Source organism: Pseudonocardia oceanicola (assembly GCF_047200735.1).
GTDB lineage: Bacteria > Actinomycetota > Actinomycetes > Mycobacteriales > Pseudonocardiaceae > Pseudonocardia.
The window spans coordinates 1-55,492 of sequence record NZ_JBJZON010000022.1; the positions used below are offsets into that span (position 1 = coordinate 1).

Annotated in this window: 58 protein-coding genes (1 of these 58 cut by a window edge); 19 read left to right on the forward strand and 39 right to left on the reverse strand. The window is 74.1% G+C overall.

Annotated elements, in window-relative coordinates; translation table 11 throughout:
* Positions 1-30: 30 nt before the first annotated feature.
* The 3 genes from ACL02T_RS25710 to ACL02T_RS25720 all read right to left on the reverse strand — a co-directional run bounded on the left by ACL02T_RS25710 (position 31) and on the right by ACL02T_RS25720 (position 3,949).
* Positions 31-1,815, reverse strand: coding sequence for a sigma-54-dependent Fis family transcriptional regulator (locus ACL02T_RS25710; RefSeq protein WP_412833342.1), 1,785 nt, complete (start codon positions 1,813-1,815; stop codon positions 31-33).
* Between the two features lie 93 nt (positions 1,816-1,908).
* Positions 1,909-3,039 carry an LLM class flavin-dependent oxidoreductase gene (locus tag ACL02T_RS25715; protein WP_412833343.1) on the reverse strand — a complete coding sequence of 377 codons (1,131 nt, stop codon included), beginning with the start codon at positions 3,037-3,039 and terminating at the stop codon, positions 1,909-1,911.
* A gap of 13 nt (positions 3,040-3,052) precedes the next feature.
* A complete protein-coding gene (locus tag ACL02T_RS25720) occupies positions 3,053-3,949 on the reverse strand; it encodes an alpha/beta hydrolase (protein WP_412833344.1) in 897 nt (298 codons plus the stop codon).
* Between the two features lie 201 nt (positions 3,950-4,150).
* Here ACL02T_RS25720 and ACL02T_RS25725 point away from each other — a divergent pair, with 201 nt between their 5' ends.
* From ACL02T_RS25725 to ACL02T_RS25745, 5 genes are all read left to right on the forward strand, one after another.
* The gene (locus ACL02T_RS25725) at positions 4,151-4,990 is read left to right on the forward strand and encodes a mycofactocin-coupled SDR family oxidoreductase (RefSeq protein WP_412833345.1); all 840 of its coding nucleotides are present in this window, start codon (positions 4,151-4,153) and stop codon (positions 4,988-4,990) included.
* Between the two features lie 53 nt (positions 4,991-5,043).
* Positions 5,044-5,478 (forward strand): PPOX class F420-dependent oxidoreductase, encoded by a 435-nt coding sequence (locus ACL02T_RS25730; RefSeq protein WP_412833346.1) that lies wholly within the window; start codon positions 5,044-5,046, stop codon positions 5,476-5,478.
* Positions 5,479-5,590: 112 nt separating this feature from the next.
* Complete coding sequence (locus ACL02T_RS25735) at positions 5,591-6,862, forward strand: phosphodiester glycosidase family protein (RefSeq protein ID WP_412833347.1); 1,272 nt, start codon at positions 5,591-5,593, stop codon at positions 6,860-6,862.
* Positions 6,863-6,910: 48 nt separating this feature from the next.
* Positions 6,911-7,486 (forward strand): VldE C-terminal domain-containing protein, encoded by a 576-nt coding sequence (locus ACL02T_RS25740; protein ID WP_412833348.1) that lies wholly within the window; start codon positions 6,911-6,913, stop codon positions 7,484-7,486.
* Between the two features lie 4 nt (positions 7,487-7,490).
* Positions 7,491-8,132, forward strand: a complete 642-nt coding sequence (locus ACL02T_RS25745; RefSeq protein ID WP_412833349.1) for a Dph6-related ATP pyrophosphatase — start codon at positions 7,491-7,493, stop codon at positions 8,130-8,132.
* Here the strand turns inward: ACL02T_RS25745 and ACL02T_RS25750 are convergent.
* The 4 genes from ACL02T_RS25750 to ACL02T_RS25765 form a co-directional block, all read right to left on the reverse strand.
* Positions 8,116-8,523: an MBL fold metallo-hydrolase gene (locus ACL02T_RS25750; protein ID WP_412833350.1), complete on the reverse strand. Its 408-nt coding sequence runs from the start codon at positions 8,521-8,523 to the stop codon at positions 8,116-8,118. The two genes, ACL02T_RS25745 and ACL02T_RS25750, sit on opposite strands and share 17 nt — an antisense overlap.
* The gene (locus tag ACL02T_RS25755) at positions 8,516-9,046 is read right to left on the reverse strand and encodes an alpha/beta hydrolase (RefSeq protein ID WP_412833351.1); all 531 of its coding nucleotides are present in this window, start codon (positions 9,044-9,046) and stop codon (positions 8,516-8,518) included. Before ACL02T_RS25755 ends, ACL02T_RS25750 begins: the two co-directional genes overlap by 8 nt.
* Positions 9,047-9,410: 364 nt before the next feature.
* On the reverse strand, positions 9,411-10,571 hold the full coding sequence (gene metX / locus ACL02T_RS25760) for a homoserine O-acetyltransferase MetX (RefSeq protein WP_412833352.1): 1,161 nt from the start codon (positions 10,569-10,571) through the stop codon (positions 9,411-9,413).
* A complete protein-coding gene (locus tag ACL02T_RS25765; RefSeq protein ID WP_412833353.1) occupies positions 10,568-11,878 on the reverse strand; it encodes a bifunctional o-acetylhomoserine/o-acetylserine sulfhydrylase in 1,311 nt (436 codons plus the stop codon). Before ACL02T_RS25765 ends, metX begins: the two co-directional genes overlap by 4 nt.
* Positions 11,879-12,080: 202 nt before the next feature.
* On the opposite strand from ACL02T_RS25765, the gene yaaA reads away from it, so the two are divergent.
* Positions 12,081-12,827: a peroxide stress protein YaaA gene (gene yaaA / locus ACL02T_RS25770; protein WP_412833354.1), complete on the forward strand. Its 747-nt coding sequence runs from the start codon at positions 12,081-12,083 to the stop codon at positions 12,825-12,827.
* Between the two features lie 259 nt (positions 12,828-13,086).
* Here yaaA and ACL02T_RS25775 read toward each other — a convergent pair whose 3' ends face one another.
* The gene (locus ACL02T_RS25775) at positions 13,087-13,158 is read right to left on the reverse strand and encodes a hypothetical protein (RefSeq protein ID WP_412833449.1); all 72 of its coding nucleotides are present in this window, start codon (positions 13,156-13,158) and stop codon (positions 13,087-13,089) included.
* Here ACL02T_RS25775 and ACL02T_RS25780 point away from each other — a divergent pair.
* The 3 genes from ACL02T_RS25780 (at position 13,130) to ACL02T_RS25790 (ending at position 16,493) form a co-directional block, all read left to right on the forward strand.
* Entirely contained in the window at positions 13,130-13,612 is a 483-nt protein-coding gene (locus ACL02T_RS25780; RefSeq protein ID WP_412833457.1) for a hypothetical protein, read from the forward strand. The genes ACL02T_RS25775 and ACL02T_RS25780 overlap by 29 nt on opposite strands.
* Before the next feature lie 170 nt (positions 13,613-13,782).
* Positions 13,783-14,643: a serine protein kinase RIO gene (locus tag ACL02T_RS25785; RefSeq protein WP_412833355.1), complete on the forward strand. Its 861-nt coding sequence runs from the start codon at positions 13,783-13,785 to the stop codon at positions 14,641-14,643.
* 437 nt (positions 14,644-15,080) lie between these two features.
* The gene (locus tag ACL02T_RS25790) at positions 15,081-16,493 is read left to right on the forward strand and encodes a DEAD/DEAH box helicase (RefSeq protein WP_412833450.1); all 1,413 of its coding nucleotides are present in this window, start codon (positions 15,081-15,083) and stop codon (positions 16,491-16,493) included.
* Positions 16,494-16,606: 113 nt separating this feature from the next.
* Here ACL02T_RS25790 and ACL02T_RS25795 read toward each other — a convergent pair whose 3' ends face one another.
* Positions 16,607-17,011, reverse strand: a complete 405-nt coding sequence (locus ACL02T_RS25795; protein WP_412833356.1) for a LapA family protein — start codon at positions 17,009-17,011, stop codon at positions 16,607-16,609.
* Between the two features lie 138 nt (positions 17,012-17,149).
* Positions 17,150-17,608 carry a GNAT family N-acetyltransferase gene (locus ACL02T_RS25800; RefSeq protein WP_412833357.1) on the reverse strand — a complete coding sequence of 153 codons (459 nt, stop codon included), beginning with the start codon at positions 17,606-17,608 and terminating at the stop codon, positions 17,150-17,152.
* A gap of 78 nt (positions 17,609-17,686) precedes the next feature.
* On the opposite strand from ACL02T_RS25800, the gene ACL02T_RS25805 reads away from it, so the two are divergent.
* Positions 17,687-19,069 (forward strand): mycothione reductase, encoded by a 1,383-nt coding sequence (locus ACL02T_RS25805; protein WP_412833358.1) that lies wholly within the window; start codon positions 17,687-17,689, stop codon positions 19,067-19,069.
* A 76-nt stretch (positions 19,070-19,145) separates the two neighbouring features.
* Here the strand turns inward: ACL02T_RS25805 and ACL02T_RS25810 are convergent, their stop codons facing one another.
* Complete coding sequence (locus ACL02T_RS25810) at positions 19,146-19,967, reverse strand: lysophospholipid acyltransferase family protein (protein WP_412833359.1); 822 nt, start codon at positions 19,965-19,967, stop codon at positions 19,146-19,148.
* Positions 19,968-20,139: 172 nt separating this feature from the next.
* Here ACL02T_RS25810 and ACL02T_RS25815 point away from each other — a divergent pair, with 172 nt between their 5' ends.
* The gene (locus ACL02T_RS25815; RefSeq protein ID WP_412833360.1) at positions 20,140-20,856 is read left to right on the forward strand and encodes an alpha/beta hydrolase; all 717 of its coding nucleotides are present in this window, start codon (positions 20,140-20,142) and stop codon (positions 20,854-20,856) included.
* A gap of 105 nt (positions 20,857-20,961) precedes the next feature.
* Here ACL02T_RS25815 and map read toward each other — a convergent pair whose 3' ends face one another.
* The 8 genes from map to dxr form a co-directional block, all read right to left on the reverse strand.
* Positions 20,962-21,813 carry a type I methionyl aminopeptidase gene (map, locus tag ACL02T_RS25820; RefSeq protein ID WP_412833361.1) on the reverse strand — a complete coding sequence of 284 codons (852 nt, stop codon included), beginning with the start codon at positions 21,811-21,813 and terminating at the stop codon, positions 20,962-20,964.
* Positions 21,814-21,898: 85 nt separating this feature from the next.
* Complete coding sequence (locus ACL02T_RS25825) at positions 21,899-22,273, reverse strand: DUF3054 domain-containing protein (protein WP_412833362.1); 375 nt, start codon at positions 22,271-22,273, stop codon at positions 21,899-21,901.
* A 253-nt stretch (positions 22,274-22,526) separates the two neighbouring features.
* Complete coding sequence (locus tag ACL02T_RS25830) at positions 22,527-24,347, reverse strand: penicillin-binding transpeptidase domain-containing protein (protein ID WP_412833363.1); 1,821 nt, start codon at positions 24,345-24,347, stop codon at positions 22,527-22,529.
* Positions 24,348-24,484: 137 nt separating this feature from the next.
* Positions 24,485-25,321: a GNAT family N-acetyltransferase gene (locus ACL02T_RS25835; protein WP_412833364.1), complete on the reverse strand. Its 837-nt coding sequence runs from the start codon at positions 25,319-25,321 to the stop codon at positions 24,485-24,487.
* A 100-nt stretch (positions 25,322-25,421) separates the two neighbouring features.
* Positions 25,422-26,567, reverse strand: coding sequence for a flavodoxin-dependent (E)-4-hydroxy-3-methylbut-2-enyl-diphosphate synthase (gene ispG, locus ACL02T_RS25840; protein ID WP_412833365.1), 1,146 nt, complete (start codon positions 26,565-26,567; stop codon positions 25,422-25,424).
* A 77-nt stretch (positions 26,568-26,644) separates the two neighbouring features.
* Entirely contained in the window at positions 26,645-27,136 is a 492-nt protein-coding gene (locus ACL02T_RS25845) for a phosphatase domain-containing protein (RefSeq protein WP_412833366.1), read from the reverse strand.
* Positions 27,137-27,259: 123 nt separating this feature from the next.
* Complete coding sequence (locus ACL02T_RS25850) at positions 27,260-28,552, reverse strand: M50 family metallopeptidase (RefSeq protein WP_412833367.1); 1,293 nt, start codon at positions 28,550-28,552, stop codon at positions 27,260-27,262.
* Positions 28,549-29,733 carry a 1-deoxy-D-xylulose-5-phosphate reductoisomerase gene (gene dxr, locus ACL02T_RS25855; protein ID WP_412833368.1) on the reverse strand — a complete coding sequence of 395 codons (1,185 nt, stop codon included), beginning with the start codon at positions 29,731-29,733 and terminating at the stop codon, positions 28,549-28,551. The genes ACL02T_RS25850 and dxr overlap by 4 nt, the downstream gene beginning before the upstream one ends.
* An 84-nt stretch (positions 29,734-29,817) precedes the next feature.
* Here dxr and ACL02T_RS25860 point away from each other — a divergent pair, with 84 nt between their 5' ends.
* Positions 29,818-30,069 carry a DUF2631 domain-containing protein gene (locus ACL02T_RS25860; protein ID WP_412833369.1) on the forward strand — a complete coding sequence of 84 codons (252 nt, stop codon included), beginning with the start codon at positions 29,818-29,820 and terminating at the stop codon, positions 30,067-30,069.
* A gap of 17 nt (positions 30,070-30,086) precedes the next feature.
* On the forward strand, positions 30,087-31,052 hold the full coding sequence (gene ligD / locus ACL02T_RS25865) for a non-homologous end-joining DNA ligase (protein WP_412833370.1): 966 nt from the start codon (positions 30,087-30,089) through the stop codon (positions 31,050-31,052).
* A gap of 143 nt (positions 31,053-31,195) precedes the next feature.
* Here the strand turns inward: ligD and mug are convergent, their stop codons facing one another.
* The 4 genes from mug to ACL02T_RS25885 all read right to left on the reverse strand — a co-directional run bounded on the left by mug (position 31,196) and on the right by ACL02T_RS25885 (position 34,526).
* Positions 31,196-31,750 carry a G/U mismatch-specific DNA glycosylase gene (gene mug, locus ACL02T_RS25870; RefSeq protein WP_412833371.1) on the reverse strand — a complete coding sequence of 185 codons (555 nt, stop codon included), beginning with the start codon at positions 31,748-31,750 and terminating at the stop codon, positions 31,196-31,198.
* A 97-nt stretch (positions 31,751-31,847) separates the two neighbouring features.
* Positions 31,848-32,303 carry a MarR family winged helix-turn-helix transcriptional regulator gene (locus ACL02T_RS25875; RefSeq protein ID WP_412833372.1) on the reverse strand — a complete coding sequence of 152 codons (456 nt, stop codon included), beginning with the start codon at positions 32,301-32,303 and terminating at the stop codon, positions 31,848-31,850.
* A 49-nt stretch (positions 32,304-32,352) separates the two neighbouring features.
* Positions 32,353-33,420: an ATP-dependent DNA ligase gene (locus ACL02T_RS25880; protein WP_412833373.1), complete on the reverse strand. Its 1,068-nt coding sequence runs from the start codon at positions 33,418-33,420 to the stop codon at positions 32,353-32,355.
* Positions 33,421-33,491: 71 nt separating this feature from the next.
* Positions 33,492-34,526, reverse strand: a complete 1,035-nt coding sequence (locus ACL02T_RS25885) for a LacI family DNA-binding transcriptional regulator (RefSeq protein ID WP_412833451.1) — start codon at positions 34,524-34,526, stop codon at positions 33,492-33,494.
* A gap of 358 nt (positions 34,527-34,884) precedes the next feature.
* On the opposite strand from ACL02T_RS25885, the gene ACL02T_RS25890 reads away from it, so the two are divergent.
* From ACL02T_RS25890 to ACL02T_RS25905, 4 genes are all read left to right on the forward strand, one after another.
* Positions 34,885-36,234, forward strand: a complete 1,350-nt coding sequence (locus ACL02T_RS25890) for an ABC transporter substrate-binding protein (protein ID WP_412833452.1) — start codon at positions 34,885-34,887, stop codon at positions 36,232-36,234.
* Entirely contained in the window at positions 36,231-37,172 is a 942-nt protein-coding gene (locus ACL02T_RS25895) for a carbohydrate ABC transporter permease (protein WP_412833374.1), read from the forward strand. Before ACL02T_RS25890 ends, ACL02T_RS25895 begins: the two co-directional genes overlap by 4 nt.
* On the forward strand, positions 37,172-38,047 hold the full coding sequence (locus tag ACL02T_RS25900; protein ID WP_412833375.1) for a carbohydrate ABC transporter permease: 876 nt from the start codon (positions 37,172-37,174) through the stop codon (positions 38,045-38,047). The genes ACL02T_RS25895 and ACL02T_RS25900 overlap by 1 nt, the downstream gene beginning before the upstream one ends.
* Before the next feature lie 63 nt (positions 38,048-38,110).
* Positions 38,111-39,199: an ABC transporter ATP-binding protein gene (locus ACL02T_RS25905; RefSeq protein WP_412833376.1), complete on the forward strand. Its 1,089-nt coding sequence runs from the start codon at positions 38,111-38,113 to the stop codon at positions 39,197-39,199.
* Positions 39,200-39,332: 133 nt separating this feature from the next.
* Here ACL02T_RS25905 and rlmN read toward each other — a convergent pair whose 3' ends face one another.
* Both rlmN and ACL02T_RS25915 read right to left on the reverse strand, forming a co-directional pair.
* Positions 39,333-40,445 carry a dual-specificity RNA methyltransferase RlmN gene (gene rlmN / locus ACL02T_RS25910; protein ID WP_412833377.1) on the reverse strand — a complete coding sequence of 371 codons (1,113 nt, stop codon included), beginning with the start codon at positions 40,443-40,445 and terminating at the stop codon, positions 39,333-39,335.
* Positions 40,446-40,559: 114 nt separating this feature from the next.
* The gene (locus ACL02T_RS25915) at positions 40,560-41,117 is read right to left on the reverse strand and encodes a hypothetical protein (RefSeq protein WP_412833378.1); all 558 of its coding nucleotides are present in this window, start codon (positions 41,115-41,117) and stop codon (positions 40,560-40,562) included.
* A gap of 136 nt (positions 41,118-41,253) precedes the next feature.
* On the opposite strand from ACL02T_RS25915, the gene ACL02T_RS25920 reads away from it, so the two are divergent.
* Positions 41,254-41,808, forward strand: a complete 555-nt coding sequence (locus tag ACL02T_RS25920) for a Rieske (2Fe-2S) protein (protein WP_412833379.1) — start codon at positions 41,254-41,256, stop codon at positions 41,806-41,808.
* 15 nt (positions 41,809-41,823) lie between these two features.
* Here the strand turns inward: ACL02T_RS25920 and ACL02T_RS25925 are convergent, their stop codons facing one another.
* From ACL02T_RS25925 to rpsB, 6 genes are all read right to left on the reverse strand, one after another.
* The gene (locus ACL02T_RS25925; protein ID WP_412833380.1) at positions 41,824-42,552 is read right to left on the reverse strand and encodes a class I SAM-dependent methyltransferase; all 729 of its coding nucleotides are present in this window, start codon (positions 42,550-42,552) and stop codon (positions 41,824-41,826) included.
* A gap of 37 nt (positions 42,553-42,589) precedes the next feature.
* The gene (locus tag ACL02T_RS25930) at positions 42,590-43,558 is read right to left on the reverse strand and encodes a phosphatidate cytidylyltransferase (protein WP_412833381.1); all 969 of its coding nucleotides are present in this window, start codon (positions 43,556-43,558) and stop codon (positions 42,590-42,592) included.
* Positions 43,559-43,564: 6 nt separating this feature from the next.
* Positions 43,565-44,122 (reverse strand): ribosome recycling factor, encoded by a 558-nt coding sequence (frr, locus tag ACL02T_RS25935; protein WP_412833382.1) that lies wholly within the window; start codon positions 44,120-44,122, stop codon positions 43,565-43,567.
* 32 nt (positions 44,123-44,154) lie between these two features.
* Entirely contained in the window at positions 44,155-44,910 is a 756-nt protein-coding gene (gene pyrH, locus ACL02T_RS25940; protein ID WP_412833383.1) for a UMP kinase, read from the reverse strand.
* 2 nt (positions 44,911-44,912) lie between these two features.
* A complete protein-coding gene (gene tsf, locus ACL02T_RS25945) occupies positions 44,913-45,728 on the reverse strand; it encodes a translation elongation factor Ts (RefSeq protein ID WP_412833384.1) in 816 nt (271 codons plus the stop codon).
* Positions 45,729-45,821: 93 nt separating this feature from the next.
* Positions 45,822-46,691 (reverse strand): 30S ribosomal protein S2, encoded by an 870-nt coding sequence (rpsB, locus tag ACL02T_RS25950; protein ID WP_412833385.1) that lies wholly within the window; start codon positions 46,689-46,691, stop codon positions 45,822-45,824.
* A gap of 475 nt (positions 46,692-47,166) precedes the next feature.
* Here rpsB and ACL02T_RS25955 point away from each other — a divergent pair, with 475 nt between their 5' ends.
* Positions 47,167-47,814: a M23 family metallopeptidase gene (locus tag ACL02T_RS25955; RefSeq protein WP_412833386.1), complete on the forward strand. Its 648-nt coding sequence runs from the start codon at positions 47,167-47,169 to the stop codon at positions 47,812-47,814.
* Between the two features lie 157 nt (positions 47,815-47,971).
* Here ACL02T_RS25955 and ACL02T_RS25960 read toward each other — a convergent pair whose 3' ends face one another.
* The 8 genes from ACL02T_RS25960 to lepB all read right to left on the reverse strand — a co-directional run.
* Positions 47,972-49,045 carry a FliA/WhiG family RNA polymerase sigma factor gene (locus ACL02T_RS25960; protein WP_412833387.1) on the reverse strand — a complete coding sequence of 358 codons (1,074 nt, stop codon included), beginning with the start codon at positions 49,043-49,045 and terminating at the stop codon, positions 47,972-47,974.
* A complete protein-coding gene (locus ACL02T_RS25965; RefSeq protein ID WP_412833388.1) occupies positions 49,020-50,000 on the reverse strand; it encodes a tyrosine recombinase XerC in 981 nt (326 codons plus the stop codon). The genes ACL02T_RS25960 and ACL02T_RS25965 overlap by 26 nt, the downstream gene beginning before the upstream one ends.
* A 139-nt stretch (positions 50,001-50,139) precedes the next feature.
* Positions 50,140-51,321 carry a DNA-processing protein DprA gene (gene dprA / locus ACL02T_RS25970; protein ID WP_412833389.1) on the reverse strand — a complete coding sequence of 394 codons (1,182 nt, stop codon included), beginning with the start codon at positions 51,319-51,321 and terminating at the stop codon, positions 50,140-50,142.
* Complete coding sequence (locus ACL02T_RS25975) at positions 51,318-52,823, reverse strand: YifB family Mg chelatase-like AAA ATPase (protein WP_412833390.1); 1,506 nt, start codon at positions 52,821-52,823, stop codon at positions 51,318-51,320. The genes dprA and ACL02T_RS25975 overlap by 4 nt, the downstream gene beginning before the upstream one ends.
* Positions 52,823-53,191, reverse strand: a complete 369-nt coding sequence (locus tag ACL02T_RS25980) for a YraN family protein (RefSeq protein ID WP_412833391.1) — start codon at positions 53,189-53,191, stop codon at positions 52,823-52,825. Before ACL02T_RS25980 ends, ACL02T_RS25975 begins: the two co-directional genes overlap by 1 nt.
* Positions 53,192-53,387: 196 nt before the next feature.
* On the reverse strand, positions 53,388-53,711 hold the full coding sequence (locus ACL02T_RS25985) for a DUF2469 domain-containing protein (protein ID WP_412833392.1): 324 nt from the start codon (positions 53,709-53,711) through the stop codon (positions 53,388-53,390).
* Entirely contained in the window at positions 53,708-54,520 is an 813-nt protein-coding gene (locus ACL02T_RS25990; RefSeq protein ID WP_412833453.1) for a ribonuclease HII, read from the reverse strand. Before ACL02T_RS25990 ends, ACL02T_RS25985 begins: the two co-directional genes overlap by 4 nt.
* A 61-nt stretch (positions 54,521-54,581) precedes the next feature.
* Positions 54,582-55,492, reverse strand: partial view of a signal peptidase I gene (lepB, locus tag ACL02T_RS25995; RefSeq protein ID WP_412833393.1) — the 3' portion only. The gene runs 499 nt beyond the window's last position; 911 of the gene's 1,410 nt are visible here — the last part of the coding sequence; the start codon falls outside the window, past its right edge — the gene reads right to left on this strand; it ends in the stop codon at positions 54,582-54,584.

Genomic DNA, 55,492 nt, shown 5'->3' on the forward strand with positions numbered 1-55,492 from the left:
AGAGCGACCATCGCCACTCACAGGGAGGGGTCAGGCGATGCCGAAGCGGCGGATCTTGCGGTAGATCGTCGCGCGGGAGATGCCCAGGTCGGCGGCGGCGCGGTCCTTGTTGCCGCCTGCCTTCTCCAGGGCCGCCACGATGGCGTCGCGCTCCGTGCTCTCCAGACGCGCGAGGGGACGGGTCGGCGCGCCCGCCCGGTACCCCTCGGGCAGATGGCGCACGCCGATGTCGAAGTGCATCGCCGTCACCATCGCCGTGGCCAGGACGCGGCGCAGCTCGCGGACGTTGCCGGGCCAGAGGTGCGCGCGCAGCGCGGTCATGGCCTGCGCGGTGCACCGCGGGCGCGGCCCGTCCGCGGGGGCGAGCTCGCCGAGCAGCTCGTCGACCAGCCTGGGCAGGTCCCCGGCCCGGTCCCGCAGGGGCGGCACACCCAGCGCGACGCGGGACTCGTCGAGCAACCCGCCGGGAACCCCGTCCGGCCGCCCTGCGGTGAGCACGACCCGGGCGTCGGCCGCGCCGACCAGGGCGGTGAGCAGGCCGTCGGTGTCGAGCACCTCGGCCCGGCGCAGGATCACGGTCGCGTGCGGATCGGCCAGGGCCGCCGCGAGGGCCGCCGGCCTGCCCGTCCGACAGTCGACGACGGTGCACGGACCGCCACCGGCCCGCTCGTGCAGCCACCGGGCCAGCCGGGTCTTGCCGACGCCGGGCTCGCCGTGCAGCAACAGCGGCCCGCTCAGCTCCGCGAGCCGGCGCACCCGGCGCTGCAGGTGCGCCCACACCGAGCCGGAGCCCGACACGCACGCGCCCGCCCGGCCGTCCGCCGGGACCATGGTCACCACGACCCCCGCCGGGTACGGGCCGCCGGCGTCGACCGGGGCGCACCGGGCGTCGACCACGACGTCGCGGGTCAGCGTCAGCCGCCCGGTGATCTCCCGGCCCGAGGCCACCGCGCCCCGGGCCCAGTCCCACAGCAGGGCGTGGTCGGCGGGCTCGAACAGCTGCGCCGCCGCCGAGTTGGTGAAGAGGAACTCCTCGTTGAGCGAGGCGACGGCCGTGCTGCGCCGCCGCCGGGAGCGCGCGACGAACTCCTCGAAGAGTGCCCGCTCGTGCATGGTGGCCTGCTCGCGCAGCCGCACCTCGATCTCGCGGACCGCCTCGGTGAGCAGGGGCAGGAGGATCTCGTTGGTGTCCCGGGACGCGCAGGTGAGGTCGAGGACGCCCTCGAGCCGCCGGGACAGCGGATCCAGGATCGGCACGCCGACGCAGGTGAAGTCCTGCATCGCGTCCTGGTAGTGCTCGCCCCCGACGATCAGCGTCGGACGCCGCTCCTCGACCACCGTACCGAGCCCATTGGTGCCCACCCGTTCCTCGCCGAGGCAGCACCCGGGCGAGGCGGAGATCGCGTCGAGCCCGGCGAACAGGGCCGCGCGCCCGGCGCCCCGCCAGAGGATCCAGGCCTGGGCGTCGGCCAGCACGACGGCGGTCGACGTCCCGGCCAGCTGAGCCACGAGCCGGTCCAGCACCGGCTCGGCCGCGCGCAGCAGCCGGGGTGCACCGGAGCGGTCCGGATCGGCCGGGCCGGTCGGCATCCGGCCGGGGTCCACGCCGGAGAGCAGCGAGCGCCTCCAGGACGCCGCGATCTCGGGGGGGACCAGCTCCTCCGTCGCCACCGGGGCGCCGGGATCACCGGGGTCGCCCGACAGCAGCCGCTCCCGGGCCCGGCGGATCAGCCGCTGGCCCTCCGGGCTCCAGCGCGCCGGACCCGGCCGCGACCGGTCGTGCACGACCATGCCCGTGGACGACGCCTGCACCATCCGACCTCCTCGTCGGCATGCCCCGATCGTCTCGACCCTGCCTGGCGAACGATCGTCGGGGCAAGCCCTGACGACCGTTCGGCCGGGGGCGGATCAGCAGCCGGCGGCCGCCCGGCGCTGGCGGGTGGTGCGGTGCTCGGTGTCGGTGTCGAACTTCGGGATCACGTGGTCGCCCATGAGCTTCAGCATGCGCAGCGTCTCCTCCCGCGACTTCACACCGCGCAGCATGAGGAACTGGTCGGCGCCGGTGGACTCCCACCGCCGCAGCTGGGCGATCACGTCGTCGGGGTCGCCGACGATCGCCGCGCCCAGGTCGAGGAACCCGTCGAGGGCCTCCTCGGTGAGCTCGGGGAGCACCTCCGGCCACACCGGGAAGCCCTCGGGCCGTGGGAAGGTGTCGTGATACCGGAAGACCTGCGACATCTGGTAATGGTTGCCGCCGTTCAGGAAGTCACGGCGGGCCGTCCCGCGGTCCTCGGCGATCGAGTTGAAGCCGTTGGCCACGATGAGGTTGTCGTTGACCCAGGCGCCGATCGGGTCCTCGCAGCGGGCGACGGCGTCCTTGTAGGCCTTGATCGCCACCTCGGTCTTCGGGATCTCGTCGAGGGAGAAGCCCAGCGCGCCCATGCCGCGGCGGCCGCACATCTCGAAGCTGGAGGTGTTGCCCGCGGCGTACCAGATCGGCGGGTGCAGCGGCCCGTACGGCTTGGGCAGGACCCGCCGCGCCGGCATGTCCCAGTACTTCCCGGAGAAGCCGGGGTACTCGTCCAGCATCCACATCTTCGCGAACTCGGGAACCGTCTCGAAGAAGATGTCCTTGGTCTCGCTCACGTCGGTGACGTCGGTGTGGAAGCCCTTCACCTCGTGGCTGCCGGCGCCGCGCCCGACCCCGAACTCGAAGCGCCCCTCGGTGAGGTGGTCGAGCATCGCGACCCGCTCGGCGACCGCCGCCGGGTGGTGCACCCGCGGCAGCGGGTTGAAGATCCCGGAGCCGACGTGGGCGCGGGTGGTGAGCGCGCCGAGCGCGCCGAGGAACACGTCGTTCGACGAGATGTGGCTGTACTCGTCGAGGAAGTGGTGCTCGGAGATCCAGATGTACTTGAACCCGGCCTGCTCGGCGGCCAGGCACAGCTCCAGGTCGTCCATGAGGACCCGGTGCTCCGCGTCCGGGTCGGTGCGGCGGTCGGCGGGTAGGTAGCCCTGGGTCAGGAAGCCGAACTCCATCGTCGTCGCCCCTTCAGAGCGTGGCCGCGCTGCGGACCTGCGCACGGACGAAGGCGCCGATGCGGTCGATCGCGGCGGCGGCCTCGGGGAGCCGGTCGGCGAACATCTGGAACACGTGCACCATCTCGTACCCGACCTGCAGGAACGCCTCCCCGCCCGCGCGGAGCACGCCGTCGGCGATCCGGACGGCGTCGTCCTCGAGGACCTCGCTGCTGCCCACCTGGACCAGCAGCGGCGGCAGCCCGGCCAGGTTCCCCAGTAGTGGTGAGGCCCGGTGGTCGCCCGGATCGGCGCCCTGCAGGTAGCCCTGCTGCATCTCGGTGAGCACGGCGCGGCTCACGAGCGGGTCGACGGCCTCGCGGCCCGACATCGAGTCGCCGGCCAGGGTGAGGTCCGCCCAGGGCGACATCAGGACGCCGGCCGCCGGGAGCCGGTCGCCGGCGTCGCGGGCCGCGGCGAGGACGGCCAGGGCCAGGCCGCCGCCGGCGGAGTCGCCGGACACCACCAGCGAGGCCGGGTCGACGCCATCGGCGAGCATCCCGCGGTAGGCGGCGACGCCGTCGTCGTAGGCGGCCGGGAAGGCGTGCTCCGGGGCGAGGCGGTAGTCGGCGAGGAAGACCCGGGCCCCGGCGGTCCGGGCGATGCGGGCCCCCAGGTCGCGGTGACTGGCCGGTGAGCCGATCAGGTAGCCGCCGGCGTGGAAGTGCAGGATCGTCGTGCCGGCACTCTCCGGGGCCTCCACCCACGTGCCGCGGACGCCTCCGACCACGCCGTCGGTGAGGGTCGCGTCGGCGGGCGGCTCGGGACACATGCCGTCGAAGCCCGTCCGCATCTCCTCGAGGGTCGCGTCCTCGCGCAACCAGCCCGCGTAGGCCGCCGCGGCCATGTCGTTCACCCGTGCCGAGACCATCGTTCCTCCGTCGGTCGTGCGGGCCGCGCCGCCCGCTCCTCCGTGGAGATCACCAGTCCGCGGGTCGTCGCGGAGGTCTCACTCTGAGACCGGCTGGTCTCGGAACTGAGACCTCCGCACGGCCGACCCCGCTGCCTAGCGTCGGGGCAGGGACCGGCGGCGTGGCCGGTCCCGGGAACCGATCGGGACGGTGGTGCACCCATGGGACGGATGGACGGCAAGGTCGCGCTGGTCACCGGGGCGGCGCGCGGGCAGGGCCGCTCACACGCGCTGCGGCTGGCCGAGGAGGGCGCGGAGATCGTCGCCGTCGACCTCTGCGCGCAGATCGAGACCGTGCCCTACGGCATGTCGCGGCCGGAGGACCTCGCCGAGACGGCGAAGCTCATCGAGGAGCTGGACCGCCGCGTCCTCACCCGCGAGGCCGACGTCCGGGACTCCGCCGCCCTCGACGCCGCGGTCCAGGCCGGACTCTCGGAGTTCGGGCACATCGACGTGGTGTGCGCCAACGCCGGCATCTTCAGCTACGCGCCGTCGTGGGAGATGACCGACCAGATGTGGGACGACATGCTGGCGGTCAACGTCACGGGTGTCTGGCGGACGCTCAAGGCGGTGCTGCCGTCGATGATCGAGCGCGGGCAGGGCGGGTCGCTCGTGCTCACCAGCTCCACGGCCGGGCTACGGGGTTTCGGCAACATGGTCCACTACACGGCGGCCAAGCACGGCGTCGTCGGGATCATGCGGACGATGGTCCAGGAGGTCTCGCAGTACGGGATCCGCTGCAACACGGTGCACCCCACCGCCGTGGACACCGACATGATCCAGAACGAGCCGATGTACAAGCTCTTCCTGCCGGAGGCGAAGCCCGAGGAGCTGACCCGGGAGCGTTACGGCGAGGCGTTCCAGGCGCTGCACACCATGCCGCACCCCTGGGTGGAGGCGCGCGACATCTCCAACGCCGTGCTCTGGCTGGCCTCCGACGACTCCCGCTACGTCACGGGCCAGACCGTCGCCGTCGACCTCGGGTTCCTCGAGAAGGTGTAGCGGCTCCGCCACCGCGCGGAATGGGGTGAGGGGCCGATCGGGTTGGGTCGGGTATGACCGAGGCCACAGGATTCGACCTGCACGCGTTGCTCGCCGAGAGCCGGCTCGGGGTGCTCGCCACGATCAAGAAGGACGGGAGACCGCAACTGTCCCCCGTCACCCCGTACTACGACCGGGGCGCGGGGGTCCTCCACGTCTCGATGACCGAGGGCCGTGCCAAGACCGCGAACCTGCGGCGCGACCCGCGGGCCGCCCTCGCGGTGACCAGCGCCGACGGCTGGGCCTGGGCGACGGCGGAGGGGCCGGTGACCCTCACCGGGCCGGGCACGTCCCCGGACTCGCCGGAGGTCGAGGCGCTGGTCGAGTACTACCGCACGGCGGCGGGCGAGCACCCGGACTGGGCGGAGTACCGCCGGGCCATGGTCGACGAACGGCGGGTGCTGATGACGATGACCGTCGAGAAGGTCTACGGCGAACGCATCCGGTAACCCGGTAGGGCCGTTTCCGTCCACTGCGGAGTGAACGGCGTGTCGTTCCCTCGGTGCCTCTCGCGCTTCGTGGTCGCATTTCCCCGGAACACGATCTCCGGGGGGAGCGGACATGCGGGTGGGAGGACTGTCGGCCACTGTCGGGCGACTGCTCGTCACGGTCGGTGCCGGGCTGGCCCTGCTGGCCCCGCCCGCGAGCGCGGAGCCGCCCCCGCCCCCGCCCCCGGAGCGGCCGCAGCGGGTCGTCGAGTCGGTCGGCGCGGCGGTCGAGGTCGCCCCGGGCGTCACGCACCGGGACCTCGTCACGACCACCGCGGCCGGCACCGTCATGGGCGACGTCGTCGAGGTCGACCTCGCGAGCCCCGGCGTGCGCGTCGACCTGCTCACCCCCGGCGCCGTCGCGGCCCGCGCCCCGGTCGCCCGCATGGCCGACGGCAGCGGCGCCGTGGCCGGGATCAACGGCGACTTCTTCGACATCGGCCGCACCAGCGCCCCGGCCGGCCCCGCGGTGCAGGACGGGCGGTTCCTCAAGGCCGCCGTGCCGCAGGGCCGCCGCGCCGCGCCCGCGGTGCCGGGCGCCGAGATGGACTACGTGTTCGCCGTCGGCGAGGACGGGGTGGCGCGGGTCGACCGGCTCCCGCTGCGGGGCGAGGTGCGGCGCACGGGGATCGAGCGGGTCGCCCACACCGGCCCGCGCACCGAGCAGGACGTCCTGCCGATCGTCGCGCTCAACCAGCACGCCGTGCCGGTGGACGGGATCGGGGTGTTCACCGCCGACTGGGGCGAGGTCGACCGCGCCCGTACCCTCTGCGGCTCCGACACCGACCGGGACGCCCCGTGCGCCGCCGACACCGTCGAGGTCGCGGTCCGCGACGGCGTCGTGACGGCGGTGCGTCCACCGGGGGCGGGCCGACTGCCGGCCGAGGAGACCGCACTCGTCGGACGCGAGCAGGGGGCCGCGGCGCTGCGGAGCCTGCAGGTCGGCGACCGGGTGCGCATGCACTACGCGCTGGAGCCCGCCAGCGGGGTCGCCCCGCGGATGGCCGTGGGCGGCAGCCCGATCCTGCGCGACGGCGCCCCCACCGAGCGGCTCGACGACCGCGCCCGCGCCCCGCGCAGCGGCGCGGGGGTGACCGCCGACGGGCGCCGGATGTTCCTCGTGACCGTCGACGGCCGGCAGTCCGACAGCGTCGGCGCGACCCTGCTGCAGTTCTCGACCCTGCTGGGCGAGCTGGGCCTCGACGACGCCGTGAACCTCGACGGCGGCGGCTCGTCCACGCTCGCCTACCGCGACGGCGGCGCCCCGGCGACGTCGATCGTCAACGACCCCTCGGACCCGTCGCCGCGCCTGGTGCCCAACGGGATCGGGATCTACGCGGGGTGATCGTCGCGGGTAGCCTCGCAGTCGGACATTCCGGACCGAGGAGCCGACGTGCCGCGCAGCCGTACCCCGAACCGCCACGTGGGCCGGATCGTGGCCGCCCTGCTCGCGCTCGCGCTGGCCGCCGTCGCGGTGGTCGTGGTGGCGCGGTTCGACGTGGCGGACCGGATCCGCGAGCGGGTGGTCCCCGAGCCCTCCCCCGGCTGCATCGTCGACGACCCGACGAGCGACGGCTGCCTGACCCCGGCGGCGCTCGCGGTGCACGACCGGACGGTGGCGGAGTTCGGGGACCGGCTGCGCGGCACCACCTGCTGGAGCGCGCACGAGTGGAACCCCGCCAGCGACCACCCGCAGGGCCGGGCGTGCGACTTCTTCCCCACCCGCGCCGGCACCTTTCCCGAGGGCGCCGAGCTGGAGGCCGGGTGGGCGGTCGCGAACCGGCTGCGGGACAACGCCGCCGAGCTCGAGGTCCGGTACGTGATCTGGCAGGGCCGCATCTGGTACCGGAACGCCTTCTTCCCGGACGAGGAGGGCTGGGGCCGCCCGTACACCGGCGGCGGCGTCTACGACCCCTCCGACGCGACCGGCGGCCACTTCGACCACGTGCACGTCTCCGTGCGACGGTAGTCGGGTGACCGCCTGGTTGAGCTGGTCCTGCGGCAAGGACGGCGCCTTCGCGCTCGGGCTGCGTGCCGACGTCACCGGCCTGTTCACTACGGTCTCGGCCGGCCGGGTCCCGGTGCACGGCGTGCCGCGGAAGCTGGTCGAGGCGCAGGCCGCGGCGCTGGACCTGCCGCTGCACGTGGTCGAGCTGCCCTGGCCCTGCCCGAACGCGGAGTACGAGCGGCGGACGGGCGCAGCACTCGCCGCCGCCCGCGCGGCCGGTGCGGACACCGTGGTCTACGGCGATCTCTTCCTGGCCGACATCCGCGCCTATCGCGAGCGTTCGCTGGCCGGCACCGGGCTCACGCCCGAGTTCCCGTTGTGGGGCAGGCCGACCGGCGCGCTGGCCCGGGACATGATCGCGGCCGGGCTGCGCCCGGTCGTCGTCGCCGTGGACCCGGCGCGGGTGCCGGCGCACCTGGCCGGGCACGCGTTCGACGACGAGTTCCTCGCCGCCCTGCCCGAGGGCGTCGACCCGTGCGGGGAGAACGGCGAGTTCCACACCTTCGTCACGGACGGCCCGGGCTTCGGCGCCCCCGTGCCGGTCTCGGTCACCGGCACCGCCGAGCGGGACGGGATGCTCGTCGCGGAGCTCAGTCCACGGGCGTGACCCCGCCTGGCCGCAGCCAGCGGACGCGGTCGCGCACGTCGGGAGCGGCGGCGAACCCCCGCTCCACCGCGGCCCGGCCCTCCCGGAAGTGCGACCGGCCCTCGTAGTGCACCGGGACGACCACGCGCGGGTGAAGCGCGCGGCAGGTCGCGACGGCCTGCTCCCCCGTCATGCTGTACCGAAGCGGCCCGGTGACCGGGAACCGCACGCAGCCGAGGTGCAGCACCGCGACGTCGACGGTCGGCCGCCGCGCCACCCAGCCGAACCCGTAGCGCCGCCCGGGCGGGTCGAAGGTCGGGTCGGTCAGGATCCGCGGACCGGCGGTCTCGACCAGCAGGGTCGGGCCGCCGACGTGCGTCAGCCGCAGGGTGGCGTCGACGGGGTCAGGCACGGGCGTGGCGCAGCGCCCAGGCCGGCACGTAGTCGGCGGCGTCCTCCCGGCCCGGCACCGCCGGCAGCAGGTGGGGCATGCCGCTGAACTCGGGGACCCGGGTCAGGGTCTTCTCCGAACGGTAGTGCTTCGCGTTCAGCGCGACGCCCGCGGCGCCGTACCCCTTGTCCATCAGCAGCTGGGTGAACACCCCGCCGGCGGAGTGCCCGATCAGGATCAGGGGCGTGTCGAGCGCCTGCACCACGGACTCGAGGTGCTCGACGATGCCCGGGATGGTGATCGCCTCGACGGGCGCGGGGTCGGCGTTGAGCGCCTCCACCTCCTCCTCCAAGGAGGGGTAGCCGGGGGCGAGCACCCGGAACCCGCGCTTGTCGTAGTGCGCGACCCAGTGCTCCCAGCTGCGCGGGGTCACGCAGAAACCGTGGATCAGGACGATCGTGTCGATCATGTCGCGAGCCGCCGGCAGAAGGTCCGGCCCGGCCTCCTCGGCGGGCTCCGCGGCGTCCGCGCCCAGGCCGAGCACGGCGGCGGCCGCGCCGACCAGGCCGGGGTCGGCGGCGCCCGCGGTGGCGGCGACGAGCTGCCAGGTGCGGGTGCCGGGTGGCAGCGCGCAAACCCGCCGCAGTCGCCCGATCCCCGCCGCCGGCCCCGCGCCGAGCGTGCCGGGTGCACGGGGCCGCGGACAAGGACGACGAGGAAGACGGGGACGACGGGGACACGGAGGGCGTGGAACAGGAGATCCACCGGTCGGCCGGCCCCTCGCCCGGAAGCGGCGGTGGTCGGCCGGGCCGGCGGACACCTCGGCCGGCCCGCTGAGGTCGAGGACCTGCGCACCGGCGGCGGCCGGCAGGGCGACGGTGCGCGGGCCCGTGCCCGTGCCCGGACGGCTACCGGGACAGCAGGTCCTCGACCAGGGTGCCGACGGCCTCGGACTCGATGAGGAAGCCGTCGTGGCCGTAGGGGGACTCGAGCACCCGCAGCTGCGCGCCGGGGATCCCCGCGGCCAGCTCCTCCTGCTGCGAGACCGGGTAGAGCCGGTCCGAGCTGATCCCGACGACGGACGTGCGGGCCGTGACCCGGGCCAGCGCCCCGGCCGTGCCGCCCCGCCCGCGCCCGACGTCGTGGGCGTTCATCAGCTCGGTGAGCCGCACGTAGGAGCCCGCGTCGAAGCGGTGCACCAGCTTGGCCGCGTGATGATCGAGATAGGACTCGACGGCGTACCGGCCACCGTGGAACGGGTCCTCCCCGGTCTGCGGCTCGCGGCCGAACCGGGTGGCCAGCTCGTAGCCGCTGCGGTAGCTCAGGTGCGCGATCCGCCGGGCGACGCCCAGTCCCCCGTGCGGCCCGGCGCCGGCCGGGAGGTCGTGGTAGTCGCCGCCGTGCCAGCCCGGGTCGGCCCGGATCGCCGCGAGCTGCGGGGCGGCCCAGCCGATCTGGTCGGCCGAGGCCGCCGCGGGCGAGGCCAGCAGCATCAGCCGTGCGACCCGGTCCGGCTCGGTCGCGGCCCACTCGAGGGCGCGCATCCCGCCCATCGACCCGCCGACGACCAGCGCCCAGGTACCGACTCCGAGCGCGTCCGCCAGCGCGACCTCGGCCCGGACGCTGTCCCGCGCGGTGACCAGCGGGAACCGGCTCCCCCATGCCCGTCCGTCCGGGGCGGTCGAGGCCGGTCCGGTGGTGCCCTGGCAGCCGCCGACCACGTTCGGCGCCACCACGAGGTGACGCTCGGTGTCCAGGGGGCGGCCCGGCCCGATCAGGCCGTCCCACCAGCCCGCGGTCGGGTGTCCCGGGCCGGCCGGGCCGGTCACGTGGGAGTCGCCGGTGAGGGCGTGCAGGACCAGCACGGCGTTGGACCCCGTGGCGTCGAGCTCGCCCCAGGTCTCGTAGGCGAGCCGGACGCCCGGGAGCTCCCCGCCGGCCTCGAGCGGCAGCGCGGCCGGTAGGTCCAGGAAGAGACGGCGGCCCGGGTCCGACCCCTCCCGCCACGCACCGGTGGCGGGAGGGACGACGGTCTCCGGATCCGTCGTCGGGGTCGAGGGCAGGGTCACGCGCTCTTCGCGGCCCGGAACCCGGCGTCGAGGTCGGCCTTGATGTCCTCGATGCCCTCCAGGCCCACCGACAGCCGGATCAGGCCCGGGCCGACGCCCGTGGCCAGCTGCTCCTCGCCGGAGAGCTGGCTGTGCGTGGTGCTGGCCGGGTGGATGACCAGGCTGCGGACGTCGCCGATGTTGGCCAGGTGGCTGTGCAGCTCGAGCGCGTCCACGAACTTCTTGCCCGCCTCGACCCCGCCGCGGATGTCGAACGCGACGACCGCGCCCGCGCCCTTCGGCAGGTACTTCTGCTGCGCCGCGTGCCAGGGGCTCGACGGGAGCGCGGCGTAGTAGACCTTCTCCACCTCGTCGCGCGCCTCGAGCCACTCGGCCACCGCGAGCGCGTTCTGCACGTGCCGCTCCATCCGCAGCGACAGCGTCTCGACGCCCTGGATGAGCAGGAACGAGTTCAGCGGGGCGATCGCCGGGCCGAGGTCGCGCAGCAGCTGCACCCGGAACTTGATCAGGAAGGCCTGCGGGCCGAGCGCCTCCCAGTAGTTCAGGCCGTGGTAGCTCGGGTCGGGGGTGGTCAGGCCCGGGTACTTCGCGGCCTGGGCGCCCCAGTCGAAGTTCCCCGAGTCGACGACGACGCCGCCGATGCTGGTGCCGTGGCCGCCGAGGAACTTGGTCGCCGAGTGCACCACGATGTCCGCGCCGTGCTCGAACGGGCGGACCAGGTACGGCGTCGGCACGGTGTTGTCGATGATCAGCGGCACCCCGGCCTCGTGCGCCAGGTCGGCGACGGCGCGGATGTCCAGGACGTTGCTGCGCGGGTTGCCGATCGACTCGGCGTAGAAGGCCTTGGTGTTCGGCCGGACCGCGGCGCGCCACTCCTCCAGGTCGTCCGGGTCCTCGACGAAGGTGACGTCGATGCCCATCTTCGGCAGCGTGTAGTGGAACAGGTTGTACGTGCCGCCGTAGAGCGAGGCGCTCGAGACGAAGTGGTCCCCGGACTCGGCGACGTTGAGGATCGCCAGCGTCTGCGCGGCCTGGCCGGAGGCGACGGCCACCGCCCCGATACCGCCCTCGAGCGCGGCGATCCGCTGCTCAAGGACGTCCTGGGTGGGGTTCATGATCCGGGTGTAGATGTTGCCGAGCTCGGCGAGCCCGAACAGGGCGGCGGCGTGGTCGGTGTCGCGGAAGGCGTACGACGTCGTCTGGTAGATCGGGGTGGCCCGGGCGCCGGTGGTCGGGTCGGCGGACGCGCCGGCGTGGACCTGCTTGGTCTCGAAGGACCAGGCGGCGGTGGGGTCGTTCTCGGGCATGGCGGTTCTCCTGAGTGATCTCTGGGGCTACGCGTGGAGGGACGTGGTCAGCCGCGCGGGCGACACGCCGCGCTGCTCACACGCATGAAGTCGACATGACGACGGGCCACGAGACGGATCACGGGAGCGACCGTAACCGGGCGGTCATACCGGCACAACACCGGTCCGGGTGGCTCGGGACGCTCCCGGCTACCCTGCCGGCGTGCTCGTCCTGCTGCCCCCGTCGGAGACCAAGCGGACCGGGGGCGAGGGGCCTCCGCTCGCCCTCGGGGCGCTGGGCCACCCCGAGCTCGACCCGGTGCGCAAGGCGCTGGTCGACGAGCTGGTGGAGCTGGCCGACGACGTCCCGGCCTGCCGGGCGGCCCTGGGCCTGTCGGAGCGGCAGCTCGACGAGGTCGAACGCAACGCGGCCCTGTGGACCTCCCCCACCGCCCCGGCGATCACCCGGTACACCGGCGTGCTCTACGACGCGCTCGACGTCGGGTCGCTGCGCGGGGCCGCGGCCGGCCGGGCTTGGGAGCGGCTCGCCGTCGGATCGGCGCTGTTCGGCCTGGTCCACGCCGGCGACCCGATCCCGGCGTACCGGCTCTCCGCGGGGTCGGCCCTGCCCTCGGGCGGCACGCTCGCCGCGCGGTGGAGGCCGGTGCTGGAGCCGGTGCTCGCTCGGCTGGCCGGGGAGCAGCTGGTGGTGGACCTGCGGTCGGGGGCCTACGCCGGGCTGGCCCGGGTCGCGGGGGCGGTGACCGTGAACGTGCTGGCCGAGCGGCCCGACGGCTCCCGCTCGGTGGTGAGCCACCACAACAAGTCGCACAAGGGCGGCCTGGCACGGCTGCTCGTGAGCAGTCGGGCCGAACCCCGGGACGCGGCCGCGGTGGCGCGGATCGTCCGCCGCGCCGGCCGCGTGGTCGAGCGCACCGAGAACCACCTCGACCTGGTCATCCCCGCCTGAGCGGTCCGGAGCAGGACCCGCCGAGGCGGACAGCCCTACTCGCCGAGGCGGACAGCCCTACTCGCCGAGGCGGACAGCCCGACTCACCGAAGCCGAGAGCCCGACTCGCGCACATCCCCGTCCGCGAGTCGCGCTGTCGGCTTCCGCGAGTCGCGCTGTCGGCTTCCGCGAGTCGCGCTGGCAGCTTCCGCGAGTCGACGGTTCCGGGAGGTGACCGCCGGCTCCGGAGCAGGGAGCCCTCCGGAACCGGCGGCCGACCTCACCGGGCCGCGTACCCGCCGTCGACCAGGTGGTAGCTGTCCGTGACGAAGCTCGCCGCGTCGGAGGCCAGGAAGGCGAGGAGGCCCGCCACCTCGTTCACGACCCTCGACGACCCCCGCGACCCCGAGGCCGCCGTCCCCGAGATCACCCGGCTGGTCCTGGAACACGTCCGCGCACACGCCCCCGTCTACCGCCGCGGACTCGCCCGGGACGGCGGACGCGCCTGGTCGCGGTCGCGCTCGCGGTCTGCCGGCACCGCCCACCGGCTCAGCGCGACCCAGGTCGCCCCGGTCGCGACGGCCGCCCACCGGGCCCTGTGGACCTCCTTCGCCGGCGAGCGGTGGTGGGCGGGGGTCCTGTGGTGGAACTGGGCCGAGCCGCCCGATCCCGCCGTCGCCGACCCCTCGGCTACTCGCCGCGCGGGAAGGCCGCCGCACGGGTGGTCCGCGAGCTGTGGTCAGCGGGCGGGTGAGCGGAAAAGCGGTGGCGTCCGCACCGCGGATACGGGAGCCTGCCGGCAGTGACGCGGAGCCGGATCCGCGGAGGACACGAGGGAAGGGGTGCCCGATGACGACCGTCGCCCGGGTGGCGGCGCGCCCCTGTGTCGGCAGGAGCTGCGCGCCCTCTCGCCCCCGCACCCCGCGCTGAGGTCGCTCGCGTGGGGTGTCCACCCCACGTCAGGAGAACCTTCTCGATGCGCGAGCGCATGCCCGAGCGTCGCCGCCGTTTCGACGACGACGAGTACGTCCCCCCTCCCGTGCACCTGCCCGAGGACCCGGACCTCCCGCCCGCCGGCGACCGCTGGTCGACCTGGACCGGCGCGCAGCACGGACCGGAACCACGCCCGGATTGGGTGGAGACCGCGCACGCCGCGGTCGACACCGAGCTCGGCGTGCTCAAGACCGGCAAGGAGGCCGACGTCCACCTCGTCGAGCGCGGGGTGCCCGGCTCGCCCGGGGTGCTGATGGCCGCCAAGCGGTACCGCACCGCCGAGCACCGGACGTTCCATCGCGACGCCGGCTACCAGGAGGGGCGGCGCGTGCGCCGCTCCCGGGAGATGCGGGCGATGGCGAACCGGACCGCCTTCGGCCGCGACCTGCTCTCCGGGCAGTGGGCGGCCGCGGAGTTCACGGCGCTGTCCACGCTGTGGTCGGCCGGGCTGCCGGTCCCCTACCCCGTCCAGCTCGACGGCACCGAGCTGCTGCTCGAGTTCGTCGGGGACGGGACGACGGCCGCGCCCCGGCTGGCCCAGCTCCGCCCGTCGGGTCCCGAGCTGGCCTACCTGTGGGCGCAGCTGGTCGAGGCCCTGCGCGGGCTCGCCCGGCACCGCTGGGCGCACGGCGACCTGTCCGCCTACAACCTGCTGGTGCACCGCGGCCGCCTGGTGCTGATCGACCTGCCGCAGGTCGTCGACCTGGTGGGCAACCCGCACGGCGCGGAGTTCCTCGTCCGCGACGTCCGGCGGGTCGCGGAGTGGTTCGCCGCCAGGGGGCTGCCGGGACCCCTCGGCGAGTCGCTCTTCGCCGAGCTGGTCGCGGAGGCGGGCCTGGGCTGAAGGACGGGCGGGCGACCGGGGAGCGCGAGATCACGTGGCCGGACTGCGGTGGCGCGGTGACCGCCGGGTAGGGTGGGTTCGAGGCGCCCACACCGTCGGCGCTCTGCACGTACCCGTCGGGCGCGCTCCCCTTCGCGCCCGGGCCCGTCCCCTGTGCCGGCCGCGCATCGCCGCCCGAGCCGCTCCGTGTGACGCGCCGACGTCCCGGAGGTCCTGTGACCAGTCCGTCCCAGCCCAGCGCACGCCAGGCCCGCGCCCAGCGCCAGCGCAGCGCGCACCAGCCGAGTGCGCCGCGCCAGCGCAGCGCGCACCAGGCGAGCACCGAGCGCCCGCAGAACGCCGGTCGATCCGGCGCCGAGGGCAGCGTCCGGCCGCGGCGCTCGGGCGGTCGTCGCTCCGGCGCCGCGCCGCAGCGCCAGGCGCCCCGCCCGTCCGCCATGCCCGAGGAGGTCCTCTGGACCGCTCCGGAGGCCGGTCTGCCCACCTTCGCCGAGCTCGGCCTGCCCGGGCCGGTGCTGCGTGCCCTCGAGGCGGAGGGCTTCGTCGAGCCCCGCCCGATCCAGGCCGCCACGCTGCCGGAGACCCTGCGCGGGCAGGACCTGCTGGGCCGCGGGCAGACCGGCTCCGGCAAGACGCTCGCCTTCGGCCTCGCCCTCGTCGCCCGTCTCGCCGGCGGCCGCGCCCAGGCCCGCCGCCCGCGCGGCCTGGTCCTGGTGCCGACCCGCGAGCTGGCGCAGCAGGTCGTCGACGCCGTGGAGCCGTTCGCGAAGGCACTGCACCTGCGGCAGGCCGTCGTCGTCGGCGGCTTGTCGATGAACCGGCAGATCGACACGCTCGCCCGCGGTGTCGACCTGCTCGTCGCCACCCCCGGCCGGCTCACCGACCACCTCGGCGAGGGCACCTGCGACCTGTCCGCCGTGGAGATCACCGCGATCGACGAGGCGGACCGCATGTCGGACATGGGCTTCCTGCCCCAGGTCCGGCGGATCCTCGACCGCACCCCGGCCGACGGCCAGCGGCTGCTCTTCTCCGCCACCCTCGACAACGAGGTGGCCACCCTGGTCGAGCGCTACCTGCACGACCCGGTGACCCGCGCCGTCGCCTCCGCCGCCGCGCCGGTCGAGACCATGGACCACCACCTGCTCCTGGTCGAGCGCGCCGACAAGAACCGGATCGTGCACGAGATCGCCGCCCGCGAGGGCCGCACGATCTTCTTCGTGCGCACCAAGCACGGTGCCGACCGCGCGGTGAAGCAACTGCGCCGCGAGGGCGTGCAGGCCAGCGCGCTGCACGGGGGCAAGGCGCAGAACGCCCGCAACCGCGCGATCGACGCCTTCAAGGACGGCAGCATCCCGGTGCTGGTGGCCACGGACGTCGCCGCCCGCGGGATCCACGTCGACGACGTCAGCCTCGTCGTGCACGTCGACCCGCCGGGCGACCCGAAGGACTACCTGCACCGAGCCGGTCGCACGGCCCGCGGCGGGGAGTCGGGCGTGGTCGTCACGCTGGTCACCGCCGACGAGCGACGCGACGTCGACACCCTCATGCGGCAGGCCGGCGTCCGGCCCGAGGTGGTCACCGCGGCACCCGGCTCCGCCTCGCTGGTGCAGGTCACCGGGGCGCGGCGGCCCAGCGGCATCCCGGTCGAGGCGCCGAAGCCCCCGCAGCAGCAGCCCGCCGCCGGCAGCGGCCGGCGCCGGCGCGGCTCCGGGCAGGGGGAGCAGCGGGGCCGGGGCCACCGTGGGCAGCAGACCCCGTCCGACGGCCGGTCCCGCGGCGAGGGCGTCGGCGGCCGGCGGAGCGGCGGTCGGCGCGGTGGACGGGGCGGGAGCCCGCGCACCGCGGCCTGACCACCCGACGTCGGGCCGGGCGGTCGCCTCACCGGGGCGACCGCCCGCGCACGCTCCGGCCGCAGCAGGAGCCCCGCGGCGTTCGCCCCGAGCAGGGCGATCGAGACGGGCCCCTACGCCGCCCGGCGACCCTTCTTCGCCGCCCGGCGGAGCTGGAGGATCCGGGCGCTGCCCGGGATCGCGACCAGCAGCACGCCGGCGATCGCCGCGAGCAGCAGGGCGACGCCGGTGGGCAACGTGCCCGCGGCGCTCAGGAAGGAGATCCGCACGGGGTCCGGGTTCTGCAGGATGAAGATCAGCAGGAACAGCAGGACGATCGCGGAGAGGATCAGCCCGACCCACATCCCGCCGGTCCGCGTGTGGCCGGTGCCCGGGGTGGTGGCCGGCGGCGTCGAGGGCGGGCCGGTCGGCTCGACCACGGTCGCGTCGGGATCCGGCGTCCCGGCCGGCGCCGCCGGCGTGGTCTCCTCCTGGGTGGACGGCCCGGTCCCGGTCGGCCGGGCCTGCTCGTCGCTCATCGCACTCCTTCTCCTGGCGCGGTCCCGGACGTCGCCCGGGCCGTGCGCAGTATCGCGCAGCCACGCCCGGTCCGCCGGGAGCACGGGGCCACCGGGACGGGTGAACCGGACGGGCCACCCGCGCCGGACGGCCCCGGCTCAGCGCGCCGGGCGCCGCATCGGCAGGTGCGCGACGCCGTCCCAGTCGTAGGCCGGGCCGGTCGGCTCGAAGCCGTAGCCGCGGTAGAAGTCGCCGAGGTGCTCCTGCGCATCCAGCACGCACGCGCGGTTGCCGGTCTCGGCGATCGCGGCGTCCATCAGCTGTGTGCCGAGCCCCCGCCCGCGCGCGTTCTTCGCCGTGCACAACCGCCCGATCCGGTAGCCGCCGTCGGGCTCCTCGAGCAGCCGCAGGGTGCCCAGCACCGGGGTGGGCTCGCCCTGCCCGGTGAGCCAGTAGTGGCGGGCCCCGTCCTCGAGGTCCCGGCCGTCGAGCTCCCCGTAGGGGCACGCCTGCTCGACCACGAACACGTCCACCCGCAGCCTGAGCAGCTCGTAGAGGGTGGCGGCGTCGAGGTCGAGGGCCCAGGCCCGGCGGAGCGTCGCGGCGGTCTCGGTCATGGCCCGTGCCTACCAGACTTCCGGTCGCCCGGCCTCCCTGTCCGCGCCGACGCGGCCGCGGGCGATTAGCCTCGTCCCGTGCCCCACCACGATCTCGTCGTCATCGGTACCGGGTCCGGCAACACGTTCGTCGACGAGCGGTACGCGGACAAGGACGTGGCGATCGTCGAGCACGGCGTGTTCGGCGGGACCTGCCTGAACGTCGGGTGCATCCCGACCAAGATGTTCGTCTACGCCGCCGACGTCGCCGAGCACGTCCGGCGCGCGGCGAAGTACGGCGTCGATGCCGGCGTCGACAAGGTCCGCTGGGGCGACATCCGGGACCGGGTCTTCGGCCGCATCGACCCGATCTCGGCGGGCGGCCGGGAGTACCGGGTCGAGCGCAGCCCCCACGTCACGGTGTACTTCGGGAACGCCTCGTTCACCGGGCCGAAGGCCCTGCGCGTCGAGCGGACGGACGGCTCCGGCGAGGACCGGCTCACGGCCGACCAGGTGGTGATCGCGGCCGGCGGGCGGCCGTTGATCCCGCCGGTGATCGCGGAGTCCGGGATCCCGTACGAGACCTCCGACACCGTCATGCGGATCGACGACCTGCCGCGCCGGCTGGCCGTGATCGGCGGCGGTTACATCGCGTCCGAGTTCGCGCACGTCTTCTCCGCGCTCGGCAGCAAGGTCACCCTGGTCGTGCGCGGCGGGCGGCTGCTCAAGTCGCACGACGAGACCATCTCGCAGGCCTACACCGACCTCGCGGTGCACGGCTCGCGCATCGACGTCAAGCTGAACACCCAGGTGCGGTCGGCCGTACGGACGGCCACCGGGACCGTGCTGCACCTCGACGACGGGGAGACCCTCGCGGCCGACGTCGTCCTGGTGGCGGCGGGCCGGATCCCCAACGGCGACCGGATGAACCTGGGGGCCGCCGGCATCGGCACCCACTCCGACGGCCGGATCGAGGTCGACCGCTTCCAGCGCACCACGGCCGAGGGCGTCTGGGCGCTGGGCGACGTCAGCTCGCCCTGGCAGCTCAAGCACGTCGCCAACCGCGAGGCGAAGGTCGTGGGGCACAACGTCCTGCACCCGGACGACCTCATCGCGACCGACCACCGGTACGTCCCCTCCGCGGTGTTCACCGACCCGCAGGTCGCGAGCGTCGGCAAGACCGAGGAGCAGTGCCGGATGACCGACATCGCCTACACGGTCAAGGTCCAGCGCTTCGGCGACGTCGCCTTCGGCTGGGCCATGGAGGACACCACCGGCCTCTGCAAGATCATCGCGGAGAAGGGCACGGGTCGGCTGCTCGGCGCGCACCTGATGGGGCCCGAGGCCTCCACGCTGATCCAGCCGATCATCCAGGCGATGTCCTTCGGCCTGCACGCCCGGGAGATGGCCACGGGCCAGTACTGGATCCACCCGGCGCTGCCGGAGGTGGTGGAGAACGCACTCCTCGGCCTGGACATCTGATCCCGCCATCCCGGTGAGGCTCACCGCACCCCGAACGGGCTCATCCCTCGCGGCCCCGGGAGCGGGCCGCGGGTCGTCAGCTCGCCGCGGGGGGCTCCGCGACCGGTGTGGGCGGGCCGGACGGGGTGGGCGCGGCGGCCGGGTCGTGGGCCACGGCGGGCGGCGTCTCCCCCCGCACCCTCCCGACCAGCTCGGTGACCGCGGACATGATCGCCGCGGTGGCGCCGTCGAGGTTGGTGCGGGTCCGCGGCTTGCCGATGTACGCCGACAGGTCGACCGGCGGTCCCGCCACCACGCTCACCCGCTTCCGCGGCCACGGCGACGCCGCGCCGTCCGGCGGCAGGACGTCCTGCGTCCCCCAGTTCGCCAGCGGGATCACCGGCACGCCGGTCATCACCGCGATCCGCCCGATCCCGTTCTTCGCCTTCATCGGCCAGCCCGCCGGGTCGGCCGTGTGCGTTCCCTCCGGGTAGAACACCACGACCTCGCCGCGCTCGAGCGCCGCGACGGCGCCCTTGTACGCGTCGGTGGCCCGGGCGGACTGCCGGTACACCGGTATGTGCCCGCCCTTGCCCAGGACCGAGCGCACGACCGGGACGTCCCACAGCTCCGACTTGGCGAGGAACCGGGGCATCCGCCGGTGCGAGATCACGAAGGCGGTGTCGAAGATCGGGTCCGCCGACGACACGTGGTTGGCCGCGATGAGCACGCCGCCGGTGCGCGGGATCTGCTCGCCGCCCGACCAGCCGAGCCTGGTGAACAGCATGACGAACGGCCAGATCAGCTCGATGGCCAGTCCGAACCAGAAGCCCGAGCCCCGACGACGGCGGCGCAGGGTCAGCAGCAGGCGCCGGCGCGCGGTCAGCGGCGGCGGCAGATCCGGTGCGGCACTCGTCACGTCTCCTCCAACTCCTCGGGCGGTCCGCACGATCCTCGCCCACGAACCTCGCGCGGCCGAGCCCGGGTCGGGCGAGGATCTCCCCGGTGTGACCGGTCTCCCGGCACACCCTCCACCGGTCCCGCCCGGAATCGGGGGAGGTACCGACTTCGCCGGACGACGTGAGGTGGACGTGCCCGAGAACCTGCCGCGGCTGGACCCCCTGGGACCGCAGCCGGACCGGCCGACCGCGCTGGCCGTCGTCGCCCACGGCGGCAGCGCCGACGCGACCGACTCCGCCGGGCGGCGCGGGCTGCCGTACTGGCGGATGGCGCCGTTCGCCCGGGCGCTCGCGCGGACCGACGGGCTCGCCGTGCTCATGCTGCGCTACCGGCTGCGCGGCTGGAACGGCTCCGCCCGCGACGCCGCCCGCGATGCGGAGGAGACGCTCGCCGACCTGCACCGGCGCCGGCCCGACGTGCCGACGGCGCTGGTGGGGCACTCGATGGGTGGTCGTGCGGTCCTGCACGCCGCCGGTGCCCCGGGCGTGCGCGCGGTCGCCGCATTGGCCCCCTGGCTCGACGGCACCGATCCGGTCGACCAGCTCGCCGGGCGCAGCCTGCTGATCGCCCACGGGGATCGCGACCGCACGACCGACCCCCGCGAGTCGCTCGCCTATGCCGTGCGGGCGCGCGAGGTGGCCGACCGGGTGGCGCGGTTCGAGGTGCTCGGCGACGGCCACGCCATGCTCCGCCGCGCCCGCGAGTGGCACGCCCTCGTGACCCGCTTCGTGCTGGGCGAGCTCGGCCTCGGGCCGCAGGACCCGACGATCGCCGACGCCGCGGGCCGGCGTGGGCGAGGTGGCCTCCAGGTTCCCCTCCCACCGGCCCGGGGAGGACGCGCACCGTGATCGACGTCGGCCGGACCGCTCGGGGACGGCGGCGAGCCTCCTCGAACCCGGGCGAACCCGCCCTCCGGGTCCGGCCCGCGGACCCTGACGGCTCGCGGAGACGCGTCAGGGCAGGGTGAGGATCTCGGCGCCGTCGGCCGTGACGAGCACGGTGTGCTCGAACTGCGCGGTCCTGCGCCGGTCCTTGGTCACGACGGTCCAGCCGTCGTCCCAGATGTCGTAGTCGATGGTGCCGAGGGTGATCATCGGCTCGATCGTGAACGTCATCCCGGTCTCGAGGACCGTGTGGACGTCGGGCTGGTCGTAGTGGAGCACCACCAGCCCGCTGTGGAAGGACCGGCCGATGCCGTGCCCGGTGAAGTCGCGGACCACGCCGTAGCCGAAGCGCTTGGCGTAGGACTCGATGACCCGCCCGACGACGTTGAGCTCGCGGCCCGGCCGCACCGCCTTGATCGCCCGCATGGTCGCCTCGCGGGTGCGCTCGACCAGCAGCCGGTCCTCCTCGGCGACGTCGCCGGCGAGGAAGGTGGCGTTCGTGTCCCCGTGCACACCCCCGATGAAGGCGGTCACGTCGATGTTGACGATGTCGCCGTCGCCCACCACGGTCGTGTCCGGGATCCCGTGGCAGATGACCTCGTTGAGGCTGGTGCAGCAGGACTTCGGGAAGCCCCGGTAGCCCAGCGTCGACGGGTACGCGTCGTGGTCGACCAGGAACTCGTGGACCCGGCGGTCGATCTCGTCCGTGGTGACGCCGGGCCGCACGGCCTCGCCACCCACCTGCAGCGCCTGCGCCGCGATCCGGCTCGCGACCCGCATCGCCTCGATGGTCTCCGGCGTCTGTACGTCCGAGTCCCGGCTCGGCGACGGCGCCTTCTTCCCGACGTACTCCGGCCGCGGGATGTGGGCGGGGACGTCACGGATCGGGGTCGGCGCGCCGGGAACGAGAACTGCGGTCACGTCTCGACTGTAGCTCCCGGACCCCGGCACCCTCCGCCGGCGGCGGTGCAGGTCGCACCGGCGGGTGCGACCACCCCGGCCGAGGTCAGCGGACGGAGGTGCGGTGGCGGGAGGTGAGGATGGCGATCCCCCGCCACCCCAGCAGGAACACCGCCAGCGAGACCGTGGCGACGATCGCGAAGCTCAGCGGCAGCCGGCCGGTGAAGGCCGCGCGCAGCAGCAGGCCGAGCACGACGGCACCGGCCAGCACGACCCCGCCCGCCCTGAACCCGACCGGGTGAGCCCGGACCCACGGCGTGGCCCACGCGGCGACCGCGCCGACGAGGAACGGGGCCGCGGTACCGAGCAGCCCGACGACACTGCCCGCCTCCGCGTGGCTCGCGCGACCGATCGCGGCGAAGACGAGCACGGCGACCGCGTCGGCGACGAAGGCGAGGACGGGGATGCGGGGACGGCGCACGGGTCGAGCCTACGCCCGCGCCCGGCGGGAGGGCCGCAGCGCCACGTCACGCCCCCTGCGCACCCGCCCGTCGATCACCGCCGCCATGATCACCCATCGCGTCCGGTGAAGGCGCCCGGCACCGCCACAGCCGCACGAGAACGCCGATCGAGGCCGTCATGATCGCCGACCACGTGCTGTCGGGGCGCCCCGCACCGCCCTCCCCGCACCGGATTGCCGATCATGGCCCGGACGGCGCCGGGCCCACCGCCCCTCACGCCCCCTGGAGGCCCGCCAGGAAGCGCTGGGCGACCCCGACCGCGGGGCCGGAGGAGCTGCCGTCGACCACGAGCACGGCGAAGGCGAGGTCGCCGCGGTAGCCCACGAACCACCCGTGCGCCCGGTTCGTGCCGTCCTGGCTGTACTCGGCGGTGCCCGTCTTGCCGTACACCTCGCCGGACCCGCGCAGCCCCGTGGCGGTCCCCTCGGTGACGACCCGCCGCATCATCGGGCGCAGCTGCTCGAGCGCGACGGCGTCCGGCTGCGTGGCGGCGGTGGCGGTCGTGGTGGGCCGGCCCCGGACCAGCTGCGGGACGACCGGGGCGCCGTGCGCGACCGTCGCCGCGACCAGGGCCATGCCGAAGGGCGTGGCGACCACCAGGCCCTGGCCGAAGCCGTCCGCGGCGCGCTGGACCAGGTCGTCGGCCGGCGGGACGTCACCGGTCACCGTGGTGAGTCCGGGCACCGCGTAGTCCGCCCCGAACCCGAGCTGCAGCCCCGCGGTGGGCAGGGCGTCGGGCGCGAGCCGGGCGGCGAGGGTCGCGAACGTGGTGTTGCAGGACCGGGCGAAGGCCTCCTGGAGCGGCACCGTGCCCAGCGCGAACTCGTCCTCGTTCGGCACCACCCGCCCGCCGATCGACGTCGTGCCGGGACAGGGCACCGGGGTCGTGGCCGTGACCCCGAGGTTCTGCAGCGCGGCGTTCGCCGTCACGATCTTGAAGGTGGAGCCCGGCGGGTACCGGCCGGTGAACGAGATCGCGCCGGCCCGGTCGGCGGCGGCGTTCTGGGCCGCGGCGAGGACGTCGCCGGTCGACGGCTGGACCGCCACGATCGCGACCTGCTGCGGCACCGTGTCCGCGGCGTCCTCGGCGGCGGCCTGGATCGTGCGGTCCAGGCTGACCTGCGCGGTGGTGCCGGGCGTGACGGGCTGCTCGGTGAGCGTCTTCTGCGTGGCCCCGGTGCTGTCGACGGCGTCGACGGACCAGCCGTCCGTGCCGTTGACCTGCGCCGCGACCTCGGTCCGCACGCCGGGCAGCACCTGGGAGGCGAAGTCGGCATCGGGCGCCAGCAGCCGCGACGACGAGGTGAACCGCACCCCGGGCAGGTCGTGGATCTCCCCACGGACGGTCTGGTAGTCGGCCTCGCGCAGCACCGCGACGGTGTAGGCCTGCCCGTCGGGCGTGCGCGCCGCGCCGTCGGTGATCGACTGCTGGGTGATCTCCCGGTCGATCGGGCCGAGCGCGCGGGCGAGCGTGCCGGTGACGGCGTCGAGGTCGCCGGTCGCCTTGCGGTCCAGCAGGATCGTGACGACCTTCGTCGGCGCGAGCAGGGGCGTGCCGTCGCGGTCGGTGACCGGCGCCGGGTCCGGGCTGGTGGTGCGCAGCGCGAGGGTCTGCCCCGCCTGCAGGTCCGGGTGCACCGCCCCGGGCACCCAGTGGATCCGCCAGCCGGTCTCCGCGTCCGGGGCGGGCCGCAGGTCCAGCTGCGTGAGGTAGCTCCAGCGTCGGTCCTGGCCGAGCTCCCAGGTCACGTTCACCGAGGCCGACGACCGCTCCCCCGCCGTGCGGACCTGCGCCACCCCCGCGGTGATCGCGGTCGGCCCGAGGGCGGCGCGGGCCGAGCCGAGCAGCTCGGCGGCGGCCTCGGGGTCGTCCGTCCGGGCGGCGGCCCCGGCGTCGTCGCCCGCGGTCCAGGCCCGGAGGTAGGCGTCGACGGTGTCCTGCGGGCCGCTGTCGCCGAACAGCCCGCACCCGGCCGTCGCGAGCACCGTCACCAGGGCGAGCAGGAGGGCCGGGATCCGAGCGGGTCGGGGCACCGGACGAGTATGCATGAGCGACCCACAATGCCATTTCGGGGCCCGGGAGAGCGCATTATGGTTCCATACCGCGCGGAGAAGGCCTCCGAAAGCGCGTTATGGTTCCATGATGCGCGCGGCACCGGGACGAGCCGGTGTCAGAACAGGACCGTGGCGAAACTCGCGACCTGCGTGAACCCGATGCGGTCGTAGGTGCGGCGGGCGGGCGTGTTGAAACCGTTGACGTAGAGGCTGGAGATCCGGCCGAGCGCGGTGAGCCGCTCGACGACGGCGGCGGTCCCGACCGTGCCCAATCCCTCACCGCGGCGCGCCGGGTGCACCCACACACCCTGGATCTGCCCGACCCGGGAGGACATCGCGCCGATCTCGGCCTTGAACACGACCTCGCCGTTCTCGTCGAAACGCGCGAACGCCCGGCCCGCCGAGATCAGCTCGGCCACCCGGGCGCGGTAGCCCGCACCGCCGTCGCCGGCCCGCGGGTCGACGCCGACCTCCTCGGTGAACATCGCGACGGCGGCGGGCAGGTACCGGTCGATCTCCCCCGGCCGCACCGGCCGGACCTGCGGGTCCGGGGCGAGGCGCGGCGGGCCGGCCAGCACCATCAGCGGCTGGTCGGCGCGCACCTCGCGGGCGGGTGCCCAGCTCGGCGCGAGCTCCTCCCACAGCGGCAGGACGAGCTCGGCCCGCCCGACGAGCGACGAGCAGGAGCGGCCGTGCCGGCGCGCGCGGTCCGCGAAGGCGCGGATGGCCCCGCGCTGCCCGCGCAGCGGGACGAGGTTGGCCCCGGAGAAGCAGAGACCCTCGAGCCGGGACCCCGACGCCCAGATCTCGCCGCCGAGCCGCCAGGGATCCAGCCCGGCCGCCTCGATCCGCGCCGCGACCATGCACGAGGCCACGGGGTCGGCCTCCAAGGCGTCGCGGACGGCCCCGCGGTCCCGATCATCGAGCAACCGAGCCCCGGCGACCCTCAGCACCCCTCTACGGTGCCACACCCGAGGCGTGCTGCCCACGCCAGGATCAGCGGCCCGATCACCGGCGCGGTCACCCCCGCCCCGCAGGACGTCCATCAGGTGGTCACCCGACGGTCACCGACGGCTCGCCGGCGCCCTCCTCCAGCGTCTCGGCGATCTTCATCGCCTCCTCGATCAGGGTCTCCACGATGGCGTGCTCGGGCACGGTCTTGATGACCTCGCCCTTGACGAAGATCTGGCCCTTGCCGTTGCCCGACGCCACGCCGAGGTCGGCCTCGCGGGCCTCGCCCGGGCCGTTGACCACACAGCCCATGACGGCGACGCGCAGCGGCACCTCCATCCCGGTGAGCCCCGCGGTGACCTGGTCGGCCAGCTTGTAGACGTCGACCTGGGCGCGCCCGCACGACGGGCAGGACACGATCTCCAGGCGGCGCGGCTTGAGGTTCAGCGACTCGAGGATCTGCCGGCCGACCTTGACCTCCTGCACCGGCGGCGCCGACAGCGACACGCGAATGGTGTCGCCGATGCCCTGCGACAGCAGCGCGCCGAACGCCACCGCGGACTTGATGGTGCCCTGGAACTCCGGCCCGGCCTCGGTGACGCCGAGGTGCAGCGGGTAGTCGCACTGCTCGGCCAGCAGCTCGTAGGCCCGGACCATGACCACCGGGTCGTTGTGCTTGACCGAGATCTTGATGTCGTGGAAGTCGTGTTCGGCGAACAGGCTCGCCTCCCACATCGCCGACTCGGCGAGGGCCTCCGGGGTGGCCTTGCCGTACTTCTGCAGCAGCCGCTTGTCCAGCGAGCCGGCGTTGACGCCGATCCGGATCGGGGTGCCGTGGTCCTTGGCGGCCCGGGCGATCTCCTTGACCTGGTCGTCGAACTTCCGGATGTTGCCCGGGTTGACGCGCACGGCCGCACAGCCGGCCTCGATCGCGGCGAAGACGTACTTCGGCTGGAAGTGGATGTCGGCGATGACCGGGATCTGCGCCTTGCGGGCGATCGCCGGCAGCGCGTCGGCGTCGTCCTGGCTCGGGCAGGCGACGCGCACGATGTCGCAGCCCGCCGCGGTCAGCTCCGCGATCTGCTGCAACGTGGAGTTGATGTCGGAGGTCAGGGTGGTGGTCATCGACTGCACCGAGATGGGGTGCTCGCTGCCGACCCCGACCGGCCCGACCATCAGCTGCCGCGTCGGGCGGCGCGGCGCCAGGGTGGGAGCGGGGGTCGAGGGCATTCCCAGGGAGACGCTCACGATCCCCAGTATGCGCCTGTCCGGCTCGGACATCCGCGTGACCCGCGACTCCGCCATCGCCTCCGCCGTGCGTGGCCCTACGTTCGCCCCTTGTTCTCCTGCGCGTCCTGCAGGGTCGACGAGTGCGGCAGCCAGGTGGCCAGCTCGACCGGCCAGCCGTCGGCCTGCAGCACCCGGACGACGGCGGGGTCGTCGTCGATCACCGAGGCGATCTCGCGGCGGTCGGCGAGCAGGCGCAGGACCTCCCGCTTCATCATCCGGGCCGGCCGGTGGTCGTCGTCCTCCCGCATGAACAGCGGGCCGGTGGGCAGGTCGTGCCCGGCGAGCCAGCGCTCGGTGAGCCGCCGGTTCCGCTCCGGCCGCCCGGTCAGGTAGACGACGTCGTGGTCGGACCGGGCGGCGCGCAGCCGCTCCGCGCCCTCCTCGAGCAGCGGGTCGACGTCCGCGGCCGCGAAGAACCGCTCCCAGCGCTGCGGCCGGGCGCGGAGGTGGTGCAGCCGGTGGGTGACGTCGGCCAGGACGCCGTCGATGTCGAACACGGCCAGCGCCCGGGTCCCGTTGCGGGTCACAGCACGATCACCGGTCCAGTATCCCCGGTGATCGCCGGCCCGGCCGGATCGGCCCGGGCCGGGCCGGGCCGGGCCGATCAGGCCAGCCGGACGGAGTTGATCAGCCCGGCCGGACGGGGTCGATCAGCCCAGCCGGACGGGGTTGATCACGTCGGCCACGAACACCAGCGCGCTCCAGCCGATGAAGATCAGCGCGACCGTCATCGCCACCGGCATCAGCCTGGCCGCGTCGACGGGGCCGGGGTCCGGCTTGCCGCGCAGCATCGCGAGCCGTCGCCGGATCGCCTCCCAGATCGCCGGGAAGATCTGTCCGCCGTCGAGCGGCGGGATCGGCAGCAGGTTGAACAGGAACAGCGAGATGTTCACCAGCGCGAGCAGCGACAGGAACGCCGCGATCTCCTGACCGGGCGGCGCGTCGGAGGCGAGGATCTGCCCGCCGATCCGGGAGGCGCCCACGATCCCGACCGGCGAGTCCCGGTCGCGCTCCTCGCCCAGGAAGACCGACCCGAACAGGTTCGGCACCCGCTGCGGCATCTCGACGAGCTTCTCCCCGACCTGGGAGACGATGTCGACCATCGTGGTGCCGACCGCGCCGATGCCCTGGCGCTGGATCTCGCGCAGCGGCGAGAGGCCGAGGAAGCTGGCCTGCTCGGTCCTGGCCGGGTCGTCGAGGTCCGGCAGCGTGGTGGTGATGAGCGTGGGCGTCAGCGTGACCAGCTGACCGCCGCGGTCCACGACGACGGTGACGGTCCCGCCGGCCTGCCGGATGGCGAGCTGCAGGTCCTCCCACCGTTCGTACGGCTGCCCGTTGAACGACACGATCCGGTCGCCCGGCCGGAAGCCCGCGGCCGCGGCCGGGGTGGGCGGCGCGCCGGCCGGACAGGTGTCGGTCTGCGAGGCGGTGGCGGGCAGGACGCACTGGCTGACCGTGCTCACGGTGAGCGTGGAGGTCAGCTGCCCGAAGCCCATGAGCACGACCGCGAACAGCACGACCGCGAGGATCAGGTTCATGATCGGCCCGGCGGCCATCACGATGATCCGCTTCCACGGGCGGCGCGTGTAGAACTGCCGGTCCGCGTCCTCCGGCCCGACATCGGCCATCGAGGCCTGCCGGGCGTCGTCGATCAGGCCCTGGAACGGACCGGTGCGCCGGCTGCGCCCGTAGGCCTCGCCCCTGGCCGGCGGCAGCATGCCGATCATCCGGATGTAGCCGCCGAGCGGGACGGCCTTCACCCCGAACTCGGTCTCGCCGGCCTTTCGCGACCACAGGGTCCTGCCGAACCCGACGAAGAACTCCGGGACCTTGATCCCGAACCACTTGGCCGTGGCGAAGTGGCCGAGCTCGTGCCAGGCCACCGAGAACAGGATGCCGAGGAAGAAGATGACGATCCCGACGATCGTCCACAGAACGGTCACAGCACTCTCTCCTGCGCGTGAGCCCGCGCCCACTCCTCCGCCGCCAGGACGTCCGCCACGGTAGCGGGATCCCCGGACCAGGCGTCGGCGGCCGCCAGCACCCGCTCGAGCTCGTCGGTGATGGCGGTGTAGCCGATCCGGCCGGCCACGAAGGCCGCGACCAGCTCCTCGTTGGCGGCGTTGAACACCGCCGGCAGGCACCCGCCGGTCTCCCCCGCCGCGCGGGCCAGCCGCACACCCGGGAACGCCTCGTGGTCGAGCGGTTCGAAGGTCCAGCTCTGCGCGGTGTCCCAGGTGCACTGCGGGGCCGCACCGGGCACCCGCTGCGGCCAGCCGAGCGCGAGCGCGATCGGCAGCCGCATGTCCGGCGGGCTCGCCTGCGCGATCGTCGCGCCGTCGACGAAAGTGACCATGGAGTGCACGATCGACTGCGGGTGCACCACGACGTCGATCCGCTCGTAGGGCACGTCGAACAGCAGGTGCGCCTCGATCAGCTCCAGGCCCTTGTTGACGAGCGTGGCCGAGTTGATCGTGACGACCGGTCCCATGTCCCAGGTCGGGTGCTTGAGGGCGTCCTCGACGGACACGTGCTCGAGGTCGCGGCGCGGCCGCCCGCGGAACGGCCCGCCCGACGCGGTGAGCACCAGCCGGGCGACCTCGTCCCGGCTGCCCCCGCGCAGGCACTGGGCCAGCGCCGAGTGCTCGGAGTCGACGGGGACGAGCCGGTCGGACCCGCCGTGCTCCCGGGCCGCGTCGAGCACCAGCGGCCCGCCCGCGACCAGCGACTCCTTGTTGGCCAGCGCGAGCACCGCGCCCGCGCGCAGGGCGGCGAGGGTGGGCCCGAGACCACGCGATCCGGTGATGCCGTTGAGCACGACCTCGGCCGGTGTGGACTCCACCAGCTCGGCGGCGGCGCCCGGCCCGTCGAGCACCTCCAGGTCCGGCACCACGCCGTCCAGCTCCGCCCGCAACCGGGCGGCCGCGGCGCGGTCGGCGACGGCCACCCGGCCGACCCCGGTCGCCTTGACCTGGGAGGCGAGCAGCCCGACGTCGCCACCACCGGCGGCGAGGCCGGCCACGGTGAACCGGCCAGCCGCCCGGTCGACGACCTCCAGGGCCTGGGTCCCGATCGAGCCGGTCGAGCCCAGGACCAGCACCGACCGCGGGGGGTTCGCGTTCATCACCGCCCATCATCCCCGCCGCGGTGTTGTGCGACGATGAGGCCCGCACGACACCAGCCCCACCCGGCGATCCAGGAGGAACAGATGGCGAGCAGCTCCCGCGAGCTGGCGAAGGTCGACCCCGCGGACGAGCCCTCGGCCGAGTGGGGCTGGCACGGCACGTTCCCCAAGGCGACGTCCATCGCCGGGATCGTCGTGGCGATCGTGCTCTGCCTGCTCCTCATCGGGCATTCCACGAGCGTCACGGAGATCCTCTTCACGGTGATCCCGGCGGCGGTCATCTTCTTCGGTGTGCTCTACGGGAACCTCCGCAGGCGCAAGGACTGGCGCCACTGACCCACCGGGCGGATCCGGTGGCGGGCGGCGCGGGCGCCGCGGTCGAGCTGGAGGTCGGGGACCGCACGGTCCGGCTCTCCAGCCCCGACCGCGTGTACTTCGCCGCGCGCGGCGAGACCAAGCTGGACCTCGCCCGCTACTACCTGGCCGTGGGCGACGGGATCGTCCGCGCCCTGCGCGAGCGGCCCTGCATGCTGCACCGGTTCCCCACCGGGACCGACGGGGAGAAGGTGCACCAGAAGCGCCTGCCGCGCGGCGCCCCGGAGTGGGTGCGCACGGTGCGCGTGCACTTCCCGCGCTACCACCGGCACGCCGACGAGCTGTGCGTGAGCCACCTCGCCGACGTCATCTGGGCGGTGCAGATGTCCACGGTCGAGTTCCACCCGTGGAACTCCCGCGCCGCCGACACCGAGGCGCCCGACGAGTGGCGCATCGACCTCGACCCCATGCCGGAGGCGTCGTACGCCGACGTCCGCCGGGTCGCCCACGTGGCCCACGAGGTGCTCGACGAGCTGGGCGCGACCGGGTACCCGAAGACCTCCGGCGGCAAGGGCATGCACGTCTACGTGCGGATCCCGCCGGAGCACGGGTTCGCCGAGGTGCGCCGCGCCGCGCACGCGTTCGCCCGCGAGGTGGCGCGGCGCTGCCCGGTGGTCGACCTGAGCTGGTGGCGCAAGGACCGCGACCCGAGATCCGTCTTCGTCGACTACAACCAGAACGCCCGCGACCACACCATCGCCTCCGCGTACTCGGTGCGCGGCACGCCCGAGGGCCGGGTCTCCACGCCGATCCGCTGGGACGAGGTCGACTCGGCCGAACCCGGCGACTTCACCATCGCGACCGTGCCAGCCCGCTTCGCCGAGCTCGGCGACCTGCACGCCGGGATCGACGACGACGCCTTCCGCATCGAACCCCTGCTGGAGTGGGCGGACCGGGACGCCCGGGACTCCGGCGAGGACGTGCCGGACCTCGACGACCTCTGAACGGAGCGCCGGGCGGAGCGCCGAAGGGAGCGCCGAACGGGCCGCCGGACGACGCCCCGGGCGCCGGCGCATCCGCCGCTCCCGCGTCGTCTCGGGTCGCCGGGGTCGTGGTCCGCAGCGGACCCGCGCGACCGGGCGCGGCCTCAGAAGGCGGCGGCCCGCAGCCGCGCGAACTCCTCGGCCAGCGCCGCCCGCGACCAGTGGGCGTTGAGGCCGCTGGGATTGGGCAGCACCCAGATGCGGGTGGCCCCGAGCGTCGGCTCCTGCGCCCCCACGATGGCCCCGCGGTCGGCGAAGGCGGTGCGGTAGGCCCCGAGTCCGACGACGGCGAGCCAGGTCGGCCGCAGCCGGCGCACCAGCGCCCGCAGGACCTCGCCGCCCTCGACCAGCTCGGCGTCGGTCAGCTCACCGGCCCGCGCGGTGGGGCGCGCGGCCATGTTGGTGATGCCCATCCCCCAGCCCGGCAGCGCCCCCTGCTCGTCCGGGCGCAGCCGCCGGGGGGTGAACCCGGAGTCGTGCAGCACGGGCCAGAAGCGGTTGCCGGGGCGGGCGAAGTGGTGGCCCGTCGCGGCCGAGACGAGGCCGGGGTTGATGCCGCAGAAGAGCACCCGCAGCGTCGGGTCCGCCGGGCCGGGCAGGACGTCCGGGAGCGGGCGCTCCCGTGCGGCCTCCAGTTGGGCCGCGGTCGGCATCGCCATGCGGCCATCATCGTCCCGGGCATCGGGACGCGCACCCGGATCCGGGCGGAAGGGCCCGTTCGGGCGGGACGTCCGGGCCGGTCCGCCGGCCGCACCGTCAGGACAGGTTGCGGGCCATCCGCCGCAGGACCGCGATCGCGGCGCGGTACTCGTCGTCGCCCACTCCCTCGGTGATGCGGGCCCGGTGATCGCGGACGGCGGCGACCAGCCGGCCGCGGGCCGCGGCGCCGGCGGGGGTGATCGTCACCCGGCCGGCGGCCTCCTGCACCCAGCCCTTCGCGCGCAGTTGGTCGAGCACCATCCGGATCTCGGGGTCGCTCCCCCGGAACGCGGCCAGCGACGAGTCGAGCGCGGCGACGGTGTCGGCGCCCCCGGCGATCGCGTTGAGCGTCCGCCAGTGCCGGCGGCCGATCCCCTCGCCGGCGAGCGTGCGGTCGAGCGAGGACTCGATCAGCCGGTCGACGTGCTTGAGCCACCAGCCGATCGGTCGGTCGGCCGAGTGGTCGCAGCCGGGCCCGTGCACGTGTCCGGGCCGGTCGTGGGCGGTGTCCACGTGATCAGGATGCCCCGTCGGCGGCCGGGTGACCAGCGGTGACGAGGGTTCAACCGTTGGCCAGCACCCGGGCGAGGTCGAAGGAGACCGGCCGCTCGAGCTGCTCGTAGGTGCACGAACCGGGGTCCCGGTCCGGCCGCCAGCGGACGAACTGCGCGGTGTGCCGGAAGCGCGCACCCTCCATGTAGTCGTAGCGCACCTCGACGACCCGCTCGGGCCGCAGCGGGACGAACGACAGGTCCTTGCCCGCGTTCCACCGGCTGGTCTCGTTCTTGCGCGGTGTCCGCTCGCCCTCCAGGTGCGCCGCCCAGTTCCACGGGTGCCCCTCGAAGCCGGTGACCAGCGGCTGGAGCTCGGTGAACAACGCCCTCCGGGTCGCCATCGGGAACGCCCCGACGACCCCGACGGAGGCCAGCACGCCCCGCTCGTCGAACAGGCCGAGCAGCAGCGAGCCGATGGCGTCGGGCCCGGACTTGTGCACCCGGTACCCGGCGACCACGCAGTCGCAGGTGCGCTCGTGCTTGATCTTGGCCATCACCCGCTTGTCCGGCTGGTAGGTCTGGTCGGCCTTCTTCGCGATCAGCCCGTCGAGCCCGGCGCCCTCGAACTGCTCGAACCAGCGGCGCGCCTCGTCCGTGTCACGGGTCAGCGGGGTGAGGTGGACCGGCGCCCCGGCCTCGGCCAGCGCCTCCTCCAGCCGGGCGCGGCGCAGCTCGAACGGCTCGCCGGTGAGGTCCTCGTCGCCGACGGCGAGCAGGTCGAACGCGACGAAGCTCGCCGGCGTCTGCTCCGACAGCAGGGTCACCCGGCTCGCGGCGGGGTGGATGCGCTGCTGGAGGGCCTCGAAGTCCAGGGTGTTGCGGGCGGTGTCGGCCACGACGATCTCGCCGTCGATCACCGCGCGTTCCGGGAAGTTCGCCAGCACCGCCTCGACGACCTCGGGGAAGTAGCGCGTCATCGGCCGCTCGTTGCGGCTGCCGATCTCCACCTCCGCCCCGTCGCGGAACACGATCGACCGGAAGCCGTCCCACTTCGGCTCGTAGAGCTGACCGGGCGGGATGTCCTTGATCGGCTTGGCCAGCATCGGTGCGACGGGCGGCATCACGGGCAGGTCCACGACGCCCAGTGTGTCGTGCGGCGGCGGCCGGGGCGAGCGGACTCCCCCGGCGGCGGCCCCGTCGCCGCAGCTCACCCGGCGTCGTGAGTGGCCGGTGCCGGTCCGCGGGTGGGCGCCGGGGCCGGGCAGCCGCAGGAGTCGCGGTGCACGAACCGGGGGGTGCGGCGGGTGGTCACGGGCTCGGCGGTGGGGTCGGCCATCCGGCGCAGCAGCAGCCGCACCGCCTCCCGGCCGATCTCGCCGAAGGGCTGCGCCACGACGGTCAGCCGCGGGGCGAAGAGGTCGGCCCACGGGAAGTCGTCGAAGCAGGCCAGCGCGATGTCCCGCGGCACCTCGACGCCCGCCTCCCGGAAGGCCTGCATCGCCCCGATCGTCATCGAGTTGTTGCCGGTGATCACTGCCGTCGGCGGGCGGACCATGGCGAGCAGCGCGTGCACGGCGACCCGGGCCGGATCCTCGGCGGAGTGCCCGTCGACCAGCAGCCGGGGGTCCTCGTCGAGCCCCGCGCGACGCAGCCCACGCCGGTAGCCCTCGACCCGCTCGACCGTCGTCTGCAGCCCCGGGCGACCGGCGACCAGCGCGATCCGGGTGTGCCCGCGCCCGGCGAGGTGGGCGACGAGACCCGCGACCGCCTCGACGTTCTCGCTGCCGACCTGGTCCATCCGCGCGTCGATCAGCCGGTCGACCAGGACGGTCGGCACGCCGCGGTCGGTCAGGTACGTCAGCGCCGCCTCCGGGCGGGCGGACGGGGCGAGCAGCACGCCGTCGACCCGGCGGGCGTGCAGCCGACGGATCACCGTGTGCTCGTAGTCCGGGTCCTCGTGCGGGTCGACGAGCAGCAGCGTGTAGCCCTCCCGGGCGGCCTCGGCCTCGATCGCGTGGATGAGCTCGCCCAGGAACGGGTTGGAGATCGCCGACAGGGCCAGGCCGATCGTGGTGGTGCGGGCCGTGGCGAGCGACTGCGCCACGCTGTTGGGGGTGTAGTCGGCGGCCCGGACGGCCTCGAGCACCAGGGCCCGGGTCTCGGGCCGGACGGCGCGGGTCCCGTTGAGCACGTGCGACACCGTCGCGATCGACACCCCGGCCAGCCGCGCCACGTCGGCCATCGTCGCCACGGACACCTCCCCGGTCCACCGGACCCACGCCGGCACCCGAAGGCGCCTGTGCACGTGAGCTGCATCACTCCAGAGAGCAAGCTACCGCACGTAAACGCTTGCGCAAACGCTTAACTTCCCCTTACCGTGCTTTCCGTCGTGACATGGAACACGTCCGTGGCGGGTCTGCTCGACGGGGCCCGCCGAGGCACGACGACCCGGCCGCGGGTCCGGCGGAACCGCCGTCGCGGCGGGGCCGCCGACGGCGACCGATCAGGAGGGCATCGTGGCCCCACCGCACAGGAGATCCGACCGACCGCCCCCTCGCGCCCCTGGCCGTCTCCGGCTCGCCCGGTCGGGGCCCCTCGCGCTGCTCGCCGCCCTGGCGCTGGCCCTCTCCGGCTGCGCCGGCGCCGGCGACCTCGGCGGCGGGGGTGAGGGCCAGCGCACGATCACGATCGCGATCGTGTCCAACCCGCAGATGCAGGACGCCATCGCGCTCTCCCCGCAGTTCGAGGCGGAGAACCCCGGGATCCGGCTGAGGTTCGTGAGCCTGTCCGAGAACGAGGCGCGCGCCAAGATCACGGCGTCGGTCGCGACCGGCGGCGGCGAGTTCGACGCGGTCATGATCTCGAACTACGAGACGCCGCAGTGGGCCGCCAACGGCTGGCTCGTCGACCTCGACCCGTTGATGGCCCGCACCCCGGGCTACGACGAGGACGACTTCATCCCGGCGGTCCGCCAGGCCCTCTCGGGGCCGGACGGGCACATGTACTCGGTGCCGTTCTACGGCGAGTCGTCCTTCCTGATGTACCGCAAGGACCTGTTCGACCAGGCCGGGATCACGCTGTCCGCGCAGCCGACCTGGCCCGAGGTCGCGGCCGCGGCGCAGAAGCTCGACGACCCGGCGACCGGGATGGCGGGCATCTGCCTGCGCGGCAAGCCCGGCTGGGGCGAGGTCATGGCGCCGTTCGACACCGTCGCCAACACCTTCGGCGCCCGCTGGTACGACATGCAGTGGAACGCCCAGCTCACCTCGCCGCAGTTCCGCGAGGCCGCGAACTTCTACGTCGACCTCGTCCGCCGCTACGGCGAGCCGGGCGCGCCGACGGCCGGGTTCAGCGAGTGCGGCACGCAGTTCAGCCAGGGCAACGCGGCCATGTGGTACGACGCCACGGTCGCGGCGGGCATCGTGGAGAACCCCGAGGAGAGCCGGGTCGCCGGCAAGGTCGGCTACGCGCCGGCTCCGATCGTGGTGAAGCCCGACTCCGGCTGGCTCTACACCTGGTCGCTCGCCATCCCGAAGACCTCGGACGAGAAGGGCAGCACCTCCGACACCTGGAAGTTCCTGTCCTGGATGACGAGCAAGGAGTACGCGCAGATGGTCGGCGAGCAGCTCGGGTGGGAGCACGTCCCGCCGGGCGCCCGGCAGTCGACCTACCAGATCCCCGAGTACGTCGAGGCGTCGAAGGCCTACGCCCAGCAGACGCTCGACGCCATCGCGGCGGCCGACCAGCAGAACCCGACGGTCGAGCCGGTGCCCTACACCGGGGTGCAGTTCCTCGCGATCCCCGAGTTCCAGGACCTGGGGACGCGGGTCAGCCAGCAGCTCTCGGCGGCCATCGCCGGCCAGAAGTCGACGGACGAGGCGCTGGAGCAGGCCCAGGTCTATGCCGAGACCGTCGGCGAGTCCTACCAGCGACAGGGGGCCGGACAATGACCGTCACCGCCGAACGGCCCGCGGAGCTCACGCCCCGCCGGCCCGACCGCGGACCGGGATCGCGGGCCGACGGATGGATCCGCCGCGCCCCGCTGCTGCCCGCGCTGATCTTCACGATCATCGTCACGCAGCTGCCGTTCCTGTTCACCATCTACTACTCGCTGCAGTCCTGGAACCTGGTGCGGCCGGGCAGCCGGCAGTTCGTGGGCGTGGACAACTACATCCTGGTGTTCACGGACAGCCAGTTCCGCCAGGTCGCGCTCAACACCGTGGTGCTGACCGCCGGCGCGGTGCTGTTCTCGCTGCTCTTCGGGCTGCTGTTCGCGCTGCTCCTGGACCGGGCCTTCCTCGGCCGGGGGTTCGTCCGCACCCTGCTGATCACGCCGTTCCTCATCACGCCGGTCGCCGCCGCGCTGCTGTGGAAGACGGTCCTGTTCGACCCGACCTACGGCCTGATCAACTTCGTGCTCTCGCCCTTCGGGGTCGGCCAGGTCGACTGGATCTCGACCTTCCCGCTGACCTCGGTGATGGTGGCCCTGGTCTGGCAGTGGACGCCGTTCATGATGCTGCTGATCCTCGCGGGCCTGCAGAGCCAGCCGCACGACGTGCTGGAGGCGGCCCGGGTGGACGGGGCGTCCACGTGGGGCGTCTTCCGCGAGGTGACGATCCCGCACCTGCGCCGGTTCCTCGAGCTGGGCATCGTGCTCGGCGCGATCTACCTGATCAACACCTTCGACGCCATCTACATGATGACCCAGGGCGGCCCGGGCATCGCCAGCGCCAACCTGCCCTTCTACATCTACCAGCGGGCGTTCCTGGGCTTCGACATCGGACAGTCCGCCGCGATGGGCGTGGTCGTCGTGATCGCCACGATCATCATCGCCACGTTCGCCCTGCGGCTGATCTTCCGCAGCTTCTCCGGAGGAGAGGAGACGTGATGGCCGCCCCCACCACGGAGCGCCCCGCTGCGCCCCGTACCGAGGACCTGGCCCCCGCGCGGCACCGGAAGGTGGGCGCCGGCCTGCTCACGGTGCTGACGTGGATCGTCGGCATCGGATTCTTCTTCCCGATCCTGTGGATGGTGCTCACCGCCTTCAAGCAGGAGGCGGACGCCTACACCACGCCGCCGACGCTGTTCTTCACGCCGACGCTGGAGCAGTTCCGCATCGTGTTCGACTCCGGCATCGGCCCCTACCTGCTGAACTCGCTGTTCGCCACGGTCGTCTCGACGATCCTGGTGCTGGTGCTGGCCACGCCCGCGGCCTTCGCGGTGTCGCTGCGCCCGGTGAAGAAGACCCAGGACGTGCTGTTCTTCTTCATCTCCACGAAGATGCTCCCGGTCGTGGCGGCGATCGTGCCGATCTACGTCGTCGTCAACAACATCGGGATGCTCGACAACATCTGGACGCTGATCGTCCTCTACACGGCCATGAACCTGCCGATCGCCGTGTGGATGATGCGGTCGTTCTTCCAGGAGGTCCCCAAGGAGCTGCTGGAGGCGGCGAGCATGGACGGAGCCTCGCTCGCGCGGTCGCTGCGCGAGGTCGTGCTCCCGGTCATCTCCCCCGGCATGGCGGCCACCGCCCTGATCTGTGTGATCTTCGCGTGGAACGAGTTCTTCTTCGCCGTCAACCTCACGGCCGCCCGGGCCGCGACGGTGCCGGTGTTCCTCGTCGGGTTCATCACGTCCGAGGGGCTGTACTTCGCCAAGCTGTGCGCCGCGGCCACCCTGGCCGCCCTGCCCGTCGTCATCGCCGGGTGGGTCGCGCAGAACAAGCTCGTCCAGGGCCTCTCCTTCGGGGCTGTCAAGTGAGCGGGGCCCGTCAAGTGAGGGGCCGTGAAGTGAACGGGGCCAGTGAGATGAAGGAGGCCCGTCGTGGCTGAAGTCGTGTTCGACCAGGCGTCCCGGATCTACACCGCCGGGGCCAAGCCCGCCGTCAACCGGCTGGACCTCGAGATCGCCGACGGCGAGTTCGTCGTCCTCGTGGGTCCGTCCGGGTCCGGCAAGTCCACCGCGCTGCGGATGCTCGCCGGCCTCGAGGAGATCGACGGCGGCGCGATCCGGATCGGCGGCCGGAACATGGTCGGGGTGCCGTCGAAGGACCGGGACATCGCCATGGTGTTCCAGAACTACGCGCTCTACCCCAACAAGACCGTCGGCGAGAACATGGCGTTCCCGCTGAAGATGCGGGGGGTGGCGAAGGAGGAGCGGGCCCGGAAGGTGAAGGCCGCGGCCGACCTGCTGGGGCTGACGGACTTCCTCGACCGCAAGCCGCGCGCCCTGTCCGGCGGCCAGCGGCAGCGCGTCGCGATGGGGCGGGCGATCGTCCGGGAGCCGCAGGTCTTCCTCATGGACGAGCCGCTGTCGAACCTCGATGCGAAGATGCGCGTGTCCACCCGCACCGAGATCGCGGCGATGCAGCGCCGGCTCGGCGTCACCACCGTCTACGTCACCCACGACCAGGTCGAGGCCATGACGATGGGCGACCGGGTGGCGCTGCTCAAGGACGGCGAGCTGCAGCAGTTCGCCACGCCCGCGGAGCTCTACGACAAGCCGGCCAACGCGTTCGTGGCCGGGTTCATCGGCTCGCCCGCGATGAACCTGTTCACGCTGCCGGTCACCGAGGAGGGTGTGCGGATGGGGTCGTCGGAGCTGGCGCTCCCGCGGTCCCTGCGGTCACGGATCGCCGACGCCGGGCTCTCGACGGTGCAGCTCGGCATCCGCCCGGAGCAGTGGTCGGTCGGGTCGGACGGCGCCGCTTCCGGGGTGAAGGCCCAGGTCGACGTCGTGGAGGAGCTGGGCAGCGACGCGTTCCTCTACGCCCACCTCGACGACGGCGAGCAGACCCCCGTCGTCGTCCGCACGAACGGGCGGTCCGGGGCGCGGCGCGGTGACCAGATCGCGCTCACCCCCACCAGCGAGGAGCTGCACCTCTTCGACCCGTCCACGGGCGAGCGCGTGTAGCCCGTGAGTGGCGATGGTCGTCCCGGCGGCTGTCGCCACTCCCGATGCCCGACCTGCACGAACGGCACTCCTGTGCGGTAGGTCCGCACACGAGTGCCGTTCGTGCGGTCGGAGGCGGAGTCCGGGTCCGGGTTCAGGTGCGGGCGGTGGCGGCGAGCTGGCCGCAGGCGGCGTCGATCTCCTGGCCGCGGGTGTCGCGGACCGTGCAGGACACCCCGGCGGCCTGCACCCGGCGGACGAACTCGCGCTCGACGGGCTCGGGGCTGGCGTCCCACTCGCTGCCCGGCGTCGGGTTGAGCGGGATGAGGTTGACGTGCACGCGCCTGGTGCCGACGCGCCGGCGGAGCAGCTTCCCGAGCAGGTCGGCGCGCCAGGGCTGGTCGTTGACGTCCCGGATCAGGGCGTACTCGATGCTGATCCGACGTCCCGTGGTCTGCGCGTAGCGCCGGCCGGCGTCGAGGACCTCGGCCACCTTCCACCGGTTGTTGATCGGCACGAGGGTGTCGCGCAGCTCGTCGTCCGGGGTGTGCAGGGAGATCGCCAGGGTGACCGGCAACCCTTCCCGGGCGAGCTTGTCGATCGCCGGGACGAGCCCGACGGTCGAGACCGTGACGCCGCGCGGGGAGATGCCGAGGCCGTTCGGGGCGGGCTCGGTGATCCGGCGCAGTGCGGCGACGACCCGCGTGTAGTTCGCCAGGGGCTCGCCCATGCCCATGAACACGATGTTGGAGAGGCGGCGCGGCTCGCCCAGCGCGCCCTCCTGCGCCTTGCGCGCCGCCTGGCGCACCTGGTCGACGATCTCGGCCGTGGACAGGTTGCGCTGCAGCCCGCCCTGGCCGGTGGCGCAGAACGGACAGGCCATGCCGCAGCCGGCCTGACTGGAGACGCAGACCGTCGCCCGGTCCGGGTAGCCCATGAGGACGGACTCGGCCAGCGTGCCGTCGTGACCCCGCCAGAGCGTCTTGCGGGTCTGCCCCGCGTCGCAGACCTGCTCGGTGACGGTCTCGACCAGCGGCGGCAGCAACGCCCCGAGCTGCTCGCGGGCGGCCGCGGGCAGATCGCTCATCTCGTCGAGGTCGGCGGTCAGCCTGCCGAAGTAGTGCCGGGCCAACTGGTCGGCCCGGAAGCCGGGCAGGCCGAGGTCCGTCACCGCCGCCTTGCGCTCGGCGGGGTCGAGATCGGCGAGGTGGCGCGGCGGGGTCGCGCGCTTCGGCGCGTCGAAGACCAGGGGCAGGGAAGTCGGCATGGCCCTTCCAGTGTGCCATCCGGCCGGGCCGGGCCCGCCGTGACCGGTACGACTCCGCACACCCGACGTCCGGCGGGTGGCCCGGCACCCGCCGCGGCGCCACGGGGGCCCGGCTCAGCGTCCGACGCGCTCGCGCAGCTCCCCGACCAGGCCGATCCGCCGGATCCCGGCGAGCCACAGCACCACGGCCCCGCCGATCCCGACCACGCCGAGCGGCCAGGCCGCGCCACCGGAGTTCAGCGCGAGCAGGGACCCGACGGCGCCGAGCACGACCAGCGCCCCGCCCACCGCCACGAAGGACCGCTCGCCGAGCAGGGTCGCCAGCGAGCACAGCCCCGCCCCGACCACCACGCCCCCGATCGGCACGGTGAGCTCGCCCCAGCCCTGCCCGACCAGCGGCAGCCCGACACCCAGCACGACCAGCACCACACCGATCACGACGCCCAGCCGCAGCACCCGCACCCGCAGCCGCCGGTCTAGGCGCGCGCCCAGGCCCTGCCGGCGGCGGACGGTCGTGAACAGCCAGCCGGTGATCAGCAGGCCCGCCGCCATGACCAGGGTCCCGCCGCCCGCGCCGAACCCGAGCGAGCCCGCCACCCATCCCGCGCCGCCCAGCAGGATCTCCAGCTGCGGCAGGGGGATGCCGGAAGCGGTACGCACGGTTCGGCTCATGCGGTCACGGTAGCGAGGCCGTCACCCGGACGGGGCGGGGCCCGGCCGCCACGAGGCGCACAGCGCCGTCTCAGCCGGACCGTGCCAGGGTGGCGGCACCACCACGACCCCGGCCTGTCCCCCGTGAGGAGCCCAGATGCCCGAGAACCCCGCCACGCCGCTCGCAGCGACCGACATCTCGACCCCGACGGCCCCGTCCCCCGGCACCCCGGCCCCGACCGGGCTGTCGCGGCGGGCCGCCGTCGCAGGCGCCGGTGCCGCCGCCGTCGGGATCGGGTTGCTCGCCGCCGGCTGCGCGAGCGGCGACTCCGGGAGCGGCGGCGGTGGGGACAGCGGCGGTGCGGACAGCGGCGGTGCGGACAGCGGCGGGAGCGGCGGCGCCACGACCGGCGGCTCGGCGGCCGGCGGGGCCACGCTGGGCCCGACCTCGAGCGTCCCGGTCGGCGGCGCGGCGGTGTTCGCGGACCAGGAGGTGATCGTCACCCAACCGACCGCGGGTACCTACGAGGGCTTCTCGTCGACCTGCCCGCACCAGGGCTGCGCCGTGTCCGAGGTGCAGGGTGCCTCGCTGGTGTGCCCGTGCCACGGCAGCACCTTCGGCCTCGACGGGCAGGTGCTGAAGGGCCCGGCCACCCGGGGCCTGACGCCGCAGGAGGTGACGGTCTCCGGCGACCAGATCACGCTGGCCTGAGCCGGCGCCCGCCGGTCAGCCGACGGTGATGACCCCGGCCGGCCTGCGGCGGGTGTGCAGCCGGTAGCCGACCGGGATCGTCAACCCCCTCGTCGCGGTGATCGCGCGGGTGGCGGTCGCCGGGGCGAACTCGATGCGCAGCACGGCCTCGAGGGTCTCCCGGTCGGGGAAGCGCCAGGTCGAGGTGATCCGCTCCTGGGTGAACCCCTGCCGGGCGAAGAACCGCTCGACGGCGGCGGGGTCGTAGCGGGGCAGGTCGGCGCGCAGCCAGTCGCCGTAGGGCGGCACGGTGAAGTCCAGGTCGACGATCGCGAGCACGCCGCCGGGCCGGAGCACGCGGTCGGCCTCGGCGAGCCCGGGCTCGCAGCCCTCGCCGAAGAAGTAGGCGGTGCGGGCGTGCACCACGTCGGCACACCCGTCGGGCAACGGGAGCGCCTCCGCTCCCCCGCGCAGCACCTCGTACCCGCGCCGGCGGGCCCGCTCGACCAGCGGCGGGTGCGGCTCCACCCCGACGACCGACCGGGCCTCCTCGGCGAAGTGCGGCAGGTGGAAGCCGTCGCCGCAGCCGACGTCGACCACGTCGAGGCCCGCCCACGGGGCCGCGGCGCGCAGGGCGGCCCAGAGCGCGCCGTCGGCGTCCTGGGCGCGGTTCTCCCGCTCGTACACCTCGGGCCAGTGCCAGATGTTCGGGCTGGGGATGGCGGGTCCGGTCTTGAGCTGCCCGCCGAATCCCGGGTACCTCATGCGCCCACCCGGGCGGGGCGCCCCCGTGGACCCGCCCTCATGCCACGGGCACGAAGACGCTCAGCAGCGCCCACGAGACGAAGGCGGCGGGGAGCATCGAGTCCAGCCGGTCCATCAGGCCGCCGTGCCCGGGCAGCAGCGTGCCCATGTCCTTGATCCCGAGATCGCGCTTGATCATCGACTCGGTGAGGTCGCCCAGCGTGGCCGTGACGACCAGGACGGCACCGAGGATCGCCCCGAGCCACCAGAGGCCGTCGAGCAGCAGGAGGACGGACAACGCCCCCGCCGCCGAGCCGGCCAGCAGCGAGCCGCCGAAGCCCTCCCAGGACTTCTTCGGGCTGATCCGCGGGGCCATCGCGTGCTTGCCGGCGACCACCCCGGCCGCGTACCCGCCGACGTCGGACGCGACGACGCAGATCATGAAGGTGAGGACCCGGCCGACGCCGTCCTCGGGAATCACCAGGAGCGTGGCGAAGGAGACGAAGAAGGGGACGTAGGCGGCACAGAAGATGCCGGCCCCGACGTCCCGCAGGAACCCGTCCGCGCCGTTGGGCTGGTCGCTGCGGCCCATCCGCCACAGCAGCGACACGAGGACCGTGACGGCGAAGGCGACGGCCGAGCCGCGGAGCCCGAAGGGCCAGGCCAGCCAGACCATCGCCTGCCCGCCGACCAGCAGGACCGGGAGCGGGACCTTGATCCGCTGGTTGCTGCGGCGGAGGGCCCCGGCGAGCTCCCACGTGCCGACGGCGGTGGCCGCGGCCAGCACGAAGACGAACGCCTGCCGCTGCACCAGCAGCGACGCCAGGATGACCGCGCCCAGCGACAGCCCGACGGCGACGGCCGCGAGGAGGTTGCGCCCGAGCCGGGCCGAGCGCGACGGGGGCGCGGACGGCGTACCCGGCAACCCGGAACCGGGCAGGTCGGAGGTCACCGGGGGCTCCCCCGCCGCCTCGGGCGCGGGACCGGTGCGCTCGGCCTCGTGGTCGGCACTGTGCGAGGTGGTCACGGTCCTTCAGAGCTCGAGCAGCTCGGCTTCCTTGTGCTTGACCAGCTCGTCGACCTGGTGGACGTACTTGTCGGTGACACCCTGCAGCTCCTTCTCGGCGCGGGTCACCTCGTCCTCGCCCGCCTCGCCCTCCTTGACGATGCGGTGCAGCTCGTCCATCGCCTTGCGACGCAGGTTGCGGATCGTGATGCGCGCGTCCTCGCCCTTGCTGCGGGCGACCTTCACCATCTCGCGGCGCCGTTCCTCCGAGAGCTGGGGGATGACGCAGCGGATGAGCTGGCCGTCGTTGCTCGGGTTCAGGCCCAGGTCCGAGTCCCGGATCGCCTTCTCCATGGCCTTGAGCTGGCTCGCGTCGTACGGCTTGATGACCGCCATCCGCGCCTCGGGGACCGTCACCGAGGCCAGCTGGTTCAGCGGTGTCATGGCGCCGTAGTAGTCCACCACGACCTTCGAGAACATCGCCGGGGTCGCCCGGCCGGTGCGCACGCCGGCCAGGTCGTCCTTGGCCACCTCGACTGCCTTCTCCATCTTCTCCTCGGCGTCGAAGAGGGTTTCGTCGATCACGGCTGCTCCCGGTGCGTTCTGGCGTGTCGTTCTCAGGTCTCGGGCGTGCTGACCAGCGTGCCGATCCTCTCACCCGCGACCGCGCGGGCGATGTTGCCCTCGGTCAGCAGGTTGAACACGATGATCGGCATCCGGTTGTCCATGCACAGGCTGAAAGCGGTGGCGTCGGCGACCTTGAGGCCGCGCTCCAGCACCTCGCGGTGGGTGATCTCGTGGAACATCTCGGCCGTCGGGTCGATCTTCGGGTCCGCGGTGTAGACCCCGTCGACGCCCTTGGCCAGCAGCAGCGCCTCGCAGCCGATCTCGAGCGCGCGCTGCGCCCCGGCCGTGTCGGTGGAGAAGTAGGGCATGCCGACGCCCGCCCCGAAGATCACGACCCGGCCCTTCTCGAGGTGCCGGATGGCCCGCCGGGGGATGTAGGCCTCGGCGACCTGCCCCATCGTGATCGCGGTCTGCACGCGGGTGTCGAGGTGGTGCTCGCGCTCCAGGAAGTCCTGCAGCGCGAGGCAGTTCATCACGGTGGCGAGCATGCCCATGTAGTCGGCGCGGGAGCGGTCCATCCCGCGCTGCTGCAGCTCGCTGCCGCGGAAGAAGTTGCCGCCCCCGATCACGACCGCGATCTGGGCGCCGCTGGCGACGACCTCCGCGATCTGCCGGGAGACGGTCTCCACGACCTTGGGATCGACGCCGAGCCCCCCGCCGCCGAACATCTCGCCGCCGAGCTTCAGCAGCACGCGACGGTATCCGTGGCGGGTGGTGTTCTCGGCGTCGATCCCCTGGTCGGTCATGCTCAGGCCTGGCCGACCTCGAAGCGGACGAAGTCCTTGACGGTCACGCCGGCCTCGTCCAGCAGCGCCTTCACGGTCTTCTTCGAGTCCAGCACGGAGGCCTGCTCGAGGAGCACGACGTCCTTGTAGAACCCGGTGATCCGGCCCTCGACGATGCGGTCGAGGATCTTCTCCGGCTTGCCCTCCTCGCGAGCGGTCGCCTCGGCGATCCGCTTCTCGTTCTCCACGACCTCGGCCGGGACCTGGTCGCGGGTGGTGAACTGCGGGCGTGCGGCGGCGATGTGCATCGCGACGTTGCGGGCGGCCTCGGCGTCCTCACCCTCGTAGGCGACGAGCGCGCCGATGGCCGGCGGCAGGTCGTTCGAGCGGCGGTGCAGGTAGACCGCGACCGGACCGTCGACGTGGATGTAGCGCTTGAGCTCGAGCTTCTCGCCGATCCGGGCGGAGAGCGCCTGGATCGCGTCGGCGACGGTGCCCCCGTCGAGCGGGGCCTTGGCCAGCGCCTCGACGTCCGCCGGCTTCTGCTCGACGGCCACGGCGAGGATCTTGGTGGCGAGGTCGACGAAGTCGTCGCTCTTCGCGACGAAGTCGGTCTCGCAGTTCAGCTCGACCATGGTGCCGCCCTCGGCGACGACCAGGCCGTTGGAGGTGGAGCGCTCGGCGCGCTTGCCGACGTCCTTCGCGCCCTTGATGCGGAGGAGCTCGACGGCCTTGTCGAAGTCGCCCTCGGCCTCCTCGAGCGCCTTCTTGCAGTCCATCATCCCGGAGCCGGTGAGCTCACGGAGCCGCTTGACGTCGGCGGCGGTGTAGTTCGCCATCTCGGTGTCTTCTCGTCCTTCGCGCTGCGGGTGGGTCGGGGCCGATCGGCGGCCGGGGCGAGGTGTGCCCCGGCCGCCGTGATCGGGTGATGCTCAGCCGGCGGTCTGCTGGGTGCCGTTGCTGGTGCTGGCGGGGGCCGAGCCCGCGCCGGCGGCGGCGGTCTCGCCGCCCAGGCTCGCGCCGTCCGACCCGCCACCGGTCAGGAGCTCCTGCTCCCACTCGGCCAGCGGCTCCTCGGTGCCCTCGGCCTTCTCGCCCTCGCCGCGCGCGCGTGCGGAGCGGGCCATGAGACCGTCGGCCGCCGCCTTGGCGATCACCTTGGTGAGCAGCGCCGCGGAGCGGATCGCGTCGTCGTTGCCCGGGATCGGGAAGTCGACCTCGTCGGGGTCGCAGTTGGTGTCCAGGATGGAGACGACCGGGATGTTGAGCTTCCGGGCCTCGCCGACGGCGATGTGCTCCTTCTTGGTGTCCACGATCCAGACCGCGCTCGGGACCTTCGACATGTCGCGGATGCCGCCGAGGGTCTTCTCGAGCTTGTCCTTCTCGCGGGTGAGCATGAGGATCTCCTTCTTGGTGCGACCCTCGAAGCCCCCCGTCTGCTCCATCGACTCCAGCTCCTTGAGCCGCTGGAGGCGCTTGTGCACGGTCTGGAAGTTGGTGAGCATGCCGCCCAGCCAGCGCTGGTTCACGTACGGCATGTTGACCCGGCCCGCCTCCTCGGCGATGGCCTCCTGCGCCTGCTTCTTCGTGCCGACGAACATGATCGTGCCGCCGTGCGCGACGGTCTCGCGCACGAACTCGTAGGCGCGGTCGATGTAGGACAGCGTCTGCTGCAGGTCGATGATGTAGATGCCGTTGCGCTCGGTCAGGATGTAGCGCTTCATCTTCGGGTTCCAGCGCCGGGTCTGGTGCCCGAAGTGCACGCCGCTGTCGAGCAGCTGCTTCATGGTGACGACGGCCATGGCCGGTGTTCACCTCTCGGTCGGGGCGCGGGCGGTGGAGGTGATCGGGCGATCACACCGGCCGCGCGTGGCGGTTGTCGCGGGTCCCCGGAGGTCCCCGCCCTGGCGCCGCGCCGGCTCCCGGACCCGCACCCGGCCATCCGGCAGGAGTACGGGACCGCCCGGTCGCCGGGCCTGCTTCCGCAGGGCACGCGAGCGCGCGAAGTCACCTCGAGTGGTCGAGGTGCGGGGCCGAGTGTACGCCCGGCCACCGATCGGCCTCACCCGGGACGGCCGCCCGGAACCGATCCGTCCCCAGCTTCGGGGACCTGTGGATCGATCCTCCCCGCACCACCCGTTCCGCGCGGCGCCCGGGCAGGGTGCCGGCATGGCGTGGGCGGGTCGGCGGGACGGGCATGGCGGATCGCGGCGCCCCGGGAGAGCAGTGCGGCGGGGGTGGGTGGGGGTGGGGGGCGGGGTGCGCACGGAGTGGCTCGTGCGGCATCTCGCCGCCGTCGCCGCGGCGGGCGCCCTGGTCCTGCCCGCCCCGGCGGCCCCGGTCCTGCCGGCCCCGGTCCTGCCGGCCCCGGCGAAGCCCGTCCTGTCGGTCCCGCCGGCCCCGGCGGAGGGGAGCGAGGCGGAGCAGGTCGCCCTGGTCGCCGTCCGCGCACCGGCGCCCCCGGCAGGGGCCCGCGACGCACCGAGGGTGGAGTACGGCTGGCCGCTCGCGCCCGTACCGGCGGTGGCGCGGCCGTTCGAGCAGCCGCCCTTCCGGTACGGCCGGGGCCACCGCGGCGCCGACCTGGTCGGCGCGGTCGGGCAGGCGGTACTCGCCGCGCGCGGCGGGGTGGTGGTGTTCGCCGGTCCCGTGGCCGGTCGGGGCGTGGTCTCGATCGAGCACGCGGACGGACTGCGGACGACCTACGAACCGGTCACCGGCACCGTCGCCCGCGGGGTGCGGGTGGCACGCGGCGACCCGATCGGCGTGCTCGAGGCCGGGCACGCGGGCTGCCCGGTGGGGGCCTGTCTGCACTGGGGCGTGCGGCGGGGGGTGCGCTCGGCATCGGAGTACATGGACCCGCTGGTGCTGCTGCGGCCGCGGCACGTCCGGCTGCTCCCGCTCCCCGACCCGTGGCCGGGGTGACGGCGCCGCGGCGCGCACCGGCCGGGCTCGGTCGGACGGGCTCGGTCGGACGGGCTCGGTCGGACGGGCTCGGTCGGACGGGCTCGGTCGGACGGGCTCGGTCGGACGGGCTCGGTCGGACGGGCTCGGTCGGACGGGCTCGGTCGGACGGGCTGTGTCAGGCGGGCTCGGTCAGGCGGGTGCGCAGGCGGGTGACCAGTCGGGAGTGCAGCTGGCAGACCCGCGACTCGGTCACCCCGAGCAGGCGACCGATCTCGGCCAACGTCCGGTTCTCCAGGTAGTAGAGCCGGACGACCTCACGGTCCCGCTCCCCCAGCGCGTCGACGGCCAGGACCAGCTCCCGGACGGTCTCGCCGTGCTCGACGACCTCGACGGGGTCCGGCGCCGACTCGTCCGGGACCAGCTCGGCGACGGGCACCTGGCCCTCACCACCCGCCTCCAGGGCCTCCACGCTCACGAGCTGTCGGTGCTGCAGGACGCCCCGAAGCTCGCGGAGCGCGACACCCAGCTCCTCGGCGACCTCCCGGTCGTCGACCGTGCGCCCGAGCCGCGTCTCCAGCCGCTCCCGCGCCCGCTCGGCCTCGCGGCGCCGGGCCCGGGCGGTCCGGGGCACCCAGTCCTGGGCGCGCAGCTCGTCGAGCATCGCGCCACGGATGCGCTGTGCGGCGAAGCTCTCGAACCGCACCTCCCGCTCCGGCTCGAACCGCTCGACGGCCTCGATCAGGCCGAACATCCCGACCTGGACCAGATCGGCGGCGTCGACGTGGGTCGGCAGCCCGCCCGCCATCCTGCCCGCGACGCCGCGCACCAGCCCGCGATAGTGGATCACCAGGCGGTCCCGCGCGGCCGGGGAGCGACCGGCGAGGAAGTCCGCCCACAGGGTGGACGTGATGTCGGCGGCCGCCGCCGCGTGTGCGTCGTGGGCCCCGGGGCCCCCGATCAGGGGAACCGCAGGGGTGTCGGGCGTGTCGCGCCGGAGCGGCGCGACGAGGGCGACGTGCGCGGCCGCGCAGTGCGGCCCGCCGAGGTTCGCCTCCCCGCCCCCTGTCACGTCCGGTGACGCCCCGATCTCGACCGGAACCGACCGCAATGACACGCTGCGTTCGGCCACCGGCCGCTCGTCCGCCCGGTCCAGGGCCCCGACCAGGGCTCCCGCCAGGCCGCCGACCTGCCGTCCGACCTGCACGGACCCGGCATCAGGAGCGTCATGCCCGGGGATGAGCCTGGTCATGGACCACCTTCAGACGGTCGACGGTCACGTGCGTGTAGAGCTGAGTGGTCGACAGCGTAGCGTGACCGAGCAGTTCCTGTACGTGACGAAGGTCCGCGCCGCCGTCGAGCAGGTGTGTCGCCGCGGCGTGCCGGAAGCCGTGCGGTCCGACGTCGGGCACCTCCGGCAACGCCGCCATCGCCCGGTGCACGATCGTGCGCGCGACGCGAGGGTCCAGCCGACCGCCGCGGACCCCGAGGAAGAGCGCCGGCGGCGAGCCCGGACGCGTCAGCGCCGCCCGGCCGCGGGACCGCCAGCGTCGCAGCGCCTCCGCGGCGGGCACCCCGAACACCACGGTCCGCTCCTTGTCCCCCTTGCCCAGCACGCGCAGCGTGCGGCGCTCGTCGTCGACGTCGTCGAGGTCGAGCCCGCAGGCCTCGCCGACCCGGATGCCGGTCGCATAGAGCACCTCGAGCAGCGCGAGGTCGCGGAGGGCCTCGGGATGCTCCTCCGCCGCCCCGGAGGACGCCGCGTCGAGGACCGCCGCCGCCTGGTCCGCACGGAGCACCTCCGGCAGCTCACGCCGCGACCGCGGCGAGCTCAGCCGCGCTCCGGGATCGGCCGGGATCAGCCCGGACCGCGCCGCCCAGGCCGTGAAGGTCCGGATTGCGGCGGCCCGTCGGGCGAGGGTGGCCCGGCTGGTCCCCGAGGCGTGCGCCTCCCCCAGCCGGCGCCGCAGGTGCGCGAGATCGAGCGCCGCCAGGGACGGAACCCCGGCGAGCATCCCGGCGAGGTCCGAACGGTAGGCGCGCACGGTGTGGGCGGACCGACCCCGCTCCAGCTCCAGGTGGCGGAGGAACCGGTCCACCGCGGCCGCGACGTCGGCGGCGAGCGCGACGCCACCCGGGCCGGTCGGCTCGTCGAGCGCGCGCGCGGACCGGTTCTCCGACGGGATCACGAAATCGGGCTCGGCCATCCTCCGACGGTGCGGGCGGGACGGGCCCTGGTCAACATCCCACGCCGTTGCCCAGGCCGAGGCCGGTCGGTTCACCGCGCACGCTGCTCGGCTCGACGAGCACCGGAGCTCCGGCGGCGGCCCCGGACCACGTCGGTGCTCATCGCCGGCGGGCGGATCGCTCCTGCGCCTGTCGCCTCCCCTTCCCGGACCGCTGCCACCGGCCCTCGTGGAACTCGGCGAGCCCGCGACGTTCGAGCTCGTTCAGCGCCGACCGCACGACGTCCGGGCCCAGGCCCGCCTCGACGGCCAGCCACGCGATGTCCCGGGCCGCGCGCGGTGGCAGGGCGTCGTGCACCCTCGCCTGGACCTCGTCGAGAGCGTCCGTGTCGCGCCCCTCGCGCACCGGCTCCTGCGCCAGCTCGACGCCCAGCCTCCCGGTCGCCTCGGTGATCTCCTCGGCCCGGGTGACCAGCAGGGCGCCCTGCCGGATCAGCTCGTGGCACCCCGCCGAGGCCGCGGAGGTGACCGGGCCGGGCACCGCCATGAGCACGGTGCCGAGCTCGCGGGCGTCGGACGCCGTGCGCTGTGCCCCGCTCCGCAGCGCCGCCTCGACCACCACCGTGCCCGCCGACAGCGCCGCGATGAGCCGATTGCGCACGAGGAAGCGATGGCGCGCCGGCACCGCGCCGGGCGGGTACTCGGACACCACCAGACCCTGGCGTGCGATGCGCTCGATCAGCCCGGCGTGCGACGTGGGATAGGCCCGGTCGAGCCCGCACGCCAGCACCGCGATCGTGGGCCCGCCGGCGGCGAGGGCGCCGCGGTGCGCGGCGCCGTCGATACCGATCGCGGCCCCGGACACCACCGTCTGCTCGGCCGCGGCCAACCCGGCGGCGAGCTCGGCCGCGGTGTGAGTGCCGTAGCCGGTGGCGGCACGGGCGCCGACCATGGCGACCGCGCGGTCCGTGAGATCGGCCAGCGGGCCCGGGCCGCGCACCCACAGGGCGAGCGGCGGCGCGAGGTCCTTCCGGTCCGTGAGCGCGAAGCACGCGAAGGGCCACTGCGGCCAGTCCGGGTCCTCGGGGACGAGCAGCCGCGCTCCGCAGGCGGCGGCCGCGGCGAGGTCGGCGTCGACCCGGTCCGCGCCGCACCGCGCGGACGTCTCGGCCGCGACGTCCTCGGCGACGTCGCCGCGGCGGACGGCCTGCGCCGCCCCGACCGGGCCGAGCAGGTCGGCCAGCTTCCTGGTGGCCGGCGCCGGCGGCTCGGCGGCCCGCAGCAGGTACGCCCGCGCCCGCACGATCTCCTCGGCGACCACCGCGGATCGCGCCGCGGTCATGCCGCACCCCGCTCGCGGTAGTACAGCGCGTTGTCGACGGCCTCCCGGTCAGGCGACGCCGCGCCCGCCAGGTCGGCGAGCGTCCACGCGACCCGCAACGCCCGGTCGGCCCCGCGCGCCGACAGCTCGCCGGCCCGCATCCGCTCCTCCAGCGGCCGGACCACGGCGCGGGGCAGACCGAAGGTGCGTCGCAGGGCCGGACCCGGGACCTCGGCGTTGGTGCGCCAGCCGTGCGCCGACCAGCGCCGCGCCGCGGCCGCGCGGGCGGCCAGCACACGCGCCCGGACCGTCGCGGTGTCCTCCTCCTCGGTCGCGGCGCCGCCGATCTCGGTGACCGGCACCATCCGCGCCCTCAGGTCGACGCGATCGAGCAGCGGACCGGACAGTCGGCCGAGGTAGCGCCGCCGCACCAGCGAGGTGCAGATGCAGTCCCGGTCCCGTGCCGGTGCGCACGGGCAGGGGTTCGCGGCCAGGACCAGCTGGAACCGCGCGGGGTAGCGGACGCTGCCGTCCGCCCGGGCCAGCCGCACCTCGCCCTCCTCGAGCGGCGTGCGCAGCGCGTCGAGCACGTGCGGCTGGAACTCCGCGCACTCGTCGAGGAACAGCACCCCGCGGTGGGCGAGCGACACGGCGCCGGGCCGGGCCAGCCCGGCGCCACCGCCGAGCAGGGCGGCCATCGACGACGAGTGGTGCGGCGCGACGAACGGGGCGACCCGGCTCAGCGGGTCCCCGCCCCGGTCGCCGAGCACCGAGCGGACCGAGGCCAGCTGCAGCGCCTCGTCGCGGCTCAGCTCGGGCAGCAGTCCGACGATCCGGCGCGCCAGCATCGTCTTGCCCGTGCCGGGCGGGCCGACCAGCAGCAGGTGGTGCCCGCCCGCGGCGGCGACCTCCAGGGCGCGCCGCGCATCGGGCTGACCCACGACGTCCGCGAGGTCCGGCACCGCCGCGGGCGGTCCCGGCACCGGGCCGGTCGGCCGGTCCAACTCGCGCTCACCGGCGAACCAGCCCACCACCTGCCCCAGCGTGGCGGCCCCGAGGACCTCGACGTCGTCGACCAGGCCGGCCTCCTCGAGCGCGGCCACCGGCACCACGACCCGGCGCAGCCCGGCCGCTCGCGCCGCGAGCACGCTGGGCAGCACGCCGCGGACCGGCCGGACCCGGCCGTCGAGGGCGAGCTCGCCGAGCAGCACGGTGCCCACCAGCCGCTGGGGGTCGACGACCCCGGCTCCGGCGAGCACGCAGCACGCCAGCGCCAGGTCGAACCGGGAGCCGGTCTTGCGCAGCGTCGCCGGGGAGAGCGCCAGGAGGATCCGCACCGCCGGCCACTCCCGGCCCGAGTTCACGATCGCCGATCGCATCCGGTGCACGGACTCCTGCAGCGCGGTGTCGGCGAGTCCGACGATCTGGACGCCGGGGATCCCGCCGCCCACCAGTGCCTCGATCTCGACGGGCACGCCCTCGACGCCGTGCAGCGCCACCGACCAGCCCCGCGCGAGCCCCATCAGAACGCTCCCTCGTAGTGCTCGAGGGTGACCGGCCGGCCGGGGCGCATCAGCACCGCGACGACGTCGAACCGGATCTCGCACCAGGCCACGTGGTGGGCCGCGAGCCAGGCCTTGGTGACCCGCCTGATCCGCTGGGCCTTCAGCCCGGTGACCGCCTCGGCCGGCTCCCCGTAGCGCGTGCCCGACCGGGTCTTGATCTCGCAGACCACCAGCCGGGTGCCGTCGCGCTCCCGCTGGGTGGCCACCACGTCGATCTCGCCCTCCCGGCACCGCCAGTTCCGGGACAGCACGACGAGGCCCTTGCGTTCGAGGTACTCGACCGCGACGTCCTCGCCGCGGCGGCCGAGCTCGTCCTTGGCTGCCATGCCGGACACGATCTCCGCCCGCACCGACCCGCGGGGCGGAACGCGGGAAGTGCTCCACAGGAGCCGCGGACGGTGGACAACCGCCGGCGCCGGCGGCCCGGCAGCCCGGAACCGTCGGGGAGGGGTGCTAAAGGGGCGTCTGGTGGATCATCCGCCGCGCTCACCGAGCCCGTCGACGCTGATCCACCAGGCGCTTCTAATGGCCGAACTGGTCGCTCTCGGGCAACCGCAGATCCGGCTTGTCGAGCTCCTCGATGTTGACGTCCTTGAACGTCACCACCCGAACGTTCTTCACGAACCGCGCCGGCCGGTACATGTCCCAGACCCAGGCGTCGGACATCCGGACCTCGAAGTAGACCTCGCCCTCGGCGTTGCGCGGCGCGACATCGACGGAGTTGGCGAGGTAGAAGCGGCGCTCCGTCTCCACCACGTACGAGAACTGCGACACGATGTCGCGGTACTCCTTGTAGAGCGTGAGCTCCATCTCGGTCTCGTACTTCTCGAGATCCTCGGCGCTCACGACCCCACTCCCCCTGCGACCTTGTCCTCGCCGTCCTCGACGAGCAGGACCGCGTCGTCCAGGACCGCGTCGTCCGCGGCGGACTCCGCGTCCTCGATGTCCTCGGTCCCCTCGTCGGCCGTCCCATTCTGGACCAACGCCACGCGGTCGCCGACGCGGGCCACCGTGGCGACGTTCACGAAGGAGAACCGGTGCTCGGGGCACGGGCCGTGCTCGGTGAGCGCGGCGTCGTGCACCGGCGTGCAGTAGCCCTTGTGCTCGGCGAAGCGGTACTGCGGGTAACGCTCGTCGAGCTCGACCAGGAGACGGTCCCGGGTCACCTTGGCCAGAACCGACGCCGCGGCCACGCACGCGGCCGTCAGGTCGCCCTTGGGCACGGCGAGCGTCGGCCGGCCGAACCCGCGGACCGGGAAGCCGTCCGTGAGGACGTAGCCCGGGGGCCGGCTCAGTCCCGCGACGGCGCGGCGCATGCCCTCGATGTTGGCGACGTGCACGCCGCGGCGGTCGACCTCGGCGGGTGGGATGACGACGACCGCGAAGTCCTCCGCCCGGCGCAGGATGCGGTAGTAGAACTCCTCGCGCACCGAGGGGGTGAGCATCTTGGAGTCGGTCAGCCCCGCCAACCGCTTGGCGTCTCCGGGACGCAGCACGCAGGCGGCGACGACCAGGGGCCCGGCGCAGGCGCCGCGGCCGGCCTCGTCGACGCCCGCGACGGGGCCCAGCCCGTGCCGGTGCAGCGTGCTCTGCAGGGTCCACGTACCGGCGGAGGCGCGCACGGTCGCCCGGCCGGGCTTCCACTCCGGGGGCAGGAGCTCGGCGGGACGCTTCCTCCGCGGGCGGCGAGCGGGCCGCTGGACCGGCGCCGCCACCTCAGGTACGACGTCGGCGGGGCAGGAACTCCTCCTCCGCCGCCGGCAGGGATCGCCTGCGGAGCAGCCAGAACGGCACGACGCCGAGCACCCCGAGCGCGAGCGGTGCGCCGTCCCCGGCGGCCCCGAGGGCGGTCGCCTGCGGCTGCTGCGGGTTCGGGCTGTCGATGAAGCCGAACCGGCTGATCGGCAGCACCGTCATCCGGGCCTTGCCGATGACGTTCTCGACCGGGATGGGCCCGTGACCGTCGATACGGGAGTCCGAGGAGTTGTTGCGGCTGTCGCCCATCACCCACAGCTCGCCCTGCGGCACCGTGATCGGGCCGAACGGGATCTGTCGTGCCGGCCCCGCCTCGGGCAGGTAGTAGATGTAGGGCTCGTCGAGCGGTTGGTCGTCGACCAAGACCCGGTTGCGGGAGTCGCAGCAGGACACCGTCTGCCCGCCGACGGCGATCACCCGCTTGACGAAGTCCTTCTCGTCCGGCGGGGCGAGCCCGATCAGGGAGAGGAACTGCTGGACGACCTCGCCGAACGTGCTGGTCGGCTCCTGGACGGTGAACTCGGTGTTGACCCACGAGTCGGGCCCGCGGAACACCACGACGTCGCCGGGCTGCGGGTCGCCGAACCGGTAGGTCACCTTGTCGACCAGGACCCGGTCGTTGGTGCAGCCGGTGCAGCCGTGCAGCGTCGTCTCCATCGAGCCCGACGGGATCACGTAGACCTTGGCCAGGAAGGCCTGGATGAGGATCGTGAGGACCAGCGCGACCCCGACGAGGAGCGGGAGCTCCTTCCAGAAGGTGTTGCGCCGGCGACGCCCCGAGCGGGGCTTCTTGCCGCCGGGCGCGCGCTTGGGCACGTAGTCCGACGCGGGGTGGGCACCCGACGTGGCGCCGGCACGGCGGCGATGCCGGC

What these genes read in the sequence shown, in the direction of transcription:
- ACL02T_RS25725 (WP_412833345.1), top strand. Translation starts at nt 4,151, where the DNA reads ATGGGACGGATGGACGGCAAGGTCGCGCTGGTCACCGGGGCGGCGCGC.
- rlmN (WP_412833377.1), bottom strand. Translation starts at nt 40,445, where the DNA reads ATGCCGACTTCCCTGCCCCTGGTCTTCGACGCGCCGAAGCGCGCGACC.
- ACL02T_RS25710 (WP_412833342.1), bottom strand. Translation starts at nt 1,815, where the DNA reads ATGGTGCAGGCGTCGTCCACGGGCATGGTCGTGCACGACCGGTCGCGG.
- mug (WP_412833371.1), bottom strand. Translation starts at nt 31,750, where the DNA reads ATGGCGATGCCGACCGCGGCCCAACTGGAGGCCGCACGGGAGCGCCCG.
- ACL02T_RS25790 (WP_412833450.1), top strand. Translation starts at nt 15,081, where the DNA reads ATGCCCGAGGAGGTCCTCTGGACCGCTCCGGAGGCCGGTCTGCCCACC.
- ACL02T_RS25800 (WP_412833357.1), bottom strand. Translation starts at nt 17,608, where the DNA reads ATGACCGAGACCGCCGCGACGCTCCGCCGGGCCTGGGCCCTCGACCTC.
- ACL02T_RS25915 (WP_412833378.1), bottom strand. Translation starts at nt 41,117, where the DNA reads ATGAGCCGAACCGTGCGTACCGCTTCCGGCATCCCCCTGCCGCAGCTG.
- ACL02T_RS25965 (WP_412833388.1), bottom strand. Translation starts at nt 50,000, where the DNA reads ATGGCCGAGCCCGATTTCGTGATCCCGTCGGAGAACCGGTCCGCGCGC.
- tsf (WP_412833384.1), bottom strand. Translation starts at nt 45,728, where the DNA reads ATGGCGAACTACACCGCCGCCGACGTCAAGCGGCTCCGTGAGCTCACC.
- dxr (WP_412833368.1), bottom strand. Translation starts at nt 29,733, where the DNA reads ATGAACGCGAACCCCCCGCGGTCGGTGCTGGTCCTGGGCTCGACCGGC.
- ACL02T_RS25900 (WP_412833375.1), top strand. Translation starts at nt 37,172, where the DNA reads ATGGCCGCCCCCACCACGGAGCGCCCCGCTGCGCCCCGTACCGAGGAC.
- ACL02T_RS25885 (WP_412833451.1), bottom strand. Translation starts at nt 34,526, where the DNA reads ATGGCCGACGTGGCGCGGCTGGCCGGGGTGTCGATCGCGACGGTGTCG.
- ACL02T_RS25720 (WP_412833344.1), bottom strand. Translation starts at nt 3,949, where the DNA reads ATGGTCTCGGCACGGGTGAACGACATGGCCGCGGCGGCCTACGCGGGC.
- ACL02T_RS25715 (WP_412833343.1), bottom strand. Translation starts at nt 3,039, where the DNA reads ATGGAGTTCGGCTTCCTGACCCAGGGCTACCTACCCGCCGACCGCCGC.
- ACL02T_RS25920 (WP_412833379.1), top strand. Translation starts at nt 41,254, where the DNA reads ATGCCCGAGAACCCCGCCACGCCGCTCGCAGCGACCGACATCTCGACC.
- ACL02T_RS25765 (WP_412833353.1), bottom strand. Translation starts at nt 11,878, where the DNA reads ATGCCCGAGAACGACCCCACCGCCGCCTGGTCCTTCGAGACCAAGCAG.
- pyrH (WP_412833383.1), bottom strand. Translation starts at nt 44,910, where the DNA reads ATGACCGACCAGGGGATCGACGCCGAGAACACCACCCGCCACGGATAC.
- ACL02T_RS25730 (WP_412833346.1), top strand. Translation starts at nt 5,044, where the DNA reads ATGACCGAGGCCACAGGATTCGACCTGCACGCGTTGCTCGCCGAGAGC.
- ACL02T_RS25860 (WP_412833369.1), top strand. Translation starts at nt 29,818, where the DNA reads ATGGCGAGCAGCTCCCGCGAGCTGGCGAAGGTCGACCCCGCGGACGAG.
- dprA (WP_412833389.1), bottom strand. Translation starts at nt 51,321, where the DNA reads ATGACCGCGGCGCGATCCGCGGTGGTCGCCGAGGAGATCGTGCGGGCG.
- rpsB (WP_412833385.1), bottom strand. Translation starts at nt 46,691, where the DNA reads ATGGCCGTCGTCACCATGAAGCAGCTGCTCGACAGCGGCGTGCACTTC.
- ACL02T_RS25785 (WP_412833355.1), top strand. Translation starts at nt 13,783, where the DNA reads ATGCGCGAGCGCATGCCCGAGCGTCGCCGCCGTTTCGACGACGACGAG.
- ACL02T_RS25925 (WP_412833380.1), bottom strand. Translation starts at nt 42,552, where the DNA reads ATGAGGTACCCGGGATTCGGCGGGCAGCTCAAGACCGGACCCGCCATC.
- ACL02T_RS25895 (WP_412833374.1), top strand. Translation starts at nt 36,231, where the DNA reads ATGACCGTCACCGCCGAACGGCCCGCGGAGCTCACGCCCCGCCGGCCC.
- ACL02T_RS25980 (WP_412833391.1), bottom strand. Translation starts at nt 53,191, where the DNA reads ATGGCAGCCAAGGACGAGCTCGGCCGCCGCGGCGAGGACGTCGCGGTC.
- ACL02T_RS25795 (WP_412833356.1), bottom strand. Translation starts at nt 17,011, where the DNA reads ATGAGCGACGAGCAGGCCCGGCCGACCGGGACCGGGCCGTCCACCCAG.
- ACL02T_RS25735 (WP_412833347.1), top strand. Translation starts at nt 5,591, where the DNA reads ATGCGGGTGGGAGGACTGTCGGCCACTGTCGGGCGACTGCTCGTCACG.
- ACL02T_RS25975 (WP_412833390.1), bottom strand. Translation starts at nt 52,823, where the DNA reads ATGGGGCTCGCGCGGGGCTGGTCGGTGGCGCTGCACGGCGTCGAGGGC.
- ACL02T_RS25960 (WP_412833387.1), bottom strand. Translation starts at nt 49,045, where the DNA reads ATGACCAGGCTCATCCCCGGGCATGACGCTCCTGATGCCGGGTCCGTG.